Origin of the sequence: Bradyrhizobium sp. DOA1, assembly GCF_001593325.1 — a bacterium.
Taxonomy (GTDB): domain Bacteria; phylum Pseudomonadota; class Alphaproteobacteria; order Rhizobiales; family Xanthobacteraceae; genus Bradyrhizobium.
Genome location: NZ_JXJM01000001.1, coordinates 6,477,054 through 6,534,724 on the forward strand (window position 1 = coordinate 6,477,054; position 57,671 = coordinate 6,534,724).

At 62.4% G+C, this 57,671-nt stretch carries 49 protein-coding genes and 1 pseudogene (1 of these 50 only partly in view); 22 read left to right on the forward strand and 28 right to left on the reverse strand.

All coding sequences use genetic code 11. From position 1 onward, the window contains the following. Together ubiG and SE91_RS29980 are read right to left on the reverse strand one after the other, a co-directional pair. A protein-coding gene (ubiG, locus tag SE91_RS29975; protein WP_061850219.1) for a bifunctional 2-polyprenyl-6-hydroxyphenol methylase/3-demethylubiquinol 3-O-methyltransferase UbiG crosses the window boundary here: on the reverse strand, nucleotides 1-449 show its 5' portion. 319 nt of this gene lie to the left of the window's left edge; only the first 449 of its 768 coding nucleotides appear in the window; its start codon is at nucleotides 447-449; its stop codon lies off the left edge, out of view. Nucleotides 450-464: 15 nt separating this feature from the next. Then, the gene (locus SE91_RS29980; RefSeq protein ID WP_008542021.1) at nucleotides 465-932 is read right to left on the reverse strand and encodes a PH domain-containing protein; all 468 of its coding nucleotides are present in this window, start codon (nucleotides 930-932) and stop codon (nucleotides 465-467) included. Nucleotides 933-1,082: 150 nt separating this feature from the next. Here SE91_RS29980 and SE91_RS29985 point away from each other — a divergent pair, with 150 nt between their 5' ends. The 5 genes from SE91_RS29985 to SE91_RS30005 all read left to right on the forward strand — a co-directional run bounded on the left by SE91_RS29985 (nucleotide 1,083) and on the right by SE91_RS30005 (nucleotide 8,166). Further along, the gene (locus SE91_RS29985; protein ID WP_008542019.1) at nucleotides 1,083-2,339 is read left to right on the forward strand and encodes an aspartate kinase; all 1,257 of its coding nucleotides are present in this window, start codon (nucleotides 1,083-1,085) and stop codon (nucleotides 2,337-2,339) included. A gap of 287 nt (nucleotides 2,340-2,626) precedes the next feature. Then, entirely contained in the window at nucleotides 2,627-4,894 is a 2,268-nt protein-coding gene (gene ptsP, locus SE91_RS29990) for a phosphoenolpyruvate--protein phosphotransferase (RefSeq protein ID WP_060734569.1), read from the forward strand. Nucleotides 4,895-4,951: 57 nt separating this feature from the next. Beyond that, entirely contained in the window at nucleotides 4,952-6,037 is a 1,086-nt protein-coding gene (gene prfA / locus SE91_RS29995; protein WP_061850220.1) for a peptide chain release factor 1, read from the forward strand. Then, nucleotides 6,034-6,921: a peptide chain release factor N(5)-glutamine methyltransferase gene (prmC, locus tag SE91_RS30000; protein ID WP_061850221.1), complete on the forward strand. Its 888-nt coding sequence runs from the start codon at nucleotides 6,034-6,036 to the stop codon at nucleotides 6,919-6,921. The genes prfA and prmC overlap by 4 nt, the downstream gene beginning before the upstream one ends. A gap of 462 nt (nucleotides 6,922-7,383) precedes the next feature. Then, a complete protein-coding gene (locus SE91_RS30005) occupies nucleotides 7,384-8,166 on the forward strand; it encodes a DUF4167 domain-containing protein (protein ID WP_008542004.1) in 783 nt (260 codons plus the stop codon). Between the two features lie 111 nt (nucleotides 8,167-8,277). Here SE91_RS30005 and SE91_RS30010 read toward each other — a convergent pair whose 3' ends face one another. Continuing rightward, entirely contained in the window at nucleotides 8,278-9,024 is a 747-nt protein-coding gene (locus SE91_RS30010) for a methyltransferase domain-containing protein (protein ID WP_060734568.1), read from the reverse strand. A gap of 108 nt (nucleotides 9,025-9,132) precedes the next feature. Between SE91_RS30010 and gloB the strand changes: the two genes are divergently transcribed. Both gloB and SE91_RS30020 read left to right on the forward strand, forming a co-directional pair. Continuing rightward, nucleotides 9,133-9,900: a hydroxyacylglutathione hydrolase gene (gloB, locus tag SE91_RS30015; RefSeq protein WP_061850222.1), complete on the forward strand. Its 768-nt coding sequence runs from the start codon at nucleotides 9,133-9,135 to the stop codon at nucleotides 9,898-9,900. Between the two features lie 22 nt (nucleotides 9,901-9,922). After that, nucleotides 9,923-10,345 carry a cupin domain-containing protein gene (locus SE91_RS30020; protein ID WP_061850223.1) on the forward strand — a complete coding sequence of 141 codons (423 nt, stop codon included), beginning with the start codon at nucleotides 9,923-9,925 and terminating at the stop codon, nucleotides 10,343-10,345. Nucleotides 10,346-10,352: 7 nt separating this feature from the next. On the opposite strand, the gene yddG is transcribed toward SE91_RS30020, so the two are convergent. The 3 genes from yddG to SE91_RS30035 form a co-directional block, all read right to left on the reverse strand. Next, nucleotides 10,353-11,222 carry an aromatic amino acid exporter YddG gene (yddG, locus tag SE91_RS30025; RefSeq protein WP_061850224.1) on the reverse strand — a complete coding sequence of 290 codons (870 nt, stop codon included), beginning with the start codon at nucleotides 11,220-11,222 and terminating at the stop codon, nucleotides 10,353-10,355. Nucleotides 11,223-11,366: 144 nt separating this feature from the next. Next, nucleotides 11,367-12,092, reverse strand: a complete 726-nt coding sequence (gene phbB, locus SE91_RS30030) for an acetoacetyl-CoA reductase (RefSeq protein ID WP_061850225.1) — start codon at nucleotides 12,090-12,092, stop codon at nucleotides 11,367-11,369. Nucleotides 12,093-12,327: 235 nt separating this feature from the next. Further along, complete coding sequence (locus tag SE91_RS30035; RefSeq protein ID WP_008541986.1) at nucleotides 12,328-13,506, reverse strand: acetyl-CoA C-acetyltransferase; 1,179 nt, start codon at nucleotides 13,504-13,506, stop codon at nucleotides 12,328-12,330. 314 nt (nucleotides 13,507-13,820) lie between these two features. Between SE91_RS30035 and phaR the strand changes: the two genes are divergently transcribed. Then, nucleotides 13,821-14,414, forward strand: coding sequence for a polyhydroxyalkanoate synthesis repressor PhaR (gene phaR, locus SE91_RS30040; protein ID WP_061850226.1), 594 nt, complete (start codon nucleotides 13,821-13,823; stop codon nucleotides 14,412-14,414). A 180-nt stretch (nucleotides 14,415-14,594) separates the two neighbouring features. Here the strand turns inward: phaR and SE91_RS38340 are convergent. Then, nucleotides 14,595-15,483, reverse strand: a pseudogene (locus tag SE91_RS38340) (branched-chain amino acid aminotransferase). 120 nt (nucleotides 15,484-15,603) lie between these two features. Between SE91_RS38340 and SE91_RS30050 the strand changes: the two are divergent. Then, nucleotides 15,604-16,539: an alpha/beta hydrolase gene (locus tag SE91_RS30050; RefSeq protein WP_061851407.1), complete on the forward strand. Its 936-nt coding sequence runs from the start codon at nucleotides 15,604-15,606 to the stop codon at nucleotides 16,537-16,539. A gap of 8 nt (nucleotides 16,540-16,547) precedes the next feature. Here SE91_RS30050 and SE91_RS30055 read toward each other — a convergent pair whose 3' ends face one another. Beyond that, nucleotides 16,548-16,796 (reverse strand): hypothetical protein, encoded by a 249-nt coding sequence (locus SE91_RS30055; protein ID WP_008541978.1) that lies wholly within the window; start codon nucleotides 16,794-16,796, stop codon nucleotides 16,548-16,550. 180 nt (nucleotides 16,797-16,976) lie between these two features. Here SE91_RS30055 and SE91_RS30060 point away from each other — a divergent pair, with 180 nt between their 5' ends. Continuing rightward, nucleotides 16,977-17,882, forward strand: a complete 906-nt coding sequence (locus tag SE91_RS30060) for a hypothetical protein (RefSeq protein ID WP_061850227.1) — start codon at nucleotides 16,977-16,979, stop codon at nucleotides 17,880-17,882. Nucleotides 17,883-18,066: 184 nt separating this feature from the next. After that, on the forward strand, nucleotides 18,067-19,650 hold the full coding sequence (locus tag SE91_RS30065) for a sensor domain-containing diguanylate cyclase (protein WP_061850228.1): 1,584 nt from the start codon (nucleotides 18,067-18,069) through the stop codon (nucleotides 19,648-19,650). Between the two features lie 15 nt (nucleotides 19,651-19,665). Here SE91_RS30065 and SE91_RS30070 read toward each other — a convergent pair whose 3' ends face one another. Further along, a complete protein-coding gene (locus SE91_RS30070) occupies nucleotides 19,666-20,226 on the reverse strand; it encodes a carboxymuconolactone decarboxylase family protein (protein WP_060737454.1) in 561 nt (186 codons plus the stop codon). Between the two features lie 82 nt (nucleotides 20,227-20,308). Then, on the reverse strand, nucleotides 20,309-20,773 hold the full coding sequence (locus SE91_RS30075) for an Lrp/AsnC family transcriptional regulator (RefSeq protein ID WP_061850229.1): 465 nt from the start codon (nucleotides 20,771-20,773) through the stop codon (nucleotides 20,309-20,311). Between the two features lie 159 nt (nucleotides 20,774-20,932). Here SE91_RS30075 and SE91_RS30080 point away from each other — a divergent pair, with 159 nt between their 5' ends. Then, nucleotides 20,933-21,949: a 1-aminocyclopropane-1-carboxylate deaminase gene (locus SE91_RS30080; protein WP_061850230.1), complete on the forward strand. Its 1,017-nt coding sequence runs from the start codon at nucleotides 20,933-20,935 to the stop codon at nucleotides 21,947-21,949. 198 nt (nucleotides 21,950-22,147) lie between these two features. On the opposite strand, the gene recQ is transcribed toward SE91_RS30080, so the two are convergent. The 7 genes from recQ to SE91_RS30120 all read right to left on the reverse strand — a co-directional run bounded on the left by recQ (nucleotide 22,148) and on the right by SE91_RS30120 (nucleotide 32,022). Further along, entirely contained in the window at nucleotides 22,148-24,016 is a 1,869-nt protein-coding gene (recQ, locus tag SE91_RS30085; RefSeq protein WP_061850231.1) for a DNA helicase RecQ, read from the reverse strand. Nucleotides 24,017-24,360: 344 nt separating this feature from the next. Beyond that, a complete protein-coding gene (locus tag SE91_RS30090) occupies nucleotides 24,361-25,104 on the reverse strand; it encodes a polysaccharide deacetylase family protein (protein ID WP_061851408.1) in 744 nt (247 codons plus the stop codon). 60 nt (nucleotides 25,105-25,164) lie between these two features. Further along, a complete protein-coding gene (gene metA / locus SE91_RS30095; RefSeq protein WP_061850232.1) occupies nucleotides 25,165-26,208 on the reverse strand; it encodes a homoserine O-succinyltransferase MetA in 1,044 nt (347 codons plus the stop codon). A gap of 12 nt (nucleotides 26,209-26,220) precedes the next feature. Continuing rightward, nucleotides 26,221-27,522 (reverse strand): O-acetylhomoserine aminocarboxypropyltransferase/cysteine synthase family protein, encoded by a 1,302-nt coding sequence (locus SE91_RS30100; protein ID WP_061850233.1) that lies wholly within the window; start codon nucleotides 27,520-27,522, stop codon nucleotides 26,221-26,223. A gap of 214 nt (nucleotides 27,523-27,736) precedes the next feature. Further along, the gene (locus SE91_RS30105; protein WP_061850234.1) at nucleotides 27,737-28,195 is read right to left on the reverse strand and encodes a Clp protease/crotonase-like domain-containing protein; all 459 of its coding nucleotides are present in this window, start codon (nucleotides 28,193-28,195) and stop codon (nucleotides 27,737-27,739) included. 962 nt (nucleotides 28,196-29,157) lie between these two features. Then, nucleotides 29,158-30,720 (reverse strand): amidase family protein, encoded by a 1,563-nt coding sequence (locus SE91_RS30115; RefSeq protein ID WP_061850235.1) that lies wholly within the window; start codon nucleotides 30,718-30,720, stop codon nucleotides 29,158-29,160. 120 nt (nucleotides 30,721-30,840) lie between these two features. Beyond that, complete coding sequence (locus SE91_RS30120) at nucleotides 30,841-32,022, reverse strand: MFS transporter (protein ID WP_061850236.1); 1,182 nt, start codon at nucleotides 32,020-32,022, stop codon at nucleotides 30,841-30,843. Nucleotides 32,023-32,121: 99 nt separating this feature from the next. Here SE91_RS30120 and SE91_RS30125 point away from each other — a divergent pair, with 99 nt between their 5' ends. The 3 genes from SE91_RS30125 to SE91_RS30135 all read left to right on the forward strand — a co-directional run bounded on the left by SE91_RS30125 (nucleotide 32,122) and on the right by SE91_RS30135 (nucleotide 35,011). Next, nucleotides 32,122-33,075, forward strand: a complete 954-nt coding sequence (locus SE91_RS30125) for a LysR family transcriptional regulator (protein WP_061850237.1) — start codon at nucleotides 32,122-32,124, stop codon at nucleotides 33,073-33,075. A 154-nt stretch (nucleotides 33,076-33,229) separates the two neighbouring features. Next, the gene (locus SE91_RS30130; RefSeq protein WP_061850238.1) at nucleotides 33,230-33,907 is read left to right on the forward strand and encodes a nitroreductase; all 678 of its coding nucleotides are present in this window, start codon (nucleotides 33,230-33,232) and stop codon (nucleotides 33,905-33,907) included. A gap of 45 nt (nucleotides 33,908-33,952) precedes the next feature. Continuing rightward, entirely contained in the window at nucleotides 33,953-35,011 is a 1,059-nt protein-coding gene (locus tag SE91_RS30135) for a L,D-transpeptidase family protein (RefSeq protein ID WP_061850239.1), read from the forward strand. A 112-nt stretch (nucleotides 35,012-35,123) separates the two neighbouring features. On the opposite strand, the gene SE91_RS30140 is transcribed toward SE91_RS30135, so the two are convergent. After that, entirely contained in the window at nucleotides 35,124-38,234 is a 3,111-nt protein-coding gene (locus SE91_RS30140) for an efflux RND transporter permease subunit (protein ID WP_061850240.1), read from the reverse strand. After that, entirely contained in the window at nucleotides 38,234-39,337 is a 1,104-nt protein-coding gene (locus tag SE91_RS30145) for an efflux RND transporter periplasmic adaptor subunit (protein ID WP_061850241.1), read from the reverse strand. The genes SE91_RS30140 and SE91_RS30145 overlap by 1 nt, the downstream gene beginning before the upstream one ends. Before the next feature lie 214 nt (nucleotides 39,338-39,551). Here SE91_RS30145 and SE91_RS30150 point away from each other — a divergent pair, with 214 nt between their 5' ends. From SE91_RS30150 to SE91_RS36680, 5 genes are all read left to right on the forward strand, one after another. Next, on the forward strand, nucleotides 39,552-40,130 hold the full coding sequence (locus tag SE91_RS30150) for a TetR/AcrR family transcriptional regulator (RefSeq protein WP_061850242.1): 579 nt from the start codon (nucleotides 39,552-39,554) through the stop codon (nucleotides 40,128-40,130). Between the two features lie 31 nt (nucleotides 40,131-40,161). Further along, on the forward strand, nucleotides 40,162-41,013 hold the full coding sequence (locus SE91_RS30155) for an alpha/beta fold hydrolase (RefSeq protein WP_061850243.1): 852 nt from the start codon (nucleotides 40,162-40,164) through the stop codon (nucleotides 41,011-41,013). 389 nt (nucleotides 41,014-41,402) lie between these two features. Next, nucleotides 41,403-42,380: an AfsR/SARP family transcriptional regulator gene (locus SE91_RS30160; RefSeq protein WP_197489538.1), complete on the forward strand. Its 978-nt coding sequence runs from the start codon at nucleotides 41,403-41,405 to the stop codon at nucleotides 42,378-42,380. A gap of 149 nt (nucleotides 42,381-42,529) precedes the next feature. Further along, nucleotides 42,530-44,539: a caspase family protein gene (locus SE91_RS30165; RefSeq protein WP_061850245.1), complete on the forward strand. Its 2,010-nt coding sequence runs from the start codon at nucleotides 42,530-42,532 to the stop codon at nucleotides 44,537-44,539. Nucleotides 44,540-44,644: 105 nt separating this feature from the next. After that, on the forward strand, nucleotides 44,645-44,983 hold the full coding sequence (locus SE91_RS36680) for a hypothetical protein (protein WP_008541895.1): 339 nt from the start codon (nucleotides 44,645-44,647) through the stop codon (nucleotides 44,981-44,983). 208 nt (nucleotides 44,984-45,191) lie between these two features. Here SE91_RS36680 and SE91_RS30175 read toward each other — a convergent pair whose 3' ends face one another. Both SE91_RS30175 and SE91_RS34890 read right to left on the reverse strand, forming a co-directional pair. Further along, nucleotides 45,192-46,235: a hypothetical protein gene (locus SE91_RS30175; RefSeq protein WP_061850247.1), complete on the reverse strand. Its 1,044-nt coding sequence runs from the start codon at nucleotides 46,233-46,235 to the stop codon at nucleotides 45,192-45,194. Between the two features lie 44 nt (nucleotides 46,236-46,279). Continuing rightward, entirely contained in the window at nucleotides 46,280-46,816 is a 537-nt protein-coding gene (locus SE91_RS34890) for an ImmA/IrrE family metallo-endopeptidase (RefSeq protein ID WP_063921329.1), read from the reverse strand. Between the two features lie 243 nt (nucleotides 46,817-47,059). On the opposite strand from SE91_RS34890, the gene SE91_RS30185 reads away from it, so the two are divergent. Both SE91_RS30185 and SE91_RS30190 read left to right on the forward strand, forming a co-directional pair. Continuing rightward, a complete protein-coding gene (locus SE91_RS30185; protein WP_156489857.1) occupies nucleotides 47,060-49,045 on the forward strand; it encodes a DUF4062 domain-containing protein in 1,986 nt (661 codons plus the stop codon). A 54-nt stretch (nucleotides 49,046-49,099) separates the two neighbouring features. Further along, nucleotides 49,100-49,651, forward strand: coding sequence for a DUF4145 domain-containing protein (locus tag SE91_RS30190; RefSeq protein ID WP_061850250.1), 552 nt, complete (start codon nucleotides 49,100-49,102; stop codon nucleotides 49,649-49,651). 713 nt (nucleotides 49,652-50,364) lie between these two features. On the opposite strand, the gene SE91_RS37300 is transcribed toward SE91_RS30190, so the two are convergent. The 7 genes from SE91_RS37300 to SE91_RS30225 all read right to left on the reverse strand — a co-directional run bounded on the left by SE91_RS37300 (nucleotide 50,365) and on the right by SE91_RS30225 (nucleotide 57,650). Continuing rightward, the gene (locus SE91_RS37300) at nucleotides 50,365-50,841 is read right to left on the reverse strand and encodes a hypothetical protein (protein ID WP_197489539.1); all 477 of its coding nucleotides are present in this window, start codon (nucleotides 50,839-50,841) and stop codon (nucleotides 50,365-50,367) included. Nucleotides 50,842-52,031: 1,190 nt separating this feature from the next. Then, nucleotides 52,032-53,924, reverse strand: coding sequence for a DNA primase family protein (locus SE91_RS30200; RefSeq protein ID WP_082813871.1), 1,893 nt, complete (start codon nucleotides 53,922-53,924; stop codon nucleotides 52,032-52,034). Between the two features lie 86 nt (nucleotides 53,925-54,010). After that, complete coding sequence (locus SE91_RS30205; RefSeq protein WP_061850253.1) at nucleotides 54,011-54,499, reverse strand: hypothetical protein; 489 nt, start codon at nucleotides 54,497-54,499, stop codon at nucleotides 54,011-54,013. Nucleotides 54,500-54,749: 250 nt separating this feature from the next. Next, nucleotides 54,750-54,998 carry a hypothetical protein gene (locus SE91_RS30210; RefSeq protein ID WP_061850254.1) on the reverse strand — a complete coding sequence of 83 codons (249 nt, stop codon included), beginning with the start codon at nucleotides 54,996-54,998 and terminating at the stop codon, nucleotides 54,750-54,752. A gap of 195 nt (nucleotides 54,999-55,193) precedes the next feature. Continuing rightward, entirely contained in the window at nucleotides 55,194-56,255 is a 1,062-nt protein-coding gene (locus SE91_RS30215; protein ID WP_061850255.1) for a major capsid protein, read from the reverse strand. A gap of 50 nt (nucleotides 56,256-56,305) precedes the next feature. After that, complete coding sequence (locus SE91_RS30220; protein WP_061850256.1) at nucleotides 56,306-57,229, reverse strand: hypothetical protein; 924 nt, start codon at nucleotides 57,227-57,229, stop codon at nucleotides 56,306-56,308. An 82-nt stretch (nucleotides 57,230-57,311) separates the two neighbouring features. Further along, entirely contained in the window at nucleotides 57,312-57,650 is a 339-nt protein-coding gene (locus SE91_RS30225; RefSeq protein WP_156489858.1) for a hypothetical protein, read from the reverse strand. Nucleotides 57,651-57,671 lie beyond the last annotated feature (21 nt).

Consider the following 57,671-nt stretch of genomic DNA (forward strand, 5'->3'; position numbering starts at 1 on the left):
GTGACGTGCTCGACCACTTCCATCGCCAGCACGATGTCGAAGCGCTCGCGCGGGTCGATCTCCTCCACCGTGGTGCAGCGGTAGTCGATCGACAGATGGCTCTTGCCGGCATGCAGCTTGGCGGCGGCGATGTTGCTGGCCGAGGGATCGACGCCGATCACCTGCGCGCCCAGCCGCGACAGCGGCTCGCACAACAGCCCCGCGCCGCAGCCGATGTCGAGCACGCGCAAGCCCCCGAGGCAGTTGAGGCTGCGCACGTTGCGCTCGAACTTGCGGCAGGCGGCGTCGCGGATGTAGCCGAGCCGCAGCGGGTTGATCCGGTGCAGCGGCGCCATCTTGCCCTTGGGGTCCCACCACTCCGCCGAGAGTTTCGAGAATTTCGCGATCTCGGCGGCGTCGACGGTCGAGCCCGGCGGGGCAGAAACGGAAGTATTTTGCTGCATGCTCATGGTTTACGCGCGGTCCTACCGCGTGGTGATCGAACTACGGAAGGCGAGCGGCGAGGCGATGGTCTTGATCGTCTCGATCCCCTCGCCGACGCCGCGAATCGTCACGTCGCCGTAGTTGAGAATACGTCCAAGAATGGTCTGGTCGACATCGACGCTCTCGACCTTATCCAACGCCATTTCAAAAGTGCGGCGCTTGATGAAGCCGGTCTTGTGCACGACGCGGAGGTTGGTGACGTCGGTCTCCGTGGTGAAGCGATGGAACCAGCCCTTGATGGTCCAATACAGGGCCGGCAGCGCCACGAGACCCGCGGCTCCGAGGCAAAGCATAACCAGCCCGTCCGTCGTCGCCTGCCGTGAGAGGACGAGCAGGGCCAGCGCCACGATCCAGGCCACGATGGCCGGAAAATAGAAGATCCAGTGCGCATTGGTCGAATACAACACCCGCTCGCCCGGCTGCAGGATCTCGTCGATATAACGCGCCATGATCTCGGTTAACCCACTCCCCGCACCTGCCCCCGCAGGAACCCGCTTGCCCCCAGCCCCGCCGCTCTGTATACGCGCGGTCGGTATCCGCAAGGCATTCGTCCAGTGCGGTCACCATACTGATCCTTATGAGGGAATGCACGCGTCGTCATGAGCCGCCTCGTGATGAAATTCGGCGGCACGTCCGTCGCCAACATCGAACGTATCCGCAACGTCGCGCGCCATGTGAAGCGCGAGGTCGACGCCGGCCATGAAGTGGCCGTGGTCGTCTCGGCGATGTCCGGCAAGACCAACGAGCTGGTGGCCTGGTGCACCGAGGCCTCGCCCATGCACGACGCGCGCGAATACGACGCCGTCGTCGCCTCCGGCGAGCAGGTGACGTCGGGCCTGCTGGCCATCGTGCTCCAGGGCATGGGCATCCAGGCCCGCTCCTGGCAGGGCTGGCAGATCCCGATCAAGACCAGCGACGCCCATGCCTCGGCCCGGATCGAGGACATCGACGGCAGCGAGATCATCAAGCGCTTTAGGGAGCGCAAGGAGGTCGCGGTCATCGCCGGCTTCCAGGGCATCAACCCCGAGACCAATCGCATCACCACGCTCGGCCGTGGCGGCTCCGACACCTCGGCCGTGGCCGTCGCCGCTGCCGTCAAGGCAGACCGCTGCGACATCTATACCGACGTCGACGGTGTCTACACCACCGACCCGCGAATCGTGCCGAAGGCCAAGCGGCTCGACAAGATCGCATTCGAGGACATGCTGGAACTGGCGTCGCAGGGCGCCAAGGTGCTCCAGGTCCGCTCGGTGGAACTCGGCATGGTCCACAACATGCCGATCTTCGTCCGCTCGAGCTTCGACAAGCCCGAGGATATCGACCCGCATGCCAACCAGCCGCCCGGCACGCTGATCTGCAGCGAGGAGGAGATCATGGAAAGCCACGTCGTCACCGGTATCGCCTTCTCCAAGGACGAGGCCCAGATCTCGGTGCGCCAGATCGAGGACAAGCCGGGTGTGGCCGCCTCGATCTTCGGCCCGCTGGCGGATGCCAACATCAATGTCGACATGATCGTTCAGAACGTGTCCGAGGACGGCAAGACCACCGACCTCACCTTCACAGTGCCGGCCGCCGACTACACCCGCGCCAAGGACACGATTACCGCCGCCAAGTCCAAGATCGGCTATAGCAGGCTCGACACCGCCACCGACGTCGCCAAGATCTCGGTGATCGGCAGCGGCATGCGCAGCCATGCCGGGGTCGCCGCCCAGGCGTTCTCGGCCCTCGCGGGGCGGAATATCAACATCCGGGCCATTACAACCTCCGAGATCAAATTCTCGGTGTTGATCGACACCGCCTATACCGAGCTTGCGGTACGCACCCTGCACACGCTCTACGGCCTCGATCACACTTAGGCTAATTTTCTCTTAGCGGTCGCAGCAAACGCTGAAGTCCCCACACATTCGCGTTTGGCAGGCGTTTTGCTTGGCAAAACAAGCCCCAATTCGCTATAGGGCGGACAGGGTGGGCTGCCATAAACTGTGCCCCAGTTGAGGTGGTGCCGATTCGGCACAAGCGCCAAATCTGAGGAAGATTTGGGGCCTGGCCGGTGCCGGACGAGCAAGCTTATTGTTTTTCTGGAGTTCTGGGCGAGCCGCCGGCGGTCCTTTCGGGCCCGGCAGACGGAGGAGGTTGACGGTTCATGCGGAGCGCGTCGGGAGGTCCCCGCGTCTTGTTGAGACGGCTCCGCGAAACCATGGCGGAGCAGGTCTCGGCCCAGGAGCGGCTGGACAAGATCGTGGTGCTGATCGCCGCCAACATGGTGGCCGAGGTGTGCTCGGTCTACGTGCTGCGCATCGACAACACGCTGGAGCTCTACGCCACCGAGGGTCTCAATCGCGAGGCGGTGCACCACACCGTGCTCAGCGCCCATGAGGGCCTGGTCGGCCTCGTTGCCAGCGAGGCGACGCCGCTCAATTTGAGCGACGCGCAGAGCCATCCCGCCTTCTCGTTCCGCCCCGAGACCGGTGAAGAGATCTACCACTCCTTCCTCGGCGTGCCGATCCTGCGGGCCGGCAACACGCTTGGCGTGCTGGTGGTGCAGAACCGCGCCAAGCGTAACTATGTCGAGGAGGAGCTCGAGGCGCTCCAGACCACCGCCATGGTGCTGGCGGAGCTGATCGCCTCGGGCGAGCTCTCCGCGCTGGCGCAGCCCGGCCAGGAGCCTGCGGCGCGCCATTCCGCGCAGAAGGTCGGCGCCATCCTGTCGGAAGGCATCGCGCTCGGCCATGTCGTGCTGCACGAGCCGCGCGTCGTCATCAAGGACTACATCGCCGAGGACCTGCCGAAGGAGATCAAGCGGCTCGACACCGCGCTCGCCAAGCTGCGCGCCGATCTCGACCGCATGCTGGAGCGCGGCGACGTCGCCGAAGGCGGCGAGCACCGCGAGGTGCTGGAAGCCTACCGCATGTTCGCCAACGACCAGGGCTGGTCGCACAAGCTGCACGAGGCCGTCGCCACCGGCCTCACCGCGGAGGCCGCGGTGGAGCGCGTGCAGTCCGACACCCGCGCGCGCATGCTGCGCTCGACCGATCCGTATCTGCGCGACCGCCTGCACGACCTCGAAGATCTCGGCTATCGCCTGATGCGGCAGCTGGTCGGTCAGGACCACGCGCCGTCGCGCGAGCAGCTGCCAGACAACGCCATCGTCATTGCCCGCGCCATGGGCCCGGCGGCGCTGCTCGACTACGACCGCAAGCGCCTGCGGGGCATCGTGCTGGAGGAAGGCACTGCCAACTCCCACGTCTCGATCGTGGCGCGCGCGCTGGGCATCCCTGCGGTCGGCGAAGTGCCGAACGCGCCCGGCATCGCCGATCCCGGCGACGCCATCATCGTCGACGGCACCTCCGGCTCGATCTACGTGCGGCCCTCGCAGGAAATCGAGGCCGCCTTCGCCGAGCGCGTGCGCTTCCGCGCCCGCCGTCAGGCACAGTACCTGGCGCTGCGCGACCGGCCCTGCGTCACCAAAGACGGCCAGAAGGTCGAGCTGATGATCAACGCAGGTCTTGCCATCGACCTGCCGCATATCGAGGACACCGGCAGCGCCGGCATCGGCCTGTTTCGCACCGAGCTGCAATTCATGGTCGGCCAGAGCCTGCCGCGCACCAGCGACCAGCTCGCGCTCTATCGCACCGTGCTCGATGCCGCCGGTACCAAACCCGTCACCTTCCGCACGCTCGATATCGGCGGCGACAAGGCGCTGCCCTATATGGAAGCCGTGATCGAGGAAAATCCCGCGCTCGGCTGGCGTGCGATCCGGCTCGGGCTCGATCGTCCCGGCCTGCTGCGCGGCCAGATCCGCGCGCTCTTGCGCGCCGGGGGCGGCCGTTCGCTGAAGATCATGTTCCCGATGATCTCGGAAGTCGCCGAGTTCGATTCGGCGAAGGCCCTGGTCGAGCGCGAGCTGACTTATCTGCGCCAGCATGGTCACACGCTGCCCGAAAGAATCGACATCGGCACCATGGTCGAGGTGCCGGCGCTGCTCTATCAGCTCGACGAGCTCTTGAGGAAAGTGGACTTCATCTCGGTCGGATCCAACGATCTGTTCCAGTTCCTGTTCGCGGTCGACCGCGGCAACGCCAAGGTCTCCGAGCGCTTCGACACCATGTCGGCGCCGATCCTGCGCGCGCTGCGCGACATCGCGCGCAAATCCGATGCGGCGAAGAAGTCGCTCTCGCTTTGCGGCGAGATGGCCTCCAAGCCGCTCGGCGCGCTGGCGCTGATTGCCCTCGGCTATCGCTCGCTGTCGCTCTCGGCGACAGCCCTTGGCCCGGTCAAGGCCATGGTGCTCGACCTCGATGCCAAGAAAGCCGAGGCGATGCTCGCGCCGCTGCTGGACGCGCCCGCCGGCAGCGTCTCGATCCGGCAGAAGCTGACGGAATTTGCCGAGGCCGAAGGCCTGGCGTTGTAGCGGGCCTGTCTCCGCTCCCTGCCGCCTCGCCTCCTTCCGCCATTCGAGACTGAACCGATGTCGTCACTCCCCGAAGCCAAACTGGACGTCCTGCTCGCCCACCACGCCTCGCTCGAGGCCGAATCGCTGGGCCAGCTCGCCTCCGAGCGCTACGTGCAGATCACGCGCGAGCTCGCCGAGATCACGCCGCTGATCGAGCTGGTGAAGGCCTATCGCTCCGCCGTGAAAGAACTTGCCGACACCGAGGCACTGATCGCCGATCCCGCAACCGATCCCGAGATGCGCAGCATGGCGGAAGCCGAGCGCGACGAGCTCGCGCCAAAGATCGAGGAGCTGGTCCAGCAGATCCGCGTCGCGCTGCTGCCCAAGGACGCCATGGACGACCGTAACGTGATGCTGGAGATCCGCGCCGGCACCGGCGGTGACGAGGCCTCGCTGTTCGCCGGCGATCTGTTCCGGATGTACGAGCGCTTCGCCAGCCTTCAGGGCTGGAAGGTCGAGGTGATCTCGGCCAGCGAAGGCACCGTCGGCGGCTACAAGGAAATCATCGCGGAGGTGCAGGGCCGCGGCGCGTTCTCCAAGCTCAAATTCGAATCCGGCGTACACCGCGTGCAGCGCGTGCCCGACACCGAGACGCAGGGACGCATCCATACCTCCGCGGCGACGGTCGCGGTGCTGCCGGAGGTCGAGGATGTCGACGTCGACATCAAGACCGAGGATTTGCGCATCGAGACCATGCGCGCGCAAGGTGCGGGCGGGCAGCACGTCAACAAGACCGAATCGGCGATCCGCATCACCCACATCCCGACCGGCATCGTGGTGATGATGCAGGACAGCCGCTCACAGCACAAGAACCGCGCCTCGGCCATGAACATCCTGCGCTCGCGCATCTACGACGCCGAGCGCCAGCGCGTCGACGCCGCCCGCTCGGCCGAGCGCAAGGAGAAGGTCGGCTCCGGAGACCGCTCCGAGCGCATCCGCACCTACAATTTTCCGCAAGGGCGCGTCACCGACCATCGCATCAATTTGACGCTCTATAAGCTGCCGCAGGTGATCGCGGGCGAAGCGCTCGGCGAATTGATCGATGCACTGACCACCGAGCACCAGGCCGCGCAGCTCGCCGCGCAGGGCGCGGCGGCGTGACCCAGAACAATCCCTTCACCGCACAGCCCATCGAGAGCGCGCGGCGCGCGCTGGCTGCGAAGTTGAAAGCGGCGCGGCTGGACGAGGCGGAGCTCGACGCGCGCATCCTGCTCGGCGCTGTGCTCGGCCTCGACCTCACCGGCCTGGTCGCGCAGGCAGCCCGCCCCCTCACCGCGGCCGAAGCGTCGCGATTGGTGGAGCACGCAGAACGCCGCATCGCCGGCGAGCCGGTTGCACGCATTCTCGGGACACGCGAATTCTGGGGCCTGCCCTTCCGACTGTCCGAGGCGACGCTGGTGCCGCGTCCCGACACCGAGACGGTGGTCGAGCTTGCGCTCGAAATCCTTCGCGAACGGCCAACATCCCATCCGCCGCGGATCGCCGACATCGGCACCGGATCCGGCGCGATCCTGCTCGCGCTGCTGCACGACATCCCTGATGCCTTCGGCGTCGGTACCGACCTCAGCCTGACCGCGCTCGTCACCGCCAGGGACAATGCCACGTCTCTCGGCCTCGCCGGCCGCGCCGCCTTCGTCGCCTGCTCCTATGCGGCCGCGCTCTCCGGCCCGTTCGATCTTATCGTGTCGAACCCGCCCTATATTCCCTCGGCCGAAATCCCGAAACTCAGCGTCGAGGTACGCGAGCACGATCCACATCTGGCGCTGGACGGCGGCAATGACGGATACGACGCCTATCGGGTCCTGATCCCGCAGGCGAGCGAGCGCCTCGCCGCTGGCGGTGCGCTGATCGTCGAGGCCGGACAGGGCCAGGCCCGAAATATTGAAACCTTGATGGTGGGTGCCGCGTTATCGGTGGACAGGCCACCCAAGGCCGACCTGGCGGGCATTCCGCGAGCCGTATCAGCCCGAAAAATGCCCCCATAAAAGCCGGATTGGCTTGCAAAAAGCTCTTGGAATATCCCGTGGGAACGACTACGTTCCGGTCAACACATCGGTGCCGGCCCCGTAGACCTACGGGTGAAAGCCGGGCTCTCGGGCGAGAGCTTTACTGATTATAGGTTCCAAGCCGCAGGTCCTGTTGAGCGCGATGGCCAGTGGAGCTGCGCTGCTCTCCGACCGCAACGTGAACGAAAGCCAGATATTGCGCTTGAAGACTAACGCAAGAAAGCTGGGCTTGTTTCGGCAGGCGATATGAATGGGTTCGCTGGCAATGAATGCTGGCGGGTGGGGAACGCGTCTTTGTTGAACGCGACGGTCGACAAACATCGGCAGGGTTCAGGCCGCTTTTGCGCGCGGTGCGCGCGAGAGCTGTGAACCGCTGTCACCAGGTCACTCCTAGCAATCAGTAATGCGTGCAACCTTTAGGGCTGGAATTAAAGGCAGGACATGAGAAACGGTCAGAACAAGCAGCGGATGCGCAACCGCAACAACAATAACAACAACAACCGGCGCGGCCAGAACCCGATGACCCGGGTCTACGAATCCAACGGACCCGACATCAAGATCCGCGGCACGGCCTCGCACATCGCCGAGAAGTATCTCCAGCTCGCGCGCGATGCGCGCTCCTCCGGCGACCCCGTTGCGGCCGAGAACTACTACCAGCATGCCGAGCATTATTTCCGCCTGATCGCGGCCGCCCAGGAGCAGTTCCGCCAGAACCAGCAGCCTCGCGGTGACGAGCCTGTCAGCAACAGCAGCGGCGAGGACAGCGAGGACGACGGCGAGAATTTCTCGGCCTTCGGCCAGGAGCCGGGTTTCGTCCCGCAGCCGCAGCAGCAGCCTTTCATGCGCGACCGCGACGGCCAGCGCGAGCATCACCAGCGTGATCACCAGCAGCGCGACAATCAGCCCTATCAACGCGAGCAGCAGCAGCCGCGCGAACACCGCGAACGCGACCATCGTCCGCAACCGCAATATCAGCCGCAGCCGCAACCTGCGAACCAGCCGCAGCCCGTCATCGCCGATGCCGGCAGCGTCGATCGCCTGCCGTCCTTCATCACCGGCGCACAGCCGCAAGTGAATGTCGGCGCGAGTGGCGGCCAGGGCGGCTTCGAGGGCGGCGGTGGTGGCGAGCGCTATCCAAGGCGACGTCGCCGGCCGCATGGCCCGCGCCCCGAGCGAGAGGCCGCCCCCGTCGCATCCAGCGACGAAGTGGCTCCCGGCGAGTAAGCTTCGACTAATTTTCCGAACTGCATCGTCCCGGCCTCGCCGGGACGATTTGTTTTTGACGATCGATGTCGGCCGGGCACAGACCCACGTCTCCCGTAGGGAAAGGTGAAGCTAACTGCGCGTCGCCGTCGTCGAGGACGGCACCAGCACGGGCTTCGCCAGCGAGGGAATCAGCCGCGCCCGCTCGCGCTTGGCGGGGATCGCACGATAGACCTGCTTGGTGGCCTCGACGATGTGCACGCCGGCAAAGGGCAGCGACAGCGCAGCACCGGCGCGCTCCCACATCTGCGCCGATTTCAACACCCAGCCGCCGGCATAAGGCGGCATGAACAGCGCCTCGCCCCAGGCGGTCGGCGTGAACCAGGTCTGGCGCAGGAGCTCGGTGATCTGCGAGCGCGAATAGGGCCGGCCATGGCCGAACGGCGTGCTGTCGGTGCGGGTCCACACCCCGCGCCGATTCGGGATCACGGCGATGACGCGTCCCGAGGGCGACAGCACGCGCCACACCTCGCGCAGCAGTGCGGCCGGATCATCCGACATCTCCAGCGCGTGAACCAGGAGGATGCGGTCGATCGCGGCGTCAGGAAGCGGCAGCGAGAATTCGTCGACCAGCGAGGCCAGCGCCGGCCGCCCCGTCGGCCATTTCAGGACACCCTGGGCCGCCGGCATGAACGCGATGCAGCGCTCGGCGTCCTCGCGGAACAGCCCGAGATAGGGCGTGGGATAGCCGATGCCGAGCACGCGCTGGCCCTCGGCGCGCGGCCAGCGCTCCCTGATGCCGCGATTGATCATTTGCCGCGCCACGATCCCGAGGCGGCGGGAATAGAACTCGCGGAGGTCGACGACGTCGATGGTCATGACCGCAATGTAACATGCGCGAGGCCGCCGCCGCGCGCGGAATATTGCATTGCCTGCGCAACGCTAACGCCATATTTGTCTGGCGGGGCTGAGCGCGATGGAGATGTCATGGCCGCCGAAATTCGTACTTTCACCTGTTTAAACGACAATTTCGGTTATCTGGTCCACGATGTGGAAACCAAGGCGACGGCGTCGATCGACGCACCGGAGGCCGGCCCGATTCTCAAGGCGCTGGAGCGCGAGGGCTGGCAGCTCACCGACATCCTGATCACCCATCATCATGGCGATCATGTCGGCGGGGTCGCCGAACTCAAGCAGAAATTCAATTGCCGCGTCGTCGCGCCGCACGACAAGACCACTGAGATTGCCAACGTCGATCTGCGCGTCGCCAATGCCGACGTGGTCAAGATCGGTGCCCTGCTCGGGCGCGTCGTGGAGACGCCCGGCCACACGCTCGACCACATCTCCTACGTGTTCGACAATGAGAAGACGGTGTTCGCCGCCGACACGCTGTTCTCGATCGGCTGCGGCCGCGTGTTCGAGGGCACCTATCCGATGATGTGGGATTCGCTATTGAAGCTGCGCGCCCTGCCCGACGACTTCAAGCTCTATTGCGGCCACGAATACACCGCCTCCAACGTCAAGTTCGCGCTCACCATCGAGCCTGACAACGCGGCGCTCCAGGCGCGCGCGGCGGAGGTTGCCAAGCTGCGGGCGGAGAACAAGCCGACCATTCCCTCGCTGCTCGGTGAGGAGAAGCGCGCAAACGTATTTCTCCGGGCCGACGATCCCGCGGTTGCGGCCAAGCTGCACATGAAGGGTGCTGATGCCGCCGCGGTGTTCGGCGAGCTGCGCGAGCGCAAGAATAAATCCTAGAGAGCAAGTCCTGACGGGATCAATGCCGACCGCAGCCGAGATCATCGCGCGCCTCGAACTCCGACCGCATCCCGAAGGCGGGCACTATCGAGAGACGTTTCGCGACCAGACTACGGATGCCAACGGGCGCTCGCGCTCGACCTCGATCTATTTCCTGCTCGCGCGCGGCGAACGCTCGCACTGGCATCGCATCGACGCGGTCGAGACCTGGCATTATTACGCCGGCAGCCCGCTGACGCTGCGCGTCGCGCATGACGGTTGCTCCCGGCACGAGGTGCGGCTCGGCACGGACCTGGTCGGCGGCGAGCGGCCGCAGGCGATCGTGCCGGCCAATGCCTGGCAGATGGCGGAGACGACGGGCGAATGGACCCTGGTCGGCTGCACCGTCGCACCGGCCTTCGAGTTCGCGAAATTCGAGCTCGCGCCGAGCGGCTGGGAGCCTTAGGCCTCGTTCACCGCTTCCGCAGCACCATGTCCTTGGCCGCGATCAGGCCGCCGCCGGCGATCAGGATCGCGGCGAGGGCGATGTTGGCGCTGGCTTTTGCAAAGCCGGCGGCGATGAGAAAGCCCGTCGAGAGCAAAGGCGTCGCGTAGGAGGCGGCGCCGAGCACGCGGATGTCGCCGCGCTTCATGCCGATGTCCCAGGCATAGAAGGCGGCACCGACCGGGCCGATGCCGAGTGCGACCACGGAGAGCCATTGCAGCGTGGTTTCCGGCCAGATCGTGGTCTCGAGGGCAAGATGCATCAGCGCGGCGAGCACTGACGTGGCGAGACAGAAGCCGGCGACCGCATCGGTCGGCACCGCTTTCAACCGCCGCGACGACACCGAATAGATCGCCCACACGAAGGCGGCGATGAAGGCCGCGACCAGCCCTGGCACCGCTCCCGGCGCAAAGCCTGAGGTATTGCCGGCGAACAGCAGCACGGTACCGACGAGACCGAGCACGGCGCCAATGATGTGATGCATGGCAAGCCGCTCGCCGGGCAGAAAGGACGAGAACAGCACGATCAGCAGCGGCCAGAGATAATTCAACAGACCGGCTTCCGCCGGCGGCGCGAAGCGCAGCGCGAGGAAATAGAGCGCGTGATAGCCGAACAGACCGCCGACGCCGACGGCCCAGACGATGGGCGGCTGACGCAGGCTCTTTGCCGCTTCGCCGCGCCCGATCCAGGTGAGCAGGCCGACGAGGCCGCCGATCGCAAAGGTCATCGCGGCGAGTTGGAACGCCGGAATCCTTCCGGTCGCCACCGTCATCACGGACAGCAGCGACCACATCAGAATCGCGGTCAGTCCGATCAGCGTCGCGGTGCGGGGAGTCATCGGCCCAATGTTTCCGTCATGGCCGGGCTTGTCCCGGCCATCCACGTTCTTTCGTGGCGACGGCTGTTGTAAGGCCGTGGATGCCCGGGACAAGCCCGGGCATGACGATGTGGGAAATATCCGCCCGCGTGTGATGCGATCGCATCACGCCTGATACTGGCCGCCATTGATGGTCATGGTCGATCCGGTGATGAAGCCGGCCTCATCGGCCGCCAGGAACACGACGGCGCGCGCGATCTCCTCGGGCTCGCCGAGCCGGCTGACCGGGATCTGCGGGATCACGTTCTTTTCCAGGACGTCCTTCGGCACCGCCTGCACCATTTCGGTGTTGATATAGCCGGGGCAGATCGCGTTCACGGTGATGCCGCCCTTGGCGTTCTCGAGCGCGAGCGCCTTGGTGAATCCGATGTCGCCGGCCTTCGCCGCGGAATAGTTGACCTGGCCGAACTGGCCCTTCTGGCCGTTGATCGACGAGATCGAGATGATGCGGCCGAACTTGCGCGAACGCATGCCCTCGATCACCTGGCGCGTCATGTTGAACAGCGAGCCGAGATTGGTGTTGATGACGGCGTTCCACTGGTCGAGCGTCATCTTGTGGAAGGCGGTGTCGCGGGTGATTCCGGCATTGTTGACGAGCACCTCGATCGGCCCGAGATCAGCCTCGACCTTCTTCACGCCCTCCGCGCAGGCGTCGAAATTGCTGACGTCCCATTTATAGACCGCGATGCCGGTCTCGGCCTTGAACTTCTCCGCCGCCGCATCGTTGCCGGCATAGCTCGCCGCAACGTTGTAACCGGCCGCCTTCAGCGCCTTGCTGATCGCCGCACCGATGCCCCGCGTACCACCCGTGACCAATGCAACACGTGCCATGTCGTATTCCTTCCCTTGGAGTCTTCGGACGTTTCTGAATGATCGTTTTTAGCTGGGGATTATGCGGGACGTTTGACGGACATCAAGAACAAAACGCCCGGCGTTGAGCCGGGCGTTTCTCTTTAGTCGAGGCCTGCGCAGTTGCGAAGAATATTTGATTTGCAACCGCCGCCTTTTTAGTCGCGTGCAACGCACTCACCGACGTGTGCAGCGCACCCGTCAGCTACGCGCAAACTCAGTCGCGCGCCAGACACATCGCGATACCCATGCCGCCACCGATGCACAGCGTGGCAAGGCCCTTCTTCGAATCGCGCTTCTGCATCTCGTGCAGCAGCGTCACCAGCACGCGCGCGCCGGACGCGCCGACGGGATGACCGATCGCGATCGCACCGCCATTGACGTTGACCTTGGAGGTGTCCCAGCCGAGGTCCTTGTTGACGGCGCAGGCCTGCGCCGCGAAGGCTTCGTTGGCCTCGATCAGGTCGAGATCGCCGACGTTCCAGCCGGCCTTCTTCAGCGCGGCGCGCGAAGCCGGGATCGGGCCCGAGCCCATGATCTTCGGATCGACGCCGGCCTGCGCCCAGGACACGATGCGCGCCAGCGGCTTCTTGCCTTCCTTGGCGGCCTGCTTCGCGGTCATGAGCACCACGGCGGCGGCACCGTCATTGATGCCGGACGCGGAGCCCGCGGTGACAGTGCCTTCCTTCTCGAAGGCGGGCTTGAGCTTGGCCATCGCGTCGAGGGTGGCGCCATGACGCGGATATTCGTCGGCGCTGACGACGACGTCGCCCTTGCGGGTCTTGATGGTGACGGGGACGATCTCGTCGTTGAACTTGCCGGCCTTCTGCGCGGCTTCGGCCTTCTGCTGCGAGGCGACCGCGAACTCGTCCTGCTGGGCGCGGGTGATCTGCCACTGGCGCGCGACGTTCTCAGCGGTGTTCCCCATGTGGTAGCCGTTGAAGGCGTCCCACAGGCCGTCCTTGATCATGGTGTCGACCAGTTCGAGGCCGCCCATCTTGACGCCGCCGCGCAGATGCTGGGCGTGCGGGGCCATGCTCATGGACTCTTGTCCGCCGGCGACGACGATTTCGGAATCGCCGTTGAGCAGCGCCTGGTAACCGAGCGCGACCGTGCGCAGGCCCGAGCCGCAGAGCTGGTTGACGCCCCAGGCCGGGCTCTCCACCGGAATGCCGGCGAGGATCGAGGCCTGGCGGGCGGGGTTCTGTCCCTGGGCCGCGGTCAGAATCTGACCCATGATGACTTCGGAGACCCGGCCGGGCTCGATGCCACCACGCTCCAGCGCGGCCTTGATGGCGACGGCGCCGAGATCATGGGCGGGAAGGGTCGCGAACGCTCCGTTGAAGCTTCCGACCGGGGTGCGGGCGGCGCTGACGATGACGACATCGTCTGACATGGGCATCTCCTGGGGCTTGAGGTTCTGAAGAAGGGGCGGACGGGCGCTTTGAAATGGCCCGTCAGTCTCGTCAGTCATCCTGTTAACGTCGTTGAGGCATGTCAATCGGCCGGCGACCGAATTCATGCCGCAGCGCATTCAAAATAGCGTTCTTGTCGCTTTCGCAAGCAGGATTTTGCTCTGCGATTAACCGTGCCGCACAAAACGGTAGCGTGACCCCTTTGAAAATGCTTATTTTGTTGCGTTGCGTACTCTTCCCGCCCTGCGGCATGGCCCGCCGGGTTCCCGTTCTCCGCGCTTGCAAGTGAGAGCCCATGGCGAAATCAGACCAACCCACCACGATCAAGAAATACGCGAACCGCCGGCTCTATAACACCGGAACGAGCACCTATGTGACGCTCGAGGACCTCGCCGCCATGGTCAAGGACGGGGAGGATTTCCTGGTCTACGACGCCAAGACCGGTGACGACATCACCCGCTCCGTGCTCGCCCAGATCATCTTCGAGCAGGAGAACAAAGCGGGTCAGAACCTGCTACCGACCACCTTCCTGCGCCAGCTGATCCGCTTCTATGGCGACAGCATGCAGATGGTGGTGCCGAAATATCTGGAACAGTCGATCGCGACCCTGACCCAGGAGCAGGAGAAGTTCCGCAAGCAGATCGCCAACACCCTTTCCGGCACGCCCTTCGCGCCGCTGGAAGAGCAGGTCCGGCGCAACATGGAGCTGTTCCAGCAGACTTTCTCGATGTTCAAGCCCTTCGCGCCGACGGGCCGCCCGGCAGCCAGCCCGGAGCCGGAGCCCGATGCGAATGCCGAGGCGCCCAAGGATAGCAACATCGACGACCTGCGCCAGCAGATGAAGGAAATGCAGGAACGTCTCGAACGGATGTCGAAGAAGGACGAGTAGGCTTCTCGTTCGCACCAGCGCGTCCGCATCCGCGGGCGCGCGTTGGCAGTTTTACCCGACTCTCTCCTGGAACTCGTCATTGCGAGCGAAGCGAAGCAATCCAGAAGGTCTCCGCGGAGGCAGTCTGGATTGCTTCGTCGCAAGCGCTACTCGCAATGACGAGTTCGCGAAAACTGTGAGCTACGCCGCCAGCTTCACCGCGTGCGCAAAATCCCAATAGAGTTTGCGCGCCTTGGCGTAGAACGGCCCTGGCTTCAGCTCACGCTCGTCGATGCGGATGACGGGCGCGACCTTGGCGAAATTGCCGGTGGAGAAGATCTCGTCGGCACCGAGAAAATCGGCATAGCGCAGCGTCTTCTCGATCACGGTGACGCCGTCGCCACGCAGCAGGCTGATGACGCGCTGGCGCGTGATGCCATTGAGGAAGGTGCCGTTCGGCACCGGCGTATAGACCACGCCGTCCTTGGCCATAAACACGTTGGAATTGCCGAACTCTGTGACATTGCCCAGCATGTCCAGCATCAGCGCGTTCTGGAAGCCGCGCGAGGCGGCCCTCCGCCAGCGCGCGCGAATTGTTCGGATAGAGGCAGGCCGCCTTGGCCTCGACCGGCGCGCATTCCGCGGTCGGCCTGCGAAACGGCGACAGCGTGATGGCGTTGCCGACGGGCTTCGGCATCGGCGCCTCGTAGATGCACAGGCACCAATTGGTGGTTTCGGGGTCGAACAGCATGCCGCCACCCGAGCCGTTCTGCGCCCAATACATCGGACGGACATAGAGCTCGGCATGGGGTGCAAAGCGCGCGATGCCCTCGCGCGCCAGCGTGAGCCATTTGTCGGTGTCGACCACCGGCTTCAGGCCGAAACTGAGCGCAGATTGATTGGCGCGGGCGACGTGGCGATCGAGATCGGGCGCCACGCCCTCGAACGCACGCGCACCGTCGAACACGACCGAGCCGAGCCAGGCCGCATGCGTCCGTGGGCCCATGATCGGCACATTGCCGTCATGCCATTTGCCCTCGAAGAAGGTCCAGCTCGGCGAATATTCGACCGGCTTCTTGATCTCGGCCATGACGAACTCCCCTGGCGCGATGCCGTATTTGTGCCCGCCACTATTGGTCGGAACTCCTAAATGATTTCCTGCATCGAAGCGGTGAGATACCCTGTCCAGCTAGGGGAGAAGGACATATCGATGCCGCTCGATCCGCTCGCGAAGCGTTTGTTGACCATGATGGCGGCGGCCGGGCCGCAAACGCGGAGCCGGCCGAGCGTGGAAGCGCGCCGGCAGTCGCTCGCGAAGCTGATGCAGTTCGCACGCGCTGACGCGCCGGATGTGATTGCGTCCGACGGCAGGCTGCCCGGCCCCGGCGGCGAGCTGCCCTATCGCCTCTACTCGCCCGCGTCGGCCGGCGAGCGCACGCCCGGCTTCGTGTTCTTCCATGGCGGCGGCCTCGTGGCCGGCAGCATCGCGACGCACGACCGCATCGCTGCCGCGCTGGCGCATGCGACCGGCTGCCGTCTCGTCTCGATCGATTACCGCCTCGCGCCCGAGCACAAATTTCCGGCCGCGGTCGACGACGCGACCGCTGCGACCGAATGGGTGGCGCGGCAGGCCGTATCGCTCGGCATCGATGCGGAACGTCTCGTGGTCGGCGGCGATTCCGCCGGCGCCACGCTGGCTGCGATCGTGTGCCAGGAGGCGATCCAGAACGCAGGCCTCTCCATCGTCGCGCAATGCCTGATCTGCCCGGTGCTGGATTTCGAGGAGACCTCGCCCTCGCGCGAGGAATTCGCCGAGGGCCATCTGATCGATCGCGCCACGATCGAAGCCGATCTCGCCGATTATCTGCCCGCGGGCGTGGATGCCACGGACCCCCGCATCTCGCCCCTGCGCGCGAGCCGGCTCGCAGGCCTGCCCACAGCAATCATCCACACCGCCGAATTCGACCCGATGCGCGACGAGGGCAATGCGTATGCGCGCAAGCTGCTGGCCGCCGGCGTTGCCGTCGAGCACGTCTGCCATGACGGCATGGTCCACAATTTCCACGCCATGGGTGCGATCCTGCCGCAGGCGCAGCTCGTGCTCTCGCAGATCGGCGAGCAGGTCCGGCGGGCGGTGGAGAGATAGCGGTTAACTCACACCCGCGCGCCGAGCACGGCACGCGCCGCCCCGACATATTCCAGCCAATGCGCATCCGCATAGCGCTCCGCCTGCCGAGCGCAGTTGACGTCGGGCGCATGGGCTGCCGCGATCGTGCGCGCAAAGCGTTCTTCCGCCACCGTCACGTCGGCTGGCTCGGCCGAGGGTACCGCGGCGGCGACGGCGGTGGGAGCGACAGCGAGCCCCGCAAGTCCGGTGAGCAGAATGCGGCGTGAGGTATGCATGGCTGTCGTCCTTCCATTGTCCGGCTGCACTCCGCCGGCGCGTGTGTCGGTGCGATCACGGCAGGGTAGCCGCACACGTCCACGCCGTCCATCGCTTGCCGATAGCGCTTGACCACGCGAGCGATCACGTTCCATCTAGCAAAGGTTTCGCCATCAAAGCGCCAAGCGTCGGATCGTCACGTGTCTCATCCTAGCCAATCCTGTCGCCGGGCTTTCCGCGCTGTCGCGACGGGATTGCTCGGCCTGACGATTTCGGCTGGCGTCGCCTTCGCTGCGGACGATGAGGAGGACGCGCCCACAGCCCCTGCGGTCCCCAACATCTATCTCGACCTGCGTACGACCTATGCGACGATCCCGGCCGGCACGCTGGGACTCGGTTTCGGCAACACCTCGCTGTCGGCGGCCTTCCAGGCCTTGGCCGTACGACGCGGTGCGACGCTCCCGACCGGGTTGCCGGCGGCGAAAGCCATCGCCGTCGACTTACCCATGACCGTCGACGTCAGCGATCGCGTCTCGCTCTATGGCGGTGTGTCGGGATCGACGGCGGACATCGGGGGCGGGTGGTCCACGTTCGATATCACCAGCTGGAACATCGGCGTGCAGGCCGATCTCCATCAGCAGAACGGCGGTAGGATCCCGACCATCACCTTGCAGTCGACGCTGACGCAGTCCGTGCCGAACCAGCCGGGCATGACAAATTCCTTCAACAACATCTTGGAATTCGACTACGCGCTCGATGAGGACGAGACGCGAGGTTGGCTGGCGGGTGTGCAATACACCACCGCCACCATCGCCAGCCCGTTCGCCAGCATTCGGCCGAACACGGTGCTCTACGCCGGAGGCTATTACCAATGGCCCAGCAATTGGAAGTTCACGGGGCGCTTCGGCGTGCAGTCCTTTGGCGGCGCGCAGCTCGCGGGCCGGACGCTGGCGGAGCCCTTCACCCAGCCGATCCTGCGGCTTGACCTCGACCGCATGGACGACAACGACAACCGCCTGTTCGGCATCACTGCTCTGATAGGCTGGATGCCGAAGCCCTCGTACCAGGTGACCTTGCGCACGCCGCTTTACGCCGTTCGCAACTGACTGGGCATACAGCAGATTTCAGTTGGGCGCGGCAGCGGTTCTTGACCGACCGGGATGGCATTCCGCAGCGCCTGTCAACCGATCGTTAATCCTCATTCCAAAACGTCGATTGCGTTACACCGATGCAAGGAACCTTGCGCGACACTACCGCAACTTTTCGCATCGTATTCGCTGGAGGCTGCGAATGTCCCGCCTGGTTTCGGAACGGACGTTCCTTGCTGGGAAGATCTTCTTCAACTTCGGCCAGTCGTCGATCGATTGCGTCGTGCGCAGGCTGACCGAGGAGGCCGCGACGCTCGAGATGGAAAGCGGCCTCGGCGTGCCCGAGCGATTCCAGCTGAGGCTAGCGGGGCGCGAGATCCTGACCTGCCGCGTGATCTGGCGATCGGAACGACAAGTCGGGGTTGCGATTGGGGCGGTAGATCAGGTCGGGGCCGAAACCAGGAACGAGGAGGGGCGAAGCGCCGATTCGCTGATGCGCGGGCAGATGCTCGCGCTTCGTGCAGCACTGGATTTCGTTCCGCTCGGCATCGTCCTGCTGGACGCCGGTCTCCGTGCGCAACTGATCAACCGTGCGTTTCGGCAGATGTGGCTGTTGCCTGACGAAGTCGCCAACAGCAATCCGTCGTTCGTGACCCTGATGCATCATGGCCGCGATACGCTGGCCTACGAGATTCCGCCGGATGAGCTGGAGACCTATGTTGCCGAACGTATTCGCTACGTGCAGGCGGGTGATGCGTCTCCGCGCGATCTGCGCCGCACCAGTGGCGACGTCGTGCGCATGCAATGCACGCCGCTACCTGACGGCGGGCGGATGCTGACCTACACACCGGTGACGGACATCGTGCGTTATTCCGACCAGCTGAAAATGCTGCGCGACGCCCTTGAGAATGTCGAAGACGGCGTGCTGTTGCTCGACCACGATCTCAACGCCAGTTTCATGAACCGGCGGATGCGACGCTTCTGGAACGTGAGCGAGCAGGAAGCCGCCTCCCATCCGACTTATGCATCGCTGGTGAGCCGCGCCCATCGCGCCAGCGCACCCAATCTTCCACCTGACCAGCTGGCAAAGTTTCCGGCGCGGCGCGTCGCGGAAGTCAAGGCCGGCGATCACGTCCGCGACCTCCAGACCCCGGACGGACGGCGCATCCGGGCTCATTGCACGACGATGTCGAATGGCGGCCGCATGCTGACCTATGTCGACATCACCGACCTGACGCAAAAAGCCGCGATGCTGGAGACGCTCGCCACCACCGATCCGCTCACCGGGCTCTACAACCGCCGCCATTTCCTCGAGAGCCTCGGGGCCGAATGGAGCCGGTTTCAGCGTTACTATCGTTCGGTGTCGGTGCTGATGATCGACATCGACCATTTCAAGTCGGTCAACGATCGCTATGGCCATGCCGTGGGCGACGCCGCGATCAAGGCGGTCGCCGCCGCCTGCCTCGACGGCAAGCGCAAGTCGGACCTCGTCGGACGGCTCGGTGGCGAGGAGTTCGCCGTGCTCCTGCCCGAGACCAGCCTGTTCCGCGCGAGGATCGTGGCCGATCGCATCCGCAAGCGTGTGCTGAGCGCGCAGATCGTCGCCGACACAATTCAGTTCGGCGTCACTGTGAGCGTCGGAATTGCGGAGGCCACCGTCAGCATGTCCGGCATCGACGCGCTGATGGGCGCGGCCGATCAGGCGCTCTACCAGGCCAAGGCCGAAGGCCGCAATCGCTGCATCGCCTTCGTACCCCCGCCGCCTGCAAGCAAGGCGGCGGAGTGAGCGAAGGCGGCTGGCTTAGTCTGGCACCGGCACGTCGAACGTATTGAGCGTGACCGAGACCATGCAATAGACGCCGACGAGATAGGACAGCTCGGCCGCGCCATGCTCGCCGAACTCCTTCACGGCCGCCCGATAAGTCAGCTCCGGCAGCACGCCGCCGCTCACCAGCGCGGAGGCCATGTCGTAAGCGACCGCTTCCTGTTTGGTGAGATCTACCGGCCGCTGGCCGGCAACGATGGTCGCGAGCTTCTCGTCGGAGAGGCCGCGCTGCTCGGCCACCAGCACATGGGCATAGAGCTCGTAGCCGGAACGAAAATGCGAGCCGGTGACGAGGATCGCGACCTCGCGCACCGGCGCCGGCAGCAGCGGGTTCGACGCGATGGCCTTGACCAGCTCCCACACCGGCTTGCCGAAGCGCGGCTCGCGGAGCCAGGGATTCCAGGGCCCGAGCAGCGCGCCATCATCGCGCATGTTCACAAAACCCTTGAAATGGTCCTGCATGCCGGCTCGCATGTCGTCATAGAGCGGCTTCTGTTCGTCGGTGAGCTCTTTCGGATCGAGAATGGGAAGGCGCACGGTGAACATCTCCTCGTTGAGAAAGAGATGAGGCTCGCCTGCATGCGCGCGCGGAGCAAGTGAAGTTGCTGTGACGGCCTGCTCAGAATTCCAGCGGCGCGTTGTCGACGACTTCCTTCATCACGAAGAAGGTGCGGGTCTGGCGCACGCCGGGCAGCGCGATCAGCTGCTCGCCGTGGATGCGGTTGAAATCCTCCATGTCGCCGACGCGGATTTTCAGGAAATAGTCGAAATCGCCGGCGACGAGATGGCAGTCGAGCACGAATTTCAGCTTGGCGATGGCCTGCTCGAAGGTGGCGAAGCTCTCCGGCGTGGAGCGGTCGAGCACGACGCCGACCATGACCAGCGTGCCCTTTGCCACCTTCTTCGGGGCGACCATGGCGCGCACAGCGGGGATAAAGCCATCCTCGAACAGGCGCTGGGTGCGGCGATGGCAGGTGGCGGGGCTGATCGCGACCGATACGGCGAGCTCCGCGTTGCTGAGCCGACCGTTATTTTGAAGCAATCTCAATATCTTGAGGTCGATGCGATCGAGCCGAGCGGCCATGGAAGAAGCTTTCAAGATAGCCGAATATATCGGAAGAAAGTCTACCAACTGCCCCAAGATGCGCAAGTTTTCGCGCAACATAGGCGCAACATTCGAGAGCACATTTTCCTTCTCCGATGCTAGCTCGCTCCCCGACATCAACGCCAATCGGGATGACCCATGAAGCTGGACAAATTTCCGCGCTATCCGCTCACCTTCGGCCCGACGCCGATCGAGAAGCTGGAGCGGTTGTCAAAACATCTCGGCGGCCAGGTCGAGGTCTATGCCAAGCGCGAGGACTGCAATTCCGGCCTCGCCTATGGCGGCAACAAGCTGCGCAAGCTCGAATACATCATCCCCGATGCGATCGCCTCCAACGCCGACACGCTGGTGTCGATCGGCGGCGTGCAGTCCAACCACACCCGCATGATTGCGGCGGTCGCTGCCAAGCTCGGCATGAAATGCCGCCTGGTGCAGGAAGCCTGGGTGCCGCACGAGGACGCCGTCTATGACCGCGTCGGCAACATCATGCTCTCGCGCATCATGGGCGCCGACGTGCGCCTGGTCGACGATGGCTTCGACATCGGCATCCGCAAGAGCTGGGAGCAGGCGATCGAGGAGGTGAAGGCGGCCGGCGGCAAGCCTTACGCGATTCCCGCCGGCGCCTCCGTGCACAAATTCGGCGGCCTCGGCTATGTCGGCTTCGCCGAGGAGGTGCGCAAGCAGGAAGCGGAGCTCGGCTTCAAGTTCGACTACATCGTGGTCTGTACCGTCACCGGCTCGACCCATGCCGGCATGCTGGTCGGCTTCGCCGCCGACGGCCGCGCGCGAAAAGTGATCGGCATCGATGCATCCTTCACGCCTGATCAGACCAAGGCACAGGTGCTCCAGATCGCGCAGAATACCGCTAAGCTCGTCGAGCTCGGCAAGGATCTCGTTGCCGACGACGTCGTGCTGGTCGAAGACTACGCCTATCCCGCCTATGGCGTGCCCTCGGAAGAGACCAAGGAGGCGATCCGCCTCACCGCGCGCCTCGAAGGCATGATCACCGACCCCGTCTACGAGGGCAAGTCGATGCAGGGTCTGATCGACCTTGCGAAGAAGGGCTATTTCGAGAAGGGCGCGAAGATTCTCTACGCCCATCTCGGCGGCGCACCCGCGCTGAACGGGTATGCGTACGCGTTCAGAAACGGGTGAGAAGCTCGATGCTCGCCTCCTCTCCACTGTCGTCCCGGGCAAGCGTAAGCGCAGACTCGGGACCCATACGCCGCAGCAATCGTTGGGCGAAGACTCGTGGTTGCCAGCTTCCATAACCGCATCGGCCTGTGGTTATGGATCCCGGATCGGCGCGCTTGGAGCGCGCTTGTCCGGGATGACGGCGGAGTCTTTGGCTCCTTACCGCGTCCTGACGATCTGCAGCAGCTCGTCCCCGTAATGCTCGAGCTTCTTGTCGCCGATGCCGGGGACGTTGCGGAGCTCGTCGAGGGTCGTCGGCCAGGCCCGGACGATGCCGTCGATGGTGGCATCGTGCAGCACGACATAGGCGGGCACGCCGCGTTCGCGGGCGATGTCTGAACGCCAGGACCGCAGCCGCGCGCGCAGCTCAGGATCGACATCGCCTTGCGGCGTCGCGCTCGCCGCCGGAGCGAGGTCGCCGCGGCGCGATTTGGCCCGGCTCGAGCGGAGGCGGGTGCCGGGCGCCTCCTCGCGCAGCCACACCTCGGTTTCGCCGCGCAGCACGCCGCGCGAGGAATCCGTCAGCTTCAGCGCGCCGAAGGCTTCGCTGTCGCTCTGCAGATGGCCCATCGCCACGAGCTGCCGCAGCACGGTGCGCCATTGCTTTTCGTTGAGCTCGCGGCCGATACCGAACACCGACAGCTTGTCGTGGCCGAACTGCGTCACCTTCTCGGTCAGGCGCCCGACCAGCACGTCGATCAGATGCATCGCGCCGAAACGTTGCCCGGTGCGATAGACGCAGGAGAGCAGCTTCTGCGCCAGCACCTTGCCGTCGCGCATCTTGGGCGGCGTCAGGCAATTGTCGCAATTGCCGCAGCTCTCGCCCATCACGATCTCGCCGAAATAGGCGAGCAGCCGCCGGCGCCGGCAGTGCGCCGTTTCGGCGAGGCCGACCAGCGCATCGAGCTTGCCGATCGAGGCCCGCTTGAAATCTTCGGAGGCCGTCGATTCGTCGATCATGCGGCGCTGCTGCACGATGTCGGAAAGACCATAGGCCATCCACGCCGCAGACGGCTTGCCGTCGCGGCCGGCGCGTCCCGTCTCCTGGTAGTAAGCCTCGATGCTCTTGGGCAGATCGAGATGGGCGACGAAGCGCACGTCGGGCTTGTCGATGCCCATGCCGAAGGCGATGGTCGCGACGATGACGATGCCGTCCTCGTTGAGGAAGCGGTCCTGGTTGCGCGAGCGCACGCTGCTGTCGAGGCCGGCGTGATAGGGGAGCGCCGCGATGCCGGCGTCCTGAAGCGCGGCGGCGACCTCCTCGACGCGGTTGCGCGAGAGGCAATAGACCACGCCGGCATCGCCCATGTGGCGCTCGCGGATGAACTCCTTCAGCTGCGACACCGCATTGCGCTTGTCGACGATCTCGTAGCGGATGTTGGGCCGGTCGAAGCTGGAGACGAATTGCGGCGCGCCGGTCAGCTGCAGCCGCTCGACGATCTCCTTGCGCGTCAGCTCGTCGGCGGTCGCGGTCAGCGCGATGCGCGGCACCTCGGGAAAGCGCTCGGCAATGATGGAGAGGCCGACATATTCGGGCCGGAAATCATGGCCCCATTGCGAGACGCAATGCGCCTCGTCGATCGCGAACAGCGCCACTTTCGCCCGCGCCAGCATCGACAGGCAGCGCGGCGTCACCAGCCGTTCGGGCGCGACGTAGAGCAAATCGAGATCGCCCGCGATCAGGCGGCGCTCCACCTCTGAGGCTTCCTGCGGAGACAGCGACGAGTTCAGCGCAGCGGCGTTGACGCCGGCTTCGAGCAGGCCCGCGACCTGGTCGCGCATCAGCGCGATCAATGGCGAGACCACGATGCCGCAGCCTTCGCGCAGCAATGAGGGCAGCTGATAGCACATGGACTTGCCGCCGCCGGTCGGCATCAGCACCAGGCAATTGCCGCCATCCGTCACGTGCCTGACGATCTCACCCTGCGCGCCGCGGAACCCGGGCAGGCCGAACACCGAATGCAGCACCGACAGCGCATCGCGGCCATTGGCCGGCGCTGGCAGTGGAGCGGTGGAGGGAGAGGACATGAGGTTGGGAACAGGCCGTGGGATTCGTCACAAGGCCAGTCGCATGGCGGCGTCGGCGTGGCAAGACCGTTTGCGGAGCAGGCGCGGCTCTTCCCCTCCCCCTTGCGAGAAGGCCATTGGGTATGAAGCAGCCTCCCCGCAGCACATCCTTCGAGACGCCAGCCGTTGGCGGGCCCTCAGGATGAGGGCGGAGTGTGCAGCGGCAGCTTCAAAGTACACTGGTGCAGTCGAGCCTCATCCTGAGGAGACCGCGAAGCGGTCGTCTCGAAGGACGAGGCGCTTGCTCCGTCGTCGCCGGAAAGCATATGCGCTTCCCCTGCCGCAAGCGGGGAGAGGTGAAACCTCTACGCCCCGATCCTTCGCAGCGCGTCTGCGACCGTGACGATCGGCATGCCGCGCTGCTCGGCCGCCTCAAGCGCATGGCGCATCAAACGCGGCGTGCAGCCATAGGGGCTCGGCTTGTCGGCGACGTCGTGGCCGTAGAAGATCAGCCATCCGCCGCTCTCGACCGCATCGTCGAAATAGCGATCGATGCCAACGGCATCGATCTCGCAATCGATCAAAGGCGAGGCGCGCAGGAACTGGAGGTCGATGACGTCGCGATTGACGCCGGGCAGGATACCGCGCGCCGAGCGATAGGCTCTTGCGAGCTGCGGCTTACGCCACACCGAGGCGAGGCCATACGGATAAGCGAAATTCTCCAGCGCGATCGACGAATCGATGCTGCGGAAATAGTTTTGGTTCCGCGCGATCTCACGGGCCATCGCGGCCTCGTCGAGATCGACTGCGCAGTGGTGCGAGAACGTGTGGCAGGCGATTTCGTGACCGGACCGGTGAAGCCGCACGATCGCGTCATTCGACAGGCCGTGCCAATGGTCCGACGGTCGATCGATCAGGCTGCCGGAGAGATAGAAGGTACCGCGGCCGCCATGCTTCTCCAGCAGCTCGGCGCCCTCGCTCGCGGCGCTGTCGGGCGCATCGTCGAAGGTGAAGCTCACCATCGGCGCGCGCGCGGGCATGCGGTGCGGCGCGGCACGAAAGTGCCGGGCCAGCCGATTGCTCACGCGTCCCTGGAGTGCCGACAACACGATGCGTTTCCTGATTCCGTATGTCTGCACTGAAACATTCGTGCACGGGACGAGGCAAGCCTAACGCTTGGGTAATGCTAACGCGGAACCAACAACCGCCGGCTCGCGCGCAGCGACCGATGCGTCGGCATCCGCACCGAGATATTGCAGCCAATTGCGAAATAAGGCCGCCGCGGCGCTGCCGGCGGCAATATCTGCGCGCAAATTCAACGCGGGCAGTTCATTGGTGAGCGCCGGATGACGCTGGTGCCTTGCCTGCTTCTCGAAGCGGGCGAGCCTTTCTTCCGTCGCTGCGTCAAAATAACTCACGGGCAGGTGCGGGTAAGTCTCGCGCTCTCGCGCGAGATAGCGGCCGATGTCGCGCAGATATTCGCGCTGGAGCGACAATGCGTCGTATTCCGGGTGGCCCTGGAAGAACACGAAGCGGCTGGCATATTGGCGGACGAAGACATCGACGCCGGCCTGTTTCGAGCGGGTCAGCACCTGGTACCCGGCCCGAACCAGATCGCTCTCGCCGATCTCGTTCAGACGCGAATGCGAGACCTTGAGCGGCTCAGGCGCGTTGCGCGTCAGGGGATCGTGCGTCACGGCTTCGCAATCGAAGATGCCGTGGCATTTGGCCGGCAGCCGCCGCCGTTCGATCCCGTCGAGATGCAGTACCGCCGCATGCGCGGCGAGGCACGACCAGATCGTCGAACGGGTGTTGACCTTGGCCCAGTCGATCAGTTCGGTCAGATCCCGCCAATACGGCTCCTGGTCGAGCTCGGGCGCGACCGGCTCGGCGCCGGTGACGATCAGCCCATCGAATCTGTGGCGTCTTAGCTCGGACAGTTCCGAATACTCACTCTCGACGTGCCATCTGACTTCCGGCGAACGCTTCACCGACGGCAGCGAGAAGCAGTAGAAGCGGATGCGGCGCGCGCCCGCGGCCGCCTGAAGCAGCTTCATGAACTGCCGCTCGGTCGCCTTCAGCGCCGGATCCGGCATGTTGTTGATCAGCCCGATGGTCAGCTCCGCGCCGCCATGGTCGCGCGCGAGATCGCCTGCCGCCGGCACCAGTGCCGGGCTCGATATGACTTGATCCCTGTCGATCAGGATCGTCATCGGCGCCGCCGCCTACTCCGCGGCCTCGAGACGCGACGACGGACAGGCCTTTTCCAGCGCCTGGTCGATGTCCTCGATAATGTCAGAGGCATGTTCAATGCCGATCGACAGACGGATCGTCTCCGGCAGCACGCCGGCCGTGCGCTGCTGCTCCGCCGACATCTGCCGGTGCGTGGTCGAGGCCGGATGGCAGGCGAGCGACTTGGCATCGCCGATATTGACGAGACGCGTGATCAGCTTCAGCGCGTCGTAGAAGGCCTTGCCAGCCTCCATGCCGCCCTTGATGCCGAAGGTGAACAGCGAGGAGGCGTTGCCATCGAGATATTTCTGCACCAGCGGATAATAGGGGCTATCGGGGAAGCCGCTGTAGTTGACCCAGGCGACGCGCGGATCATCGCGCAAAAATCCGGCGACCTTGCGGGCGTTCTCGACATGGCGCTCCATGCGCAGCGCCACGGTCTCGATGCCCTGCAGCAGCAGGAAGGCGTTGAATGGCGACAGCACCGAACCCATGGTGCGCTGATAGACGCTGCGCGCGCGCTCGATATAGGCGGTGCGGCCGAAGCGCTCGGCATAGACGAGGCCGTGATAGGAGGCGTCGGGCTTGTTGTAGGCCGGGAAGCGGTTGGCATGCCTGGCCCAGGGGAAATTTCCGGAATCGACGATGGCGCCGCCGAGCGTGGTGCCGTGACCGCCCAGGAACTTGGTCAGCGAATGCACGGCAATGTCGGCGCCGTAATCGAACGGCTTGAGCAGGATCGGCGTGGCGACGGTGTTGTCGACGATCAGCGGCACGCCATGCGCATGCGCGATCTTCGCCAGCGCCTCGATGTCGCAGACATTGCCGGCGGGATTGCCGATGGTCTCGGCGAACACGGCGCGGGTGTTCTCGTCGATCAGTCTTTCGATCGCCTCGGGCTTGTCGCTCTCGGCGAAGCGGCCGGTGATGCCCTGCCGCGGCAGGATGTGGGAGAGCAGCGTGTGCGTGGTGCCGTAGAGCTGCGGCACCGACACGATGTTGCCGCCGTGGTCGGCGACGTTGACGAAGGCGAAATGCAGCGCCGCCTGGCCGGTCGCGACCGCGAGCGCGCCGACACCGCCTTCGAGCTGGGCGATGCGCTTCTCGAGCACCGCGCTGGTCGGGTTGGCGATGCGGCTGTAACGGAAGCCCTCGGCCTCCAGATTGAAGAGCGCCGCACCATGATCGGCGCTGTCGAAGGCGTAGGCTGCGGTCTGATAGATCGGCACGGCAACGGCGTGCGTGGTCGCCTCGGGTTCGTAGCCGGCGTGAATAGCGATCGTCTCGTTGCGCATCGTGCCACCTCCGCGTGGAGCGGGCCGCACTTATTGGCCTAGAATGAGGCATGTGCGTTGTCCGCCGTCCCGGTGTTAGAGGCGGGTGGTAAAGCGGACAATAATTCGCCTAGAGATCGAGGAAGTAACCCTAACGCTTGTCGACGAATTGGCCCAAATCCGGGTTAAAGCGGATTAACGAATGCTGCGCGGTACGACTTGCCGGTCTGGACACTCATCGCTTGGCAGACGGCCATGGATCGAGATCGCACTCCCGATACATCCCATGCAGCTGTTTGCCTTGAAGAAAAACCGTACGAGACGTTAGTCCTCCTCGACGATCGAGCCATTGCTGAATTGGCGAGGGATACATCGAATACAGCATTCGGGTCGCCGCCCGATGGGTAAATGCGCGCCCATTCCTGCCGAAGTCCCACGCAGCATGAAAGGCAAGTCTTGCCTTTGAGGTGACGCAGATGTCGTCCGATGCAATTGTCCCCAGGACGATCGTGCAGGCGGAGGCGCAAAGGCCATCGATGACGACCGACTGACGCGCGGCGCGCAATTTCTCGTATCTCTCGATGTAGTAGGCAATCGACCCGCCTCGATCATTCGCAATGCGAACCACGGCATGGCTCGCTCCCGTGCCAGTGAGTAAGAGCAATCCCGCAACGACCCCTGCCAAAAATCTCATGCTGCTCGCTCGATCGATGTGATGCCGCAACTCGGCAAGATTACTGCTGATGCTGGGCCACCTTGATGCTTTCGGTCCTGGGTATCTTGACCTTGGTCAACGAACCAGTGCGGCGCGTCGCCAGAGGGAATCTGGAAACGCAGGTCACGGCGGGGTTTAGCGAGGAACTCCGGCAGCCCCGACGGACGGCAGCGGCGCTGGCCGCTACCGTCCCGCCAACCTCAATATCGATACCCGTACGGATATTGTCCGGGGCAAACGTAATTGCCGTAAGTGTCATACGTGCAGCTGTTATAGCCGCCGTAGTAGCCATATGCGCCGGCCGCGGCGGCTCCTACTGCTGCCGCACCCAGACCATAGGCTGCGCCCCTGTAAGCGCCGCGATAGGCTGCATTGCGATAGACCCCTCGGGCCACAGGGCGCCCCGCTATCGGGCGATAGCCATAACCACGGCCGGCGACGCCGTAGCGGCCTCCCGCAACCCGGTATCCGCCGCCCCGGACATGGGCGACGCGGGCGCCGCCGCCATGGAAACCTCCGGCGCGCATACCACCACCACCATGGAAGCCGCCACCTCCACGGCGAGCATAGGCGTCATCGGGAATCAGACAGACAGTGATCAGAACCATCGCCGCCAAAGCAGCGAGAAGGCATCGAAGCATGGCGTTCCTCCATTACTTGGGGTGCCGCGCTCATGATAAGGCGATGCCGCTCACGGATCGGCACCCGGCAGAAACCTCTTCTCCTGCTCAGGATCGGATTTGACTTAAATCAAGGAGTGAAAGATTGAGGGCCTCCTCATCGGATGGTGCGAGCCGAACGCGATTATGGAACTTGGTGCAGCTTCCTTGCCTTATGAGATCGAGAGGCTGACAGCGGCGGTGATCCACCCTCGAAATGCTGACCGCCCCTACGAGCTTCGCGTAGAATGCGCGAAGCTCTGAATCGATCGCTGGAACGGGTTAGGCCAGTGTCTGCCAGAGACGGTGTGCGAGCACACCGGAGCGCTTCTCGATCGCGGCGGCGGCGTCGAGCGCGAGATCCTCGCGATAGCGTCCTGCAATGAGCTGCACGCCGATCGGCTTGCCGTCATGCAGCGTAACAGGCACCACCGCGCCGGGCAGGCCCAGCACGTTGATGGCGGAGATGAAGCGGATCTCGCCCCAGAAGATCTCGCGCACGCGCTCGGGACTGATCGTATCTTCGCGCGGGCCCGGCGTCGGCTTCACCGTGGTCGGCGCCAGCACCACCGGATATTCCTCGAAAAACAATTGCCAGGCGCGGATATGGCCGTTGCGCGCGGCAGCCGCCTGCATCCAGCCCTTGAGATCGAGCACATTGGCCTTGCCTTTCATGCCGCCCCAGGCCTTGTGAAAGTCCTCGGAGGTGACCTTCAGCATATTCGCTTCCTGCATCACCACGGTCTCATTGGTGATGATGTCGCACCAGGTCTGCCAGACACCATTGATATCAGGCACCTCGACCTCGCTGACGCGATAGCCGGACCGCTCCAGATGATCCGCGGCCTGGCGCAGCGCCGCGGTGACGGAGGGATCGACGTCCATGTCGTCGGGGATCTTGGCCAGCGCCACCTTGATCGGTCCCTTCGGCCTCGCGCCGGTCAGCGGCGCCGGCACCCACCAGGGGTCACGCGGATCGCGCTGGCTCATCACCTCCAACGCAAGACGGACGTCGGCGACGTGGCGGGCAAGCGGCCCCTGCGCCGACATCAGATGCGCCAGCATCGGCCGCTCCGCCGTGGCGCTGGCGTTGAAGGCGGGGATGCGGCCCTGCGTCGGCTTGATGGTGGCAACGCCGTTGCAATGCGCCGGCCAGCGCAGCGAGCCTCCGATGTCGTTGCCATGGGCGATAGTGCCGATGCCCGCCGCCACCGCCGAGCCCGCGCCGCCCGAGGAGCCGCCGCAGGTGATATCAGGATCCCAGGGGTTCAGCGTCAACCCATGCAGCGGATTGTCGGTGAAGCCGCGGAAGGAGAACTCCGGCGTGTTGGTGAGGCCGATGACGATCGCACCGGCCTTCTTCAGATTGCGCACGACCGGGGAATCCGACGGTGCAATCAGATCCTTGTTGTCGGGAACGCCGTTGAAATTCGGCCGTCCCTCGTAATCGACATTTTCCTTGATGGTGATGGGCACGCCGTGCAGAAGGCCGAGCTCGCCGCCCTTCGCGCGCTGCCTGTCGGCCGCATGCGCGGCCTTCAGCGCTTCCTCCGAAAGGTCGACGACGACAGCGTTGAGCTTCGGATTGACGGTGCGCATCCGTTCGAGATGCGCCTCCACCGTCTCGACGGCGGAGATGGCGCCGGAGCGGATCGCGGCCGCGGTCTCCACCGCCGACCATTGCCAGGCCGGCCCCTTGGGCCGGCGCGCTGCGGCCGGACTCTGCCGCGTGGGCGTCTTTGCCTTCTTGGCAACAACGGCCTTTGGTGCGGCTTTCTTGCTGGAGGTCTTTGCCCGTTTCTTCGAAGCAGTCTTCTTGGTCTTCTTAGCCGTCTTCTTCGCCACGTCGCATCTCCTGAAATTGCGCCGCGGAGGTTACGGATGGCGAATGGGCGTGTACAGGTGCGTTTTCTGCATGGCGCGATGGCGCGACGCGGCGAATTGTCCGCGATCGCGCCGCTTGCGCTATTCGGCAGGACAGGCGGCAACGGCCGCCTGCGCGCGGTCGAGCCGCAGGCTCCACAGCGCCAGCACGAGCCCGACGGCGGTGATGCCGGCTGCGACCACGGGCAGCGCCGATAGGCCGAGCCCGCGCTCGATGGTGACGCCACCGGCCCAGGCGCCGAGCGCATTGCCGAGATTGAACGCGGCGATGTTGAGGCTGGACGCCAGCGTGCGGCCACTGGGGCCCGCCGCCTCCAACACGCGCAGCTGCAGCGGGGCGACGGTCGCAAAAGCCGCGATGCCCAGCAGCAGGATCAGCACGATCGCGGCGATCTTGACCGACAGCACAGCGGCAAGCCCAAGCAGCACGATGGCGAGCGCGGCGAGCGTTCCGATCAGCGCGCCGCCAAGGCCCCGGTCGGCAAGCTTGCCGCCGGCGACGTTGCCGATCGCGAGACCTGCGCCGAACACCAGCAGGATCGGCGAGACCGCGCCTTCCGAAAAGCCGGTGAAGCGCGTCAGGATCGGCTGGATATAGGTGAAGACGACGAACAGGCCGGCAAAGCCGAACACGGTCATGGCAAGGCCGAGCAGCACCTGCGGGCGGCCGAGCACCGCGACTTCCTCGGCGAGCGAGACCGGCTTGTCGCCGTTGCCGACATGAGAGGGCACGAGGGCTGCGACCACGGCGAAGGCGATCATGCCGATCACGGTCACGGCCCAGAACGCCGCGCGCCAGCCGAGCATCAGGCCGAACCAGGCGCCGAAGGGCACGCCCAGAAGCGTTGCGACCGTGAGGCCGATGAACATGGTGGCAATCGCGGAGGCGCGCTTGTCCTCGGCAACGAGGCTGGTGGCCACCACCGAGCCGACGCCGAAGAAGGTGCCGTGGGCGAGCGAGGTCAGCACGCGCGCGGCCATCAGCAATTCATAATTTGGCGCCAGCGCGCAAGCGGCATTGCCCAATGTGAAGATCGCCATCAGCGCCAGCAGCACGGTTTTCCGCGGCATCCGCCGCGTGGCCAGCGTCAGCACGGGCGCGCCGACGAACACGCCGAGCGCATAGCCGGAGATCAGCAGGCCCGCGACCGGCACCGAGACGTGCATGTCGGCCGCGACCTGGAGCAAGAGGCCCATGATGATGAATTCGGTGGTGCCGATGCCGAAGGCACCGGCGGTGAGCGCGAGAACGGCGGGAGGCATGCGTAGCTCCGATGGATTGAGACGAGCCACGCACATAGCCGTCTCCGCGCAAAACCATTAGAATGTCCGCAATCCAATCATTTGTGACGTGAATTCAACATGGCCCGTTTCGACACCAACCGCTCCGCCGAGATGGAGGTCTTCGTCCGCATCGTCGATCTCGGCGGATTCACGCAAGCCGCGCGAAAGCTGCGGCTGACGCCGTCGGGGGTCAGCAAGCTGATGTCGCGGCTGGAGGCGCGGCTCGGCTCGCGCCTCGTCAACCGCACCACGCGCAAGCTGACCCTGACCGAGGAGGGCCAGGCGTTCTACCAGCGCGCCGTGCGTATCCTCGCGGAGATGGAGGAAGCCGAACGCGAGGCGGCCTCCGGCGCGGCGCCGCGCGGCCGCCTCACGGTGAACAGCAACATCCCGTTCGGCATGCTGCATCTGATGCCGCTGATCCCTCGCTTCCTGGAAGAGCATCCCGAAATCACGCTCGACCTCGTGCTGACGGACACGACGATCGATCTGATGCAGGAGCGTGCCGACGTCGCCATCCGGGTCGGCCCGTTGCGTGCCTCACGTCTCGTCGCACGAAAGCTCGGCACCAGCCGCATGGTCGTGGTCGGCACACCCAGCTATCTTGCCCGCTGCGGCACGCCGAAGACGCCGGCGAATCTCGCCGCGCATCGCGGCATCGGCTGGACCTTTCCGCGCATCCGCGGCGGCTGGCCGTTCAAGCGCGGCGACCGCACCGAGGAAGCCATGCCCCCGCCGGTCGCGCGCGCCAGCGACGGCGAAGCCGCCCGCCGCCTCTGCCTTGGCGGCGTCGGGCTCGCCCGCCTCGCCCTCTTCCATATCGGCCCTGACATCGAATCCGGCCGGCTCGTGCCGGTGTTGCAAAGCTACAATCCCGGCGACCGCGAAGACATCCACGCCGTCTATGTCGGCCACAGCGCGCCCCTGCCCGCGCGCGTGCGCGCCTTCATCGACTTCCTCGCCGAGCACGTGCGGGTGAGCGATCCCGCGCTGAAGCGCGCGGCGGATGGGAGATGGAAGGTGGCGGGGTGAGGCGCGACAACACAGAGAGCGTCGGTCAATCCGGATTGATGCGACAATGTTCCGCGTGGCAAGCCCGTTGCGGCACGTCACTGTCGCTTGCGCGAGGGTGCCGAAACCGCGAAAACCTACCTGCTTCAGAACTCGTCAGGGGAATTCCACACACATGCAGTTTGATGACGTCATCCTCGGTCGCCGGAGCATCCGCGGCTACAAACCGGATCCGGTCCCCAAGGAGCTGATTGCAGAAATCATCGGTTTGGCGATGCGGGCCCCGTCGTCGATGAACACCCAGCCCTGGAATTTCTACGTCATCACCGGCGAGCCGCTGGATCGGATCCGCGCCGGTAACACCGAGCGGATGGTGGCGGGCATCCCGCAATCGCGCGAGTTCCGCACGGGCCAGGCCTTTGCAGGCAAGCACCGCGACAGGCAGGTCGGCGTCGCCAAGCAATTGTTCTCCGCAATGGGCATCGAGCGCGACAACATGGAGAAGCGCCAGGACTGGGTGCTGCGCGGCTTCCGCCAGTTCGATGCGCCGGTCTGCGTGATCATCACTTATGACCGCGTGCTTGACGGGAGCGACGATACGCCGTTCGACTGCGGCGCCGTGGCGACCGCCCTGGTCAATGCCGCGTGGTCCCGCGGGCTCGGCGCCGTGATCAACAGCCAGGGCATCATGCAATCCCCCGTGGTGCGCGAGCACGCGGGCATCGCCGACGATCAGGTCATCATGAAAAGCATCGCGCTGGGCTGGCCGGATGAAACTTTTCCGGCCAATGCCGTGGTGTCGGAGCGGAAATCCGTCGAGGAAGCGACGGTGTTCGTCGGCTTCGAGACGTAGCGGCGTGCGATCGGAAGGGCTGGAGGCATTTTGGTGATCCGCGCCATGATCCGACATGCGCTCGTGCTGGCGGCGGCATTCGCCGCTGCCTTGACGCCGTTGATTTGTCTTGGCGAAACCAGCAAGCCGTTGCCGGCCAAGGCAACGCGGGAACTACCCGCTGAGCTGCTCTCGCTGCTCGAACAAAAGAAGATGCCGAAAACTTCGCCCATCCTCGTGCGCCTCTTCAAGGAGGAGGCCGAGCTCGAGGTCTGGAAACAGGACGCCACCGGCCGTTTCCAGATGCTCAAGACCTATCCGATCTGCCGGTGGTCGGGCGATCTCGGGCCGAAATTGTACGAGGGCGACCGACAGGCTCCAGAAGGGTTCTATACGATTACGCCCGAATTAATGAACCCCAACTCCAACTTCTATCTGTCGATCAATGTCGGCTTCCCCAACGCGTTCGACAAGGCGCACAAGCGCAACGGCAGCTTCCTGATGATCCACGGCGATTGCTGGTCCAGCGGCTGCTATGCCATGACGGACGAACAGATCAGCGAAATCTATTCGCTGGCGCGCGATTCCCTCAGCGGCCGGCCATCGTTCCAGGTCCAGGCCTATCCGTTCCGCCTGACGCCGGGAAATCTGGCGCGGCATCGCAACAGTCCCAATCTCGCTTTCTGGAACATGCTCAAGGTCGGCAACGATCATTTCGAGACGACGCGGCTCGAGCCGAGGGTGGATGTGTGCGACCGCCGCTATGTCTTCGATGCGCAAGCTCCCCCGAATTCGCCGTCGCCTCCAGTGTTCAACCCGACCGAAAAATGTCCCCCCTTCGTCGTCAACCCGGACATCGCGCGGCGGGCGCTGGAGAAGAGGCGCGCCGACGAGCTCGAATATGCGCGGTTGCTCGAAGACAATGTGCCGGCTGCCCCGATCTACAGCGGACTGGACGGCGGAATGAACAAGGCTTTCCAAGCGCGGTTTCCGGGCCGCGTGACGCTTGCGAAAGTCATGCCGTATGCATCCTACCTGCCGCAATTGCCGCCGATCCCCTGGATCGACAATGATGGCTCGTTGACGAGCAGATGGTTTGGCAACTCGTTGGATAAGCCGCGGTAGTGTCATCCGACGAGTGTCGGCTTCCCGTCGGGTCGGTGCTGAACGCTCGTGCGGCGTCCGCGATGAATCATCAGCAGACAGAGCGCGGACGATCCATTGCAGCAACAGAGCCTTACTCGGCAGCCAATGCTGATCGCAGTTCCAGCTTCTCGTGCGAAGCCTCGTGCATGTCATCTGCGGTCGGCTTGACCCGGAACCAGGTGGCATAGAGCGCCGGGAGGAACAGCAGGATCAGCACCGTTCCGACCGCGGTGCCGCCGATCAGCGTGTAGGCCATCGATCCCCAGAAGACGGAGTGCGTGAGCGGGATGAAGGCGAGCACGGCGGCCAATGCAGTGAGGATCACCGGCCTCGTGCGTTGCACCGTGGCCTCGATGATGGCGTGATAATCGTCAAGGCCGGCGGCTAAGTTCTCCTTGATCTGCTCGGTCAAAATCAGGGTGTTGCGCATCAGGATGCCCGCCAGTCCGATCAGGCCCAGGATCGCGTTGAACCCGAACGGTTGGTTGAAGAGGAGCAACATCGGCACGACGCCGACGAGGCCGAGCGGTCCCGTCAGCACGACCATCGCCATCGTCGAGAAGGATCGCACCTGCAGCATGATGACGATCAGCATGGCGGCAATCATGGCAGGAAAGATCGTCGCCAACGCGTCGTTGGCCTTGGTTGCTTCCTCGATCGATCCGCCCAGCTCGATACGATAGCCGGCCGGAAGCGACGCGATCAGGGGCTGGAGGGCCGTCTTGATGTCCTTGGAAACCTCCGGAGGTTGGGTCGCCTCATTGATGTCAGAGCGAATGGTGACGACCGGCGTGCGATCGCGGCGCTTCATGATCGGCTCTTCGAGACGGATTTCCGAACGACCGACCTGGTCGAGCGGAATCGCGCGGCCGTCCCTGCTCATCAATGAGAAATCCGCCAGACGCGATGGGTCCAGCCGCTCCCGGCCGGCGCTGCGCGCCACGATTGGGACATTGCGGATGTCCTCGCGAACCTGCGTCACGGCGATGCCGGTGAGCAGGAACTGGAGCTGGCGGCCCACCTCGGCCGGCGACAGGCCGATCAGGTTCAGCCGGTCCTGATCCGGGATGAAGCGGAGCACGGGCGTGCGGTCGCCCCAATCCCGATTCGCCTGCCGCGCGTCGTGAACGCCGCGCATGACTTCAAGAGCCTTCTGAGAGATGGCATACAATTGAGCGGGATCCGGCCCCATGATCCGGAACTCCACCGGGAAAGGCGTATAAGGTCCGAATACGAGTTGAGTGACGCGCACATTGGCCTCGGGTGCGAGGCCCTGTGACACGGTCTGCCGGAGCCGGTGCTTCAAAGCCTCGCGCGCCTCCGCGTCAGGCGTCAGCACGACGATCTTTGCGAAGGCCGGATCGGGCAGCTCGGGCGCCATCGCGAAGAAGAAGCGCGGCGCACCCTGACCGACATAGCTCGTGATGATCTTGGCCTCGGGTTGATCGTGCAGCCAACCCTCGAGCTTCTCGACGGTGGCCGTCGTCGTCTCGATGCTGGTGCCTTCGGGCAGACGAACTTCCACCAGCACTTCCGGGCGATCGGAGGTCGGGAAGAATTGCTGCTTGACGCCACCCATGCCGACAGCGGAAAGCGCGAAGGCAACGGCGACGATGCTGCAGGTCAGGAACTTGTGGCGGACGGCGAAGGTGATGAGTCCTCGCAGGCGCCGATAGTTGGGCGTGCCGTAAATCGCTTGGTGACCGCCCTCGACCGGCTTGATCGCGGGCAGCATCTTGACGCCAAGATAGGGCGTGAAGATCACCGCGACGATCCAGGAGACGATGAGGGCGAACCCGACGACCCAGAAGATGTTTCCGGCGTATTCCCCGGCCGTCGAGCGCGCGAAACCCACCGGCAGGAAGCCAGCGATCGTAACGAGCGTTCCGGACAGCATCGGCGCGGCGGTGTGGCTCCACGCATAGGCCGCGGCCGAGATGCGGTCCATGCCCTCTTCCATTTTCACCACCATCACCTCGATCGCGATGATGGCGTCGTCGACGAGGAGACCGAGCGCCAGAATCAAAGCGCCGAGCGTAATGCGGTCGATGAACCGGCCGGTTTCGAGCATGATGAGGAAGACGACGGCAAGCGTCAGGGGCACCGCCGCCGCGACGACGATGCCGACGCGCCAGCCGAGGCTCAGCAGGCTCACCAGCAGCACCACGCCGAGCGCCATCGCAAACTTCATCATGAACTCGTCGACCGCCGAGGTGATGTTGACGGCCTGATCGCTGACCTTGGCCAGGCTCATCCCGAGCGGCAATGTCCCGGCGATCGCTGCGGACCTCTCCTCCAGCGCCTTGCCGAGGGCCAGGCCATTCCAGCCTTCCTGCATTACCGCCGCGAGCATGATGGTGGGCTCGCCCTGGTGCCTGATGATGTAGGTGGGCGGGTCCTCGTAGCCGCGGCGGACCTCGGCAATGTCGGCCAGCTTCAGCGTCCGCCCGGCGGCGACGATCGGCGTGTCGGCAATCGCCTGGACGCTGTCATAGGCGCCATCGACCCGGATGAAGACCTGCGGTCCCTTCGTGTCGATCGATCCTGCCGGGGTCAACGTGTTCTGTCGCTGCAATGCGGCAACGATATCCGTTGCCGCTACGCCGAGGGTCGCCAGCTTGGCATAGGAAAACTCGACGAAGATCTGTTCCGGACGCTCGCCGAGGATGTTGATCTTCTTGACGCCGGGCACATGGAGGAGGTCCTGACGGATGGTCTCGGCTTGCCTGGCGAGTTCGCGCATCGGCATGCCCTTGGCCTTGAGGGCATAAAGGGCGAAGCTCACGTCTGAATATTCGTCGTTGACGAAGGGGCCGAGCACGCCGGAGGGCAGCTTGCGGGCTTCATCTCCGAGCTTCTTGCGAGCCTGATAAAACTCCTCCTGCACGTTCGAAGGCGGCGTGCTGTCCTTCAGCGTTACCGTCATGTAGGCATAACCGGGCCGCGTCGTCGTCTCCACCCGATCGTACCAGGTCAGTTCCTGAATCCGCTTCTCCAGGGGTTCAGCGACCTGGTCCTGCATCTCGCGTGCCGTCGCGCCTGGCCAAACCGTCGTGACCGTGAGCGTCTTGATGGTGAAGGACGGGTCCTCGGCCCGACCGAGCTTGAAGAAGGCGTAGGCGCCCGCGGCAGCCAACAGCAGGATGAAGAACAGGGTGACGGCCCGCTCGCGAACGGCGAGGGCGGAAAGATTGAAGCTCATCACTTGCCCCTGCTTTCCGACGCGGTCCTGACGCGAGCACCTTCGTGCAGAAGATGAGCGCCGAGGGAAACAATCTGGTCACCGGAGTTCGATCCGGAGATAACGGCCGTCTCGCTGGTCACGCGCAGCAGCTTGACGGGCTGCAAGCGTACGGTCGAGGTCGCGCCGTCGAAGACCCAGACGCCTGTCGATCTGCCGTCATCGAGCACGGCACCCAGCGGCACCTGGACATCCGGCTGACTGTCCTGGCTTGCAAGCCGAATGGTCACCGTCGCGCCGAGTGGTGCAGCCGCGGCGTCGCCATCGAGCACGTAGCGGGCCTCATAGGTGCGGGTCTGGGGATCGGCGGAATCCGACAATTGGCGCAGATGCGCGGTATAGCGGCGCCCGTCGCTGCCATAGAGGCTCGCCTCGGCGAGCGATCCGATCGACGGCCGGGTGGTTTCGGGAAGCGCGACCACCGCTTCGCGAGGACCGGACTGTGCCAGCCGAACCACCGCTTGGCCGGCGGCGACGACTTGGCCGGGCTCACCCAGCGTTTGGGTGATCGTTCCGTCCGCATCGGCAACCAGGATGGAATAGGTCGCCTGGTTCTCCGCGACGCCCGCGTCCGCTTCCGCCGCGGCAAGCTGCGCTTTGGCGGTATCCGATGTGGCCTTCGCCTGCTCGTAGCGCTGCTTTGACGTCCATCCGTCGTTCACGAGATTGGCGTAGCGCCGCTCGTCGGCGTCGGTCTGAACGACAACTGCACGCGCGGCGGCGACCGCGTTGCGCTTGGCCGTGACCGCCAGACGAAGATCGGTTTCGTCGATCCGCATCAACGGCTGTCCGGCCTTGACTTGCTCCCCGACATTGACGAGCCGTTCGACGATCTTCCCCGCGACGCGAAATCCGAGATTGCTTTCCACGCGCGCGCCGACCGTCCCCGTGAAGCCGCGGTCGGATCCGCTGACCCGCGCCGCCGTCACCAGACGGACTATCGGGGGCTCCTGCCGTGGGTCGTTCACCGCGGAGGCTTCATGGGCGGGAATCGCAAGAGCAACGAAGGTTGCCACACCAGCTGGGACCAAAATACCGGCCAGCACCGCAACACCCCTTTTCATGATCGACTCCTTCGAAATTTGGATTTCGTACGACTTCTATATACAGTTTAGATTTCGATCGAAATCTAAATTTGGACCGTCACGTGAGCGTGATCACCGAACGCCGGGGAGTTTTGGTCCAGAGGCACCCAAATCCCGCCGCTCCCATTGATAGATTGCAACTGAACTCTATCTCCGTTATAGAAGTCGAACGAAATCCAAATGGAGCTACACGATGCGAGTGAGTCGCACTCAGGCGGCCGAGAACCGCCAAACCGTTATCAATGTGGCCAGTCGCCTCTTCAGAGAGCGCGGCTTTGATGGCATCGGGCTCAAGGATCTCATGAAGGGGGCCGGGCTCACCCAGGGCGCCTTCTACAAGCAGTTCGCATCAAAAGAGGATCTGGCGGTGGAAGCGTCCAGGCGCGCATTGGAGAGCGCGTCCGGCCGATGGTCCGACGCGGCCGCTCAAAATCCCGATGATCCGCTTGGCGCGGTAATCACGTTCTACCTCAGCGGCGACCATCGCGGAGAGAAGATGGACGGTTGCCCGATCGTGGCGCTTGGCTCGGATGCCGCACGGCAGGGCCCCGAGGTGAAGGCGGAATTCGAAGCAGGACTGAAAGCGCACCTCGACGTACTCGACCGCTTTCTCGGCGGAACTGGCGAGGCGGACTCCCGCGGCAAGGCGATGGCCATTCTCGCAACGATGGTCGGCGCGGTGACGCTATCGCGCGTCGTCAACGACTCTGATCTGGCTCAGGCGCTTTTGGATGCCGCGGCCCAACAGGTCCGCGAGGTCGCTGCCGCTTGAAAGCGCGCCCCTCGAAACACGGAGAGATCGAATGCTCAGCATGACTGAAGCCAAACCAAGCTTGCTGAAAATATCGGACAAGCTAAGCGTGCGTTTTCAGAAGACCGGGAGTGGGCCTCCACTGCTCCTCATACATACGATCCGGACGCAGCTCGAATATTTCCGCAGTCTGGCGCCCCTCCTCGCAAGAGCGTACACGGTCTACGCCATTGATCTCCCAGGTCACGGACACTCACCAATCGACCCGGACGCCAGCTTCGACGAACCCTACTTCAGGCGAGCCGTTATCAGCTTCATCGAGGAGCTAGACCTCTCCAATTTGACGCTCGTTGGCGAGTCGATCGGCGGAGCATTGGCCCTCACAGCAGCGGCGTCGCTTCCGCAGCGAGTGAAGCAGGTCTACGCAATCAACCCCTACGATTACGAGATCCGCTACGGCGACGGTATTCGACGCGGTAATTGGTTCGCGAACTTCATCATCGGAAGCTTGCAGATCCCCGTGTTCGGCGCGATCAATGCAGCGCTCGAAAACAAGATTGTCCTCGGCAGGATCATGGGTGGCGGATATCACGACCCGCGCAAACTACCAGCCGATCTGCTTGCAGAATTCGACGCGGTCGCTCGTCGCCCGGGATACAAGCGGATGGCGCGCAAGGTGCTGGCAGGCTGGCAATCCTGGAGCAAGGCGCGGGACTATTATCAGCAGATATCGGCGCCCGTGACCCTCCTTTACGGCGATAGCGACTGGTCTCAACCAAATGAACGCGAGCGCACGCGGTCGCTAATCCCTGCCGCACAGATGTTGACTCTGAAAAATACGGGCCACTTCTCAGCTGTCGAGAATCCGTCCGAACTGGCTCGTGTGATCCTGGCGACAGGATAACGATCCGCGCCGGAAAAAAATGGCGGAGGAAGAGCAACTGGGATCCTGCCTTCTCCGCAATCTAGTATTCGAGGCAATCATTTACCTGTGCCGGCACGTTAGAAGTGGGAGCCATGCCAGGACTGCTCGGGAGCGGTGTCGGGGGACGCCGTCCCCGGGTCCAACTTGGCGCTTTGCGGCCCTCTCATGCCGCCAAGAAGCCCCTCCGAAAGGGTCTCTCCAATCCTGAACCTTCAATTCAAAATTGATTCGTACTTGGGTCGCGCTGGTTGAATGACATTAACGACGCGTGAGTGACGAGTCCGTAGCTTTCCCGGAATGTGAAAGGGCTCACACGACAATCTCGGCTTCGCGTTACGTTTCAGTTGGGGCGCATGAGGAGGCAGGTCATGGAGAGCACACCAGCCCAGCGTCCGATATGCCGACTGTTCGGTCAACTAGAAGTCTGGGGTCGCCACGGGACCCGCGTCGAGTTTCTCAGCGAACGCTCAAAGCATCTCCTTGCTGTGCTTGCCCTGCAGAAACGGGCACCTGTCAGTCGTGACGTCCTCGTTGCGCGCCTTTGGGGCGATGGACCGGCCGAGCGTCTTCGCCGCAACCTCAGTACGGAAGTGTGGCGCCTTCGTTGCGCGCTTGCGAACGCCGGCGAGAATCCCTCGCAGTGGATCAACGCCCGGCCGGAATCGCTCTCCTTGTCTGCAAACGAGCAGGTGTGGATCGACATCGAAGCGTTCGATCAGTGCATCAAGGCGCCTTCGCCGCAGTCGAACCCCGCAAGCCCGATTGCGACATCGGAGGCCATCGAGCAACTCTATCGGGGGGATCTTCTCAGCGAACTCGCCTACGATTGGTGCTTGACGGACAGGGAGGCCTATCGCGGCCGCTTCCTCGCATGCCTCGAGACCCTGCTGATTGCGGCAAAGCACAGGTCCGATTGGGGAGAAGCCATCCGCATCGCGCGCCGAATCCTGGCCGAGGATTCCTTCCTCGAGCACATCCACCGCGAGATCATGCATTGCTATGACATGATGGGCGATCGGATAGCCGCGCTACGGCACTACGAGAAGCTTCAGCTCGCATTTCGGCACGAGCTCGGAGTCTCGCCAACCCGTGAAACAACAGCGCTATTCCGTCGTCTACGCGACGATGGGGCACAGCAACCGGATACTATCGCTCCGCAGGCCAACGTTGACCGGGACTTTGAGCGTCAGCTTGAACTAATTCAGAAGCACCTCTACCAACTCAGCCAGGAAGTTCGGGCTTTCGCCTCGATCATGCAGGCTGCTCCTCGCCAGAGCCAGCTGCACCAAACTATCGAGATACCGCCGGGCATCGACCTGGCGAGAAAAATTTCTTCCGCATCCTAGTTTGTGACACCCGAGCACTCCGGTTGTGACCGGTGTGAGACACCAGCGCTCGATGATCGCCCGGTGTCATGGAGCGCGGATGCGAACGAGCCGCAAACCTTGGCCGGTCGCATTATTCGACTCCGAACCACCAATTGCGAGGAACGATCATGCCAAATTACAAAGCATATATCGCTGCCGTCGACCATTATCCAAACCCCGCAAACAACCTCCCGAGTTGTATCAACGACGCGAAGGCGTTCCATCAGAAGATCACCGACGTCTACAAATTTGCAGACGTTCGATTCGACTACGACGAAAAGGCAACCCTGCAGAACGTCGAGGCTGGACTGTCATGGCTGTTCAACGGAGCGAGCCCGGATGATCGGCTCGTGTTCTTCTTCTCCGGCCACGGCTACCAGGTCGCCCAGGGCCAGGATCTGGAAGAAGTGCTGTGTCTGTACGACCAGTTCCTGTTCGACAACGCGCTCAGCCAGAAGTCCCAGGCGGTGCCCCCCGGCGTCTTTACGCTGATATCAGACAGTTGCCATTCAGGCGGCATGTACAAGGTCATGATGACCGACGGTCACATGGATGTCGCCCAGACCAAGGTGCTCAAGGTTCCGCCGATCGTCGAGAACGACAAGGTATTCCTCGATCCGAAGAAGGTCTCTCAGCTGCGCTACCGGCCCTTCGGCGCGTGGCCTGGCGCGGCATCGAGGATCGGCAATCGCCTCGGGTTGACGGTCGGAAAGGAATTCGACGAGGCCGGCCAGTTGCAGATGAATGGGATGCTGCTCTCCGCCTGCCTTGCAGACGAGACCGCATCTGCTTCGACGCCGAAGACCGGCGGCAAGTCGGCCTTCACCTACGCTCTACTCGAGCAACTCACTGCCCTCGGTCCCCACGTCTCGAACCGGCAGCTCGTCGAAGGAACGACCAAGATGCTGCGGGACCTCGGCTTCCGGCAGACGCCGGTCCTCACCGAACCCACCAATCCCGCCGGTCTGGCCGCCGCGTCATTCCTGCTCTTCCAGGGCCAGGCGGCGCCCCAACCTTCTTCCCCCGACTGGATGACGAGGATCATCCAGGATGTACTCAGCAACCAGAGAAAGGATCCGACTATGATTCACGACAAATCTATCGGCCAGCCTGTTGCAAGCGGCGACGAAAAATTCTGGGGTGTGCTCGCGAGCCTCGCCTCGGTGGCGGTGCCAGCCATCGTCGATGCGCTGCGAAAGGGTGATTTTCAACCGCAGAAGGACTTCACGGCTATTCCGGGCGGTGAGGAGAAGTTCTGGCGCACCTTGCTCAACGTCGTCTCGACCGCTGTGCCGGCGGTTGTGCAGGCCTTGCGCAAGGGGGGCTATGAACCACAGAAGGATTTCTCGGGTGGTCAGGAGAAGTTCCTTGGGTCCATCCTCGGCATAGCCACCAGTTGCATGCCAACGCTGTTCCGCACGATCTCTGCACAGGGAATCCAGCCGCAGAAGGATTTTGGCGGCGAAGAAAAGTTCTGGGGCGCTATTGCGAGCGCGATCTCGGCGACACTGCCAGTCGTTATCAACGCGCTCAGCAAGCAGGGCACCCCCGTCAAGGGATTCGAGGATGTCCCCGCCGGCGATCAGAAGTTCTTCGGCGCCATCGCAAGCGTTATCGGCACGCTCGGGCCGATCGTCATTCAGGCGCTGAGCAAGAGCGGTGTCGATCCTCAGAAGGACTTCCAGCAGGCCGGCCAAGAAAAATTCCTCGGCGCGCTCATGAGCGTCATCGGTACGGTGGCGCCGGTCGTCATCCAGGCCCTGACGAAAAGCGGCGCCGAGCCGCAGAAGGACTTCGGCGGCGAAGAGAAGTTCTGGGGAGCATTCGCCAACATCGTTCAGGCCGCGCTCCCGGCCGTCATCGGCGCGCTGCGCAAGGGCGATTTCCAGGGGGACAAGGACTTCGCCCCAACAGGAGCGGGAGCGGGCGCCGGCGATGACAAGTTCTGGGGTGCGATCGCGCGCGTCGTGGCCTCCGCAATCCCCACGATCGTCGGTGAGCTGACCAAGAGCGGTGCACCAAGCACGATCTCACCGTCATTGGCTCCGAGCCTCGCTCCGAGCGGTTTGGCGATGCCGCACGACCTGGTCGCAAACGTCGTCTCCTCGGCTTTGCCCCAGCTGCAGCGGACATACTAGCTTGCGAGAACCCGCGCCTCCTAGCCCCAGGAGGCGCGGCCTACTTGGGACACAACACGCAGGTTGCTGCCAGTCTAGGCGCCCGCGGAATGTCAGGAGAAGGTCATGGGCGATTTCGTTGACTTTGCGGGAGTTGCCGAGCAACGCGGCGACACCGTTCGACTCGTATCTCTCGGCAATAATGGGGCTCTGCAATTCGCGTCACAAGACGTGAAGCTCGAGAACAATCGGGTCGCAGTGCGCGTAGGCGCCGTGGCCATTGCGATCGAGGAGCCTGGCGACAGCAAGGTCGAGGACCGTCCGCCCGCCGATACGCTTCGCGAAAGTTGCCCAAGTGGCATCACGTGCTGCATCGGATCCGTTCACGTCTGTTGCGACGATTTCCGGGTGCTCGGGACTTGTATAGGTGCATGGGGCTGCGCCCGTGCGCGATTCATTCCCTGATCGAGCCGGCGCAGTTTGGGGCCGCTGGCGCAAACCAACAGCGCGGCTATTCCACGTCGAAGTGCGGCTTTGAGCTGGCGGAGAGAGTGTCCGCTGCAAACTTCGACCAAGCCACTGAATTTACGGAATTATATTCTTCTGAAGAGTGACCTGGCCCCACTTTTGGCCCTACCGCAAATGTCAGAGTGACGCCAGAACCTAGATCGCATCACTTGGCGGGAGGGACGAGCGGCGTCGTCTCCGGTGATACAAATTCATCGAGCGCTGCTTCGACTTCCTGCGGAAGACCGCCGTCCGCGTCATCCGGCGCCGCTGCCGCGTGGGCTTCGATCTCCTCGCGCTTCTGCGCCTCGGTAGCGACGGCCAGCCAAATTGAGCGGAACTCGGCATAGCTTCTTGGATACCGTTTCTCCGAGAGTTCGGCACCAGCATCGAAAAGAACGGCGGGCTCGATCCCCTCGTCTTCCATTAGTTTACGCAGCAGCACCCCTAGCGGAACGGCCTTGACAGTCGGCGGGCCAATGATCTGGCGCTCCAAGGCGAAAACTTCGCGTCGCAGTGGGCTCCGTTGAGTATCAATCGTGACGATTGGATACGGCCGCCCAGCGATAACTCCCTTCAACTCCTCACGACCAGGATAATTGAAGTCCCTCCTGAAGCGCACTCCGTTGGAGCTGTCTGACTCGCAAAGGGCAAGCGCCAATTCAGCGGAAAGGATCAGTTTGTCGGCGGACGAAAACTTTGCAAGACGAAAGCCGCAGTCGATGCTCTTACCCAGGAAGTCGAATTTGTGTGGCTCCGCGTCTGCACGGCGTTCGAGTTCTTCGTCCCCTAAATCAATCGTTGAGGATTGGTCACTGTGAAAGATTTCGATGGTCACGTTAGGCGCCGGGAATGCTGCCAACCAAGCGGCTCCCTTCACATCAAGATGCTTGCCTCTTGAATCGAGAACGCGACCATAGTCGTCGAGTGACTGGATGAACGCCTCTACGACGCAGACAACGTGATCCAAACTGAGAACACGGCAGCAGAATATGATTTCGTCACCGACTGTCTTCCAAACACGCGGGCCGAAATCGACAATCGGCTTGGTGGTCGCCGCCTGTTCACCAAATCTACGACGGAAGGTTGCCGGGAATTCGCGGTAGAATTTTCCAATCTCATCGACCCACATCGGGTGGGCCGAAGTCTTTACCGTTGCCTCGCCGGCTCCACCTTTGAACGCGGTAGAGCCGACGAGATCAACCGACAAGAAAACTCGCGAACGATATTGAGGGCACTCCAAGCCGGACACTGCTATTGGAGTCCAAGGCTCTTCGCTCGGACCTCAGCCGCTTGGACGCTGACGGCAAATCGCTCTGCCAACTCCTCCATATCGTCGTCCCAATACGCCTTTTCGAATTCCGCTTTAGGCATCAGAAATGCGGCTGCGAACCAATTAGCTTCCCACTCGGCTCGCTGCTGGTCTTTGTCGTCTTCATCTACCCATCTAGTTGCAACCATCTCGGCACCGGGGTGGAGCTTCTTGACCCGTGGATAGTGCAAAAAAAGGTGACCTAACTCGTGTGCAATCGTGAAACGGTCGCGCTCCGGCGAAGTCATCGTCGGCAGATAGATCGTAAAATCGTTTGAAGCTCTCACCACAATAGACTCTGGAATCGCTCCGCCACTACGCAGTTCGTTCCTGTAGAGGAGACGGCCCCCAAGACGTGCAACAAGGGGCTCGATAGAGTTGCCTGGCGCGAAATTTAGCGCAGTCGCAACCTTCTCCGCGTGAGCCCACACACTTGCCTTCGAAGCGCGAATTGGTTCAGGTCTAAAAACTCTGGCCATAACAATCTCCTGCCGCGCCCTACAATAATGATTCTCGATGCTAAAATATAGGCTTGTTCTGCATATGTTCCGGCATCCGCGGCGATTTATCGCACTTTATGCTGTTGACAGTGTGCAAGGCCAGACATCTTCCGAGACTCATAGTCACAATTACCAGTTGCCTCGCCTCGACGAGACTACTACCAACCCGGGGCAATTAATCCTTATGCGTCCGCGCGGCTCACAGCAAGGAATCACTCAAGTATGCCATTCACTGCGAACGTAATCCGCGTCCTAATCGCATCACCATCTGATCTGGTTGAAGAGCGCAAAGTAGCCATTACAACTGTATATGAGTGGAACGCTCAACACGCTGAGGCGGAGTCGGTCGTTCTGCTGCCCGTCGCTTGGGAAACGCATGCAACGCCCCGCTCGGGCGTCCGACCTCAAGCAGCTATCAACGAACAACTGGTAGATCAGTCGGACATATTGGTTGGTATGTTCTGGACAAAGCTGGGCACATCAACCGGGGTAGCATCGTCGGGAACGGTTGAAGAGATTGAACGGTTCATCTCTGCAGGCAAGCCCGCCCTACTCTATTTTTCAAAACGGCCGATTGACCCAGCCGCTATAAACCCGAAGCAGAATAGAAGACTTAGAGAGTTCAAGGACGCGACCTACAAGACGGCGGTGGTCGGTTCATTTGACTCCCTTGAGTCACTTCAAGAGACAATCGCTCGCCACCTGCTCGCGGAAGTTAGATTGCTCAATCTCAAAAACGCCAAAGACACCGCAATCTCCACAACTGTAACTGCAAATGCCACCTCTTCTGGCAAAGAAGTGGAGGCGAAAGACCAACCACCAGAGGGACCTAGCGAAAGCTGGGATCGTGACTCTTTCGAAGAGGCAGTTTTCCTCGCCGTGTTTCGGAAGGACGATGCACAGTTGGCAATTGTTGATGAAGCCTATCGAAGAACGGCCGAATACTCGGAGGACGACAACGCAGCGTCGTGGCACGCCTTCGTCGAATGGGTACGCATTCAATTTGGCAAGGGGGGCCAACTAAAGCAGCTGAAGAGACTTGCCGAAGAGAACCCTGAAAGTGGCACGACTCTATTTTACCTGGGTCGGGCTTACTCGCAATTCGACCAACACCAATATGCGGGTGATGCTTTCGCTTCTGCCGCGCAGAAGGTCAAATCTCTAGAAAAGAAAGGACAGTACGCCTCTCAAGCCGTCGATCAGTATCATAAAATTGGCAATGCCGAAGGGGTCGATCAAGTGCTAGCGGAGCTGAGGCGCCTCGCGACTGAAGCGCCCTCACTTGAAGCTATTTTGACTAAGACCGTGCAAACCATTGCGGAAGCAGAGAAGGACGAACCTTTCACTATTGCGCTTCTTGAGCGGCACATACAGCTCAATCCTGATGACTACGATGCACGCTTTCAATTAGGCTTCAAGCAGAGCGAGGCAGGTAACGATGCCCTTGCGCTACATCACTACCACAAGATTCCTGCTAGTGAGAGGCAAGCGATCACCTGGAATAATATCGGCGCAGCGGCAGACCAACTTGGATTGCACACGAAAGCCGTCACAGCGTACAACAGAGCCGCCGCCATGGGCGAGTCTCTCGCCCTAAGCAACTTGGGATTCAAGTTTTTGAACGCAGGCTTTCTAGATTTGGCGCGGGAGAAATGCAGCACGGCTCTAAAGAATTCTAAACCTCATCAGAACGTCGGCTCGCTTGTCACCTCGCTGGCTACAATCGAAGAAGACGAGCGATTGCGGCAGGAAAGTCTCTTAGACGGCGTAGAAACACAATTAGCATTCCTTCAACGATTGGGGCGCGCAGCAACGCTCGGAACCCCGGGCACGATTGCAGAGAATTGGCAAGGGCCAGATTGCGCGCTTAAGCTAGTGCGAAGAGACGACAATATACTGATCCGGGGCACCTATGAACGTGAAGAATCTCTGCTCTCGTCTCTAATGATAGGTTCACCCGCCGTGGGGGTAGCGGCCGGTAGTCGGCCGCCCGCAAAGCGCAAACATTCCATCAGCTATTCTGGTCGCATCAGGGGGCATGCCGTGATCGGCGAGGCAAAATACGAGCGTGAAGGTGCTTCGCTGCTCAGCTCTACTGGCGAGCAAAAGGCATCAATGATCCTGAGTGACGATGAAAGCGAAATAACCATCTTCGAGAATATGGGTTCGAAAGAGCCCGCAGTCAAAATATTAAAACGCATCAGTTAACATCATCGATGTACTTACCATCCTGTTTCCGCGAACACGGCTGAGTCCTCCTCCATGAACTGGCTTCAATTCATTGACAGTATGGTCGGCCATCTCGCCTGGCCGATAGTCGTGCTTACCATTACGGTCATATTCCGGGAGAGAATCGGGCGGCTGATAGGCAAACTGGAAGAGCTAAGCTTGCCAGGCGGCGTAAAAGCAACGTTTGAGAAGGAGCTGGAGAAGGGAAGAGAGCTCGCCGAACAAATACCCGATAACAACGAAACCGCGCGGGTCCCAGAAGGGCTGGTTGAAGACGTTCACGTGGTAGCAGGCATTTCACCTAAGAGTGCTATTGTCCTATCGTTCCTCGAAATCGAAAGACAATTGCGTCATATCTCCTTGAAACTGGGTTTCAAGTATCCCAATCTCGAAAAGGCGGTGGACGAGCTTATAAAGCGAAAGCTGCTTGACGCTGAGGCATGGCCGCTATTCCAGCTGCTTAGACGGACACGCAATAGCGCCGCGCACGGCGCTACGTCGCCAACTACAGAGCAAGCGCTGGAATATGAGCGACAAGCCAGCTTCTTCCTCGGCTTACTTCTTGCAGCCACCGACAAACTGTAATTTTGCGCACTGCTAAAGCTATCAACGTAGATTAAGCGTTCCCGTCGCCAGCGACAGCTCATCCCGCCATAGGGCCACGAATACCCTAAGCCGTTTCAGATTATTCGACATCTGCGCCATTTACGCGCCTCCGTTCTGCCCGCATTGCGCAACGGCGCCAAGGGACCCGCGATGGGGGCGGATATGTCTAATCCATTCGGCATTTGCGGCGGCATTGCCAGCGAAAGCAACCGCTAGCGTTGTCGTTTCGGACCAGTGTTGCCGTTGTGTTGCTGTCGGCGACAACACCAAAGTCTCTGATCTCCAAGTATTATTCTTCATTTGTTGTCGTGTTGCCGTCCAAAAACTAAAGTCGCTTGAGAAGCTCACACTGGCGTGCTGTACGGCCCTCAGTTGGCGTCGCATAGGGATGAGCGCCTCGCCGGCTAACTTCAGAAAAAACGACAACACGGCAACATCTCGCAGTTTTCCTCGTAAGGTCAGTTGCTTAGGTGCTGACTCGGCTCGACAACACGACGGCAACACGACAAAACCCAGCCTAGCGTCCGTTGTTGAGGCCGAAGCGGTCCCGGCTTTGGCAGGGCTCCAGGGTCTTCGAAATGACCGAAGACGACTTGTGAGCTAAGCCTTGGCCGCCATAGATCGCTTCCGCCTTGGTCGCCGCGGGTCCGGGTGCCGGTTCCGCGACGACACTTCGTTTCACACAGTCTGTTTTAATCACACCCAACAAACCCCGCACATCCGTTGGGCTGATACTGTTGCCGGTACCGCGGCTGGTACTGCATCTCGTACTGCGGCTGGTACTGCATCTCATACTGCGGCAGGTACTGCGGCTGGTACTGCGGCTGGTACTGCGGCTGGTATTGCGGCTGGTATTGCGGCTGGTATTGCGGCTGGTATTGCGCTTGAGCCTGATACTGTGGCTGATACTGGATGTTGGGCGCTGACTGATAGTGGTAGGGCCTACCCGGCGGCGGTTGACTAACTGCCCATGCCCCAAAAGCATGGCCGGCTTGCGCACCCACGGGCCCGCCCACGTATCCGCCTAAGGTCTCAAAACCTTTTTTTATTGGTCCCGGGGCTTTCTTCCGGAAGTAATCGTCGAGGCCTCCCGCACTTGCTGGTGCCGCAACCGCAAGTGTGCTTGCCACGATGGTAGCTACAAGAGTGGATTTCTGAAGCTTTTTCATCTGCATCCTCCCTTGAAAGAGGTTTGAGTGAACTGACTGGTCACAGGTGCCTGCACTCATGCGACAGTCGTTACGATCGGCAGGTTCGATCACGACTGATTGAAGCGAGCCTCCATCCTGCGGCAAGACCGCGCGGGTTAAGGCGGCGCGTAGACATCAACCTTGTTCAGCACGACCGGATTTCGACTCAGCAGATGATCCGATGGATACTGCCGGGCAGAAACAACCTCCAGAGGTTTGCGGGCAAGTTGATTGAGGCTTTAGAACCAAGTATCGGGAGCAAAGAGCCGCCAACTGAGGATGATCATCTAGTATATTTCGTTAAAGTCACGGTGTACTTGCACTTGGCCCAACCCCGCGCTCCGCCATGACCTCTCGCACTTCTAGCATGTGCCCGAGCGCGCAAAATGGTGGGTTGAAGTATTCTGCTTCCCGGTATCACTTCAACATTGCCGTCCCATGCAACCATGCATGCGTGCTCAGAGCCAGCGCCGCTCCATTCTCCTCCCTGCAAGGTTTCTTTAGAAAACACGTAACCGGAGGGAGCTACCGCCTCGCTCCAAGCGCTATCGCAACCGTTTCTCGCCCCGCTCATACTGGTTGTCCCTGTTGTGCACTCGGCGACAATCGTCTGCTCTCTTGTATCTTGAGCGAAGGAAGGAGTTACTGGCAATGCGAGTATAGAAATTACGGTCAAGAATTTGCGATCAAGCATCATTTCCTCCATTTGCAGACGTCAGGAAATCGCCGACAGGCCACGGCCGAAGGGGTGCTTATATATTGCAAGAGTCATTGCCCGTGCCCGTTGAGCCCGTGCGTAAAGCTATTCGCGCCTGTGATCGGCTACCGATCAAGTTGCGGCACCAATATCGGTCAAAGTGCGCCGAAGCGTACCATTCGTCGACCGATTGCCGACCATAGGTATCTCTAAATATGGTTGTAAAAATTGACATCTGATTCTTGTTGCTTCAAGTCCGAAATACGCCCTTAGGGTGCGACGAGTTGAAGCGCATGCCTTTATGAGCTGAGGGGTCGTACATCCCTTTGCCGCTGGCATTTAAGTCGTTGGTTTTGCGCAAGCGAAACTGATTCCGACTGAAAATAATTATCGGCGAGCGTCTTGTTGGCCTTGGCGGAAAATCTTCCTGCCATTTCCTATGTCCGCTCGCGGTGCAGTAGGCGACCTTCCCTTAGGTGTCCGTGGCCTCCGGCTTCATCTTCACTCCGGTAAACCACCGACGCATCACCGCCCCACTGCCGTGCTTCCAATCGGTGCCCGGTTCGCGCCAGCGGCGCGCCATCTTGGAGTGGAAGCGTACACCGCGCTCCCCTAGCGCTGCGATCAAATCCGCCTTGAAGTCTGTCTTGTTACGCTGCTCGCGGCCGGACATTCCTTCTTCATGACTCGCCCAATGCTCGTACGTCCGGTAGACGACCGCGAGCGGCACAGCGTCCGCTTCGTCGCCGCTCACCACAAGGCATTCCGTTGCGAAGCGCAGGGCTGGGCTCTGAGCTTCCGCAAGCTCCTGTTGGGCTTTCCGCCCACGCTCACCGACAGTGAAGCGGTTGCCGTTGCTGCGCAGTCGCCTAAGTCCCTCTAGCGCCCAATTGGCAATGCCCGACCACTCCGCCCGTAGCTTGTTGCCAAGTTCGGTGTCTTTCGCTTTCGCGAAGGACGACTCGAAGATCAACACCAACTCACGGTCCGCGAGCGCACCGGATTCGTCTAGGAACTTGGGATGCTTGTTGGCAACCAGCACGATCTTTGCAGGAATGCGGGCCGACAACATCGCTTGGTTCTTTCGATTCACTGACAATTCGTCGTTGCCCGTGATGGACTTGATGCGCTCAATCGCTGCGGCGGGGTGCTTCGCGTCATGTGCATCCGGAATGAAAACAGCGCGCTTGTCCATCAACCCAGCTAAGCCGAAGTCGCTGCCAAGGTCGTTAAGGGTCACGGACGCGTGGTGATGCCTGCCTACCAGAGCTTGCATGACCTTCGTGATGGTCCCCTTACCACCACGCTTGGCACCCATCATCGCCAAAAGCACTTCGATCGAAGTGTCCGACGTCAACAGATACCCCATGATCTCCTGAAGCGTGGCATGGAAGGACGGGTGCAACCATTCGTCAAGCTTCTCAAGCCAGAGCGGGCACGTCGCACTGGGATCGTACACCCAAGCGGGCACGCCAGTGGCGAAGTAGCGGCCTGTGTGCGGAGCCAACTCAAGCGTCCGCGCATTTAGGATTCCGTTCTGCGCAAGCACCAAATCGGTCGGCTCCGGTGCGTCCGCCGGCTTGTCGATCCATTCGAACGGCCGCGCCTTGACGAAGCGTGCAAGATGGATCGCCTTGACCATCTGATAAATCTTCCCGACATCCAACACGTTGGTGGGATCGGTCGCACGGATTTCCGCCGCTAATTCGTCATCTTCCAGCACGCGCCAGACGCAGTTTCCCTCCAACGTGTAAATGGCGCCGTCCGACGAAATGAGCTTCCCCGGGCGCTCCGCTAGAAACGTTTCAGCGCTTTTGCTGGCGTTGTCCCTTCCTTGGTAGACGAGCGGCTTCGGCCAGACGATAGGCGGATCGCTCTCCGATGCTGCGGGCCATGCGGCGTCCGGATCACCGCCGATCACGGCAGCATTGCCCACACCACCACCACGGCCCGCGCTACTCTCCAAGCCCGCTTCGGTGCGGGCCGCCAAGTAGGCATAATGAACCTGCTCGTTAACATCGCCCTTCGGCAGCGGGTTAGTGCAGTAGGCGTCAATTAGGTCCACGGCCATTGGTTTGGAGATGCCCAAGTCCCGAAGGTCCAGCGCAAGGTTGAAGATAACCTTACGACCCCAAGCGTTGTCCAAAGGGCAGTACGCCATGTCTTGGCAACGGCGCTTTGCCTCCGCGACATCCATGGCGTTATTCCAGCCATAGCGCGGAGGCGGCCCGAAGTCGAAGTTCGGCTCCACGTCAAAGTCCAGTTCAGGTGCTGGATTCACGACGCTGATTGTGAACGTCGGCCGAATGCGAATTGTTACTGGATTGCTCGCGCCGAAGGTGCGAGTTTCATGGATCGTCGTCATCGTTATACTCCAAGACTTCCCGACGCAGTGCGCGCCACGCACTGCGCCGGGCTTACTCTTTCACTGTCTTGGGTAATGCCTTACGGTTAGAATGGCAGGACTGTCCGTGCGATGTACAGCTGCATCTCCTCGCTCACACGCTCCCGCTCATGAGGAACCAGCGTGAAATACCGACTTGTGGCCAGCAGCCTGCATTGAACATACGCCAATTCGCCGGCTGTCATGGGGGCGTCCCCGTCACCAACAAAGTTGCCGTGCCATTCGGGCTTGACGCCGTGGCCTTCCTTTCCCAACAGCAAGCCCACGGCTTGGAAGCAGCCAACATCGTCGCCCACCATCTTATAAAGCGGCGTGTACTCGACCTTGTTCGATCCCGCGTCGGAGATGGTGAAGATACGAGCGGTGATGGTCTTAAGGATCGCCTCGTAGCGCTTTCGCAGCCAAACGTACGTACCTCCCCATTCCATGCTTAGAATTTCGCCGCCGTTGATGGTGAGGAACTTGCGCCTTTGTCGGTTACCGAAGGCAACGAAACTGATGGTTAGAGCTTCCCTGCTTTCGAAGGCGGGGATCACGGGCCTTCCGTCAATTACACATGCACGGGCCATGCTATTCAACCCCGATTGACGTGAGAACGATACCAGCGGCGGCAATGCCTCCGGTAGTATGCCACGGTGTGAGGCGAGAAGAGCTTGCGACCATCTTCCAGCTTCTCCGAAGGAGGGAACGATGGGTCCTTGCTCGAAAGCTGATAGGTATATGAGAGACTCTTCTTGAGTCGCCGCGCCACCTCCGGAAAGCCAATCAGCCCGTCGCGTCGCCGTCTCATTTGCGCACCGCCATCTTCGCGAAGGCGCGGCGAGCGATGCCCTGCAATGCAATGGGGCCGGCTGGGATGGCTTCGTCCACACGCTGCCGCAACTCATTGTTGACGCGCATCCGCTCCGCTTCCGGAACGTCGCCTACATCGGGGACGCCAGCGACCGCGAGCAAGAATGAGCGAAGTGCATCCAGGCCATTCGCTTCAGCGTAATAGGCGGCAGATGCTTTGATTCGATCCGTGGAACAACGCATTTGAAAATTCCTTGGTTGAGAGAAGGCCGACCGGAGACGTCATTCGAAGGATCAACAAACGTCCCCGGCCGGGATCGCCCTGATAGCGCCACCACTGACGCAATCGGACTGCTATCGTCCGCCGGTAGGAGAAAGGCTGCGCGCTGAATTCGCCAAAGACGCGCAACCTCACCGTGGTGCGGCGGGCGAACCTAGCTAGGTCAAAGACCCGGTGACCGCACGGCACAGCGTCGCAGGCTGGACGCATAGCGGCAACGGATTCGACTGCGCTTCGATGTCGATTGCTTTGCCCATACGATCCGGTGCGCTCTTGGCGTACTTGGGAAGGCCAGGCGTGTTCACCGTCTCGATGTAGTCGGCTGGCGCGAACGCCTCCACGTACAGTTCCGGCGCACCGACGAAGAAGAAGCGCGCTTCATCGGGATCAATGAAGATTTCCCCGTTGTCGCTGCCTCGGTAGTTTTCCCACAGCACCCCGCCAAATTCGAACACGCCATAGGCGTAGTTCGCACCGAGGACGGCCGCCGCCGACTCCGTTCCGATCCACGCTTCCTTTACGTCCTGCCGGGATACCAGCTTGTCGAAGAAGTTATCGCCAACGAAGGCCCACACCAAGGCGTCTTGCCTCAACGGCATCTTAGCTTCCCGACGCATGTAACGCGTGAGCCCTTGGCACTTAACCCGAATCTCGCTGGAGCCGGTCGCCAGGCTATCGAGATCGAAATCAAACGTCTCCGGCTGTGCAAGGCCATCTGAGTTCAGAAAGCCGAACGCTTCATACGAGTCCAAGAGCACCGAACCATCTGCATCAGTCGTCACGCCCTTGAGCGCACCGAGCCGGTGGTTTTCGAGCGTATAATCGAGCCTTCGCGACATCTTCGTGAGAACTTCGCTCAGCTTGGTCTCGACCGTCAAAAGCGTGTTCGGGCTGCCGAACTGGCGAACGCTCTGTACGGATTCGGCGTAGATCGTGTCTTCGACCTGCAAGTGAGGAACCTTGAAGCCCTGAACCGTTCGCTTGTCACTCACCAACTTCTCGGCCGGTGCTCCGCGCGGCTGCGTCTGGATCAACTCAAGGGTCTCGCCAACGCGCTCAATCGCGATGGTAAGGGTCGAGATGGGCTTCGTGACATAGCTGTCCGAGAACACCAACTGACCCGCGCGGCCCGGGATGTGATCCACGTTGTTGATGGCGGCGGTGAGCGAAGCAAGCTCGAATGCGTCGCCGGAAAATAAATCTGCAATTTCGTTAGGCATAATAGTGTTTCCTGTGAAAGGTGTGTTGTGATTGAACTGTCGGGCGCCCGCTAATCGACGCGGAGCGAGAGGACTGCCAAAATTGAAATGTCTGGGCGGTGGAAAGCCACGCCGCCGTCCGCGATGATTTGCTCGACGCACGCGGCCTCAACGCGCTCCAAGGCGTCGATTTCAGCATCCAGCTCCGCGAGTCGGTCCGCCTTCTCTTCTGCTGACATTGCGTCGGGAAACGCAGCCGCGTTGAAATCGATCAACTCGGAGAGCTTCTTGTCGAGTTCATCACGGAAGAGGAAAGCAATAAGGGATACGCCATCGGGCACGTTGTATCGCCCTTCGCCGAAATTGCGTTGTGGCCATGCGATCTTGGCACCGTGGAACATCGGAAGAATCGTTGGAGGGCCTGAGTCGCAGAGCTTCCCAAGTTCGCGACGCATCGCGGTCTTCACTTCCTCCTTGGTCAGCGCAGCCTTCGACACGGCGCGGCGCTCCGCGAGCGCGTCAAGGGATTGTGCACGAATCTGCGGCAACGCTTCCGCTGCGCTCTGCGCCTTCGCGAGGGGAAGCCTAGGGCGCTCTACAGGCACAAGCTTCTTGCCCGCATATTTCGCCAGTTCGCTGTTCGCTCGCTCCAAAGTTAGCCGCGCGACGGGCGCCGTAGCATCTTTGAGTCTGGCCAGCTGCCACGCGAGCGAGTCAACGCGCGCATTGGCTGCAACAAGACGACTGGGATCGCGGACCTTCTTGACGATCTGGTCGCCGTCATCGTCCCATCCGTGGCGTGTCTCTTTAATTAGCTGCCCAGCGCGATCCGCTTTGGCGAGACGGTCGTGCTCTGCCCGCGCATCCGCCAACTCCGCGCTTACGCGTTGCTTCTCGGCGATGCGCCGTTCCGTTGCGCCGCGGATGTCTTCACCTTCAAGGGCGAGACGGGAAAGGATTCTGTTGACAGAGATTGGAAGAGGTTCGAAACGCATCGGGCAACTCCGTTTGTCGTTGCTCCTCAATTTATCGAGACCGCTTCTCGGAAATAGCCCCGGGAATATTCGGGGGGTCCGATCATCTCTTGGTACGAAGTGTGCCGCGCTTGCGCAGCACATCGTTTGCTCGCTCATCACGGCTCGTGATCAGCTTTAGCCAACTTTCGTCGGTAAATTTCCCGTAGATCGCTCGCGCTTCCCTCGCCGCCTCGGCTTCAGTCACTTTGGCGTCAAGTAGGTTCCAATACTTTTCGTAAGCATCGCACTTTTTAGCGAGACCCGGCGTTGCGCCGTGTTTGTCTCGCGGGTCCCGCTTACGACCCGGCTTTTCCTGGATGCGCGATTGTTCGAGACAGAATCGAACCGCTTCCCGATAGGGGGCCGGCACTTGAGACACAAGGAGATCGGTTAGCAGCACGCGCTGCCCCTCCGCCCTCCA

Bases quoted from the DNA above. Each gene is read 5' to 3' on its own strand.
- SE91_RS30065 (WP_061850228.1), top strand. From the start codon at position 18,067: ATGTCCCGCCTGGTTTCGGAACGGACGTTCCTTGCTGGGAAGATCTTC.
- SE91_RS30215 (WP_061850255.1), bottom strand. From the start codon at position 56,255: ATGCCTAACGAAATTGCAGATTTATTTTCCGGCGACGCATTCGAGCTT.
- SE91_RS30220 (WP_061850256.1), bottom strand. From the start codon at position 57,229: ATGCGTTTCGAACCTCTTCCAATCTCTGTCAACAGAATCCTTTCCCGT.
- SE91_RS30200 (WP_082813871.1), bottom strand. From the start codon at position 53,924: ATGACGACGATCCATGAAACTCGCACCTTCGGCGCGAGCAATCCAGTA.
- SE91_RS30020 (WP_061850223.1), top strand. From the start codon at position 9,923: ATGCCGACCGCAGCCGAGATCATCGCGCGCCTCGAACTCCGACCGCAT.
- SE91_RS29980 (WP_008542021.1), bottom strand. From the start codon at position 932: ATGGCGCGTTATATCGACGAGATCCTGCAGCCGGGCGAGCGGGTGTTG.
- SE91_RS37300 (WP_197489539.1), bottom strand. From the start codon at position 50,841: ATGAAAAAGCTTCAGAAATCCACTCTTGTAGCTACCATCGTGGCAAGC.
- SE91_RS30160 (WP_197489538.1), top strand. From the start codon at position 41,403: ATGGAGAGCACACCAGCCCAGCGTCCGATATGCCGACTGTTCGGTCAA.
- yddG (WP_061850224.1), bottom strand. From the start codon at position 11,222: ATGACTCCCCGCACCGCGACGCTGATCGGACTGACCGCGATTCTGATG.
- ptsP (WP_060734569.1), top strand. From the start codon at position 2,627: ATGCGGAGCGCGTCGGGAGGTCCCCGCGTCTTGTTGAGACGGCTCCGC.
- SE91_RS29985 (WP_008542019.1), top strand. From the start codon at position 1,083: ATGAGCCGCCTCGTGATGAAATTCGGCGGCACGTCCGTCGCCAACATC.
- SE91_RS30150 (WP_061850242.1), top strand. From the start codon at position 39,552: ATGCGAGTGAGTCGCACTCAGGCGGCCGAGAACCGCCAAACCGTTATC.
- SE91_RS30140 (WP_061850240.1), bottom strand. From the start codon at position 38,234: ATGAGCTTCAATCTTTCCGCCCTCGCCGTTCGCGAGCGGGCCGTCACC.
- gloB (WP_061850222.1), top strand. From the start codon at position 9,133: ATGGCCGCCGAAATTCGTACTTTCACCTGTTTAAACGACAATTTCGGT.
- SE91_RS30165 (WP_061850245.1), top strand. From the start codon at position 42,530: ATGCCAAATTACAAAGCATATATCGCTGCCGTCGACCATTATCCAAAC.
- SE91_RS30185 (WP_156489857.1), top strand. From the start codon at position 47,060: ATGCCATTCACTGCGAACGTAATCCGCGTCCTAATCGCATCACCATCT.
- SE91_RS30035 (WP_008541986.1), bottom strand. From the start codon at position 13,506: ATGTCAGACGATGTCGTCATCGTCAGCGCCGCCCGCACCCCGGTCGGA.
- prfA (WP_061850220.1), top strand. From the start codon at position 4,952: ATGTCGTCACTCCCCGAAGCCAAACTGGACGTCCTGCTCGCCCACCAC.
- phaR (WP_061850226.1), top strand. From the start codon at position 13,821: ATGGCGAAATCAGACCAACCCACCACGATCAAGAAATACGCGAACCGC.
- phbB (WP_061850225.1), bottom strand. From the start codon at position 12,092: ATGGCACGTGTTGCATTGGTCACGGGTGGTACGCGGGGCATCGGTGCG.
- SE91_RS30190 (WP_061850250.1), top strand. From the start codon at position 49,100: ATGAACTGGCTTCAATTCATTGACAGTATGGTCGGCCATCTCGCCTGG.
- SE91_RS34890 (WP_063921329.1), bottom strand. From the start codon at position 46,816: ATGGCCAGAGTTTTTAGACCTGAACCAATTCGCGCTTCGAAGGCAAGT.
- SE91_RS30155 (WP_061850243.1), top strand. From the start codon at position 40,162: ATGCTCAGCATGACTGAAGCCAAACCAAGCTTGCTGAAAATATCGGAC.
- SE91_RS30100 (WP_061850233.1), bottom strand. From the start codon at position 27,522: ATGCGCAACGAGACGATCGCTATTCACGCCGGCTACGAACCCGAGGCG.
- SE91_RS30105 (WP_061850234.1), bottom strand. From the start codon at position 28,195: ATGAGATTTTTGGCAGGGGTCGTTGCGGGATTGCTCTTACTCACTGGC.
- SE91_RS30055 (WP_008541978.1), bottom strand. From the start codon at position 16,796: ATGCATACCTCACGCCGCATTCTGCTCACCGGACTTGCGGGGCTCGCT.
- SE91_RS30120 (WP_061850236.1), bottom strand. From the start codon at position 32,022: ATGCCTCCCGCCGTTCTCGCGCTCACCGCCGGTGCCTTCGGCATCGGC.
- SE91_RS30010 (WP_060734568.1), bottom strand. From the start codon at position 9,024: ATGACCATCGACGTCGTCGACCTCCGCGAGTTCTATTCCCGCCGCCTC.
- SE91_RS30145 (WP_061850241.1), bottom strand. From the start codon at position 39,337: ATGAAAAGGGGTGTTGCGGTGCTGGCCGGTATTTTGGTCCCAGCTGGT.
- SE91_RS30130 (WP_061850238.1), top strand. From the start codon at position 33,230: ATGCAGTTTGATGACGTCATCCTCGGTCGCCGGAGCATCCGCGGCTAC.
- SE91_RS30135 (WP_061850239.1), top strand. From the start codon at position 33,953: ATGATCCGACATGCGCTCGTGCTGGCGGCGGCATTCGCCGCTGCCTTG.
- SE91_RS30080 (WP_061850230.1), top strand. From the start codon at position 20,933: ATGAAGCTGGACAAATTTCCGCGCTATCCGCTCACCTTCGGCCCGACG.
- metA (WP_061850232.1), bottom strand. From the start codon at position 26,208: ATGACGATCCTGATCGACAGGGATCAAGTCATATCGAGCCCGGCACTG.
- SE91_RS30210 (WP_061850254.1), bottom strand. From the start codon at position 54,998: ATGCGTTGTTCCACGGATCGAATCAAAGCATCTGCCGCCTATTACGCT.
- SE91_RS30050 (WP_061851407.1), top strand. From the start codon at position 15,604: ATGCCGCTCGATCCGCTCGCGAAGCGTTTGTTGACCATGATGGCGGCG.
- recQ (WP_061850231.1), bottom strand. From the start codon at position 24,016: ATGTCCTCTCCCTCCACCGCTCCACTGCCAGCGCCGGCCAATGGCCGC.
- SE91_RS30125 (WP_061850237.1), top strand. From the start codon at position 32,122: ATGGCCCGTTTCGACACCAACCGCTCCGCCGAGATGGAGGTCTTCGTC.
- SE91_RS36680 (WP_008541895.1), top strand. From the start codon at position 44,645: ATGGGCGATTTCGTTGACTTTGCGGGAGTTGCCGAGCAACGCGGCGAC.
- SE91_RS30005 (WP_008542004.1), top strand. From the start codon at position 7,384: ATGAGAAACGGTCAGAACAAGCAGCGGATGCGCAACCGCAACAACAAT.
- SE91_RS30075 (WP_061850229.1), bottom strand. From the start codon at position 20,773: ATGGCCGCTCGGCTCGATCGCATCGACCTCAAGATATTGAGATTGCTT.